We start from the raw sequence: 57,671 nt of genomic DNA, 5'->3' as shown, positions 1-57,671 counted from the left end.
TTGCCTCTTTGAACCAATCTCGAATATTAGTTGAAAGCTGGTGATGATGTTCAAGTTAAAAGGTGGCGATGAAATTAATAACTTCGTGATTCAATATCGTTATAATTTCGTCCTTAGTAAACGAAGTATTTTTCTTGTCAACTGTCGTATCTTAAATAGCTAGGCATCTATCGGGCTGTTCTAAAATATACCAGTTACAGGAACTGCCGTAGTCGTATCTTAAATAGCTAGGCATCTATCGGGCTGTTCTAAAATATACCAGTTACAGGAACTGCCGTATCGCAAATAGGCCATCAAAATTAACACAATGGTGAGCGGTTGCGTTGTCGTCGCACGCTTGTTTCGGTTGCTAGATTCATTCCCAAAAGGTACACGAAAGCCGGGATTTACTATCGATACCGATCTTGCGATGGTGGTATTTTCTTTAAAGCTATGCTTTTGATTATGGCTTATCATTTCGCCGCTGCTCAATTTCTTTGTGCCAATCAGTATCGCGATCTGGATCAAGACTTGGGAATTGGCGAATTATGAGTCGCATCAGGTCGGAATGCGCCACCATAATATTTCCCATCACTCTTCGAAATTCCTTCCTCTCTTCAATGTCATCGAAAGACTCGATAATTTCGCGCAACTCATTTCCCGTCGCGCTCAAAGACGCCAAGCGTTCCATTATTTCATTAGCAGCTTCAGTCTTCATATAAACTCGGTGCTTAACAGTAAATCACTCGTAATAAAAAAACCCGCCGCAGCGGGTTTTTTCTTAACATTGCAAAATCTGATTAAGGATTTTGGATGTTAGAAGCTTGCTTGCCTTTTGGGCCTTGAGTTACTTCAAATGACACTTTTTGACCTTCTTTCAAAGTCTTGAAGCCGTTCATTTGGATCGCGGAGAAGTGGGCGAACAAATCCTCACCGCCATCATCAGGAGTGATAAAACCAAAGCCCTTGGAGTCATTGAACCATTTTACGGTACCTGTTGCCATAATACATCTTTCAAATATAAACTAATCACACGAGCCGAAAAAGCAAGAAAACTCTATAAAGCTACCTTTCTTAACCTGCCCACTTCATATTGATAATAAAAACTTAAGTTAGATATCAATAAATATCATTCTTGGCGGAAAAAAAAGTAAAGTCAAGAAAATTAGCTTGTCCTTGTAGTATTGTTGTTTTTTTACTTGAAAAGTGGTGCTCTTGATCTAGCGCTATTGATCTCCATTTAAGCATCATGAAGAAAGTTCTCTTGGAACGAGAGATAGCTCCAAGAATGCTACGAAAGCGTTAAATATTTTGAAGTGTGAGCAAGAATGTCACAAGCGCTTTACAATGAATAGAAGTCGTTTTATTTGTCTGATTTTTGACTTCGACCACGATCAACGTACTAGAATAGACGTATGGGAATAAAGCATGAAAATAGTACGGTACTCGAAAAACAGGCGCAGAAATTAAAGCCGCCTTCGATGTATCAGGTGGTGCTTCTGAATGACGACTACACACCAATGGAGTTTGTAGTCGCAATTATTCAGGAGTACTTTAGTAAAGATAAAGAAACCGCGATGCAGATCATGCTAAAAGTGCATGTTGAAGGACGTGGTGTATGTGGTGTTTATACGAAAGATGTCGCTTTGACTAAAGTTGAGTTAGTGTTAACACACGCTAAGCATGCGGGGCATCCGCTGCAATGTGTGATGGAGGAAGTATGATTGCGCAAGAATTAGAAGTTAGTTTGCATATGGCCTTTGTTGAGGCTAGGCAGGCTCGTTACGAGTTTATTACAGTCGAGCATTTGCTTCTCGCGTTATTAGATAATCCATCCGCAGCAGAGGTGATGCGCGCTTGTGCGGTGAATATTGAAGACTTGCGTAAAACTTTGGCAAACTTTATCGCGGACAATACACCCACAGTACAAGGTACTGGCGAGGTCGATACACAACCGACTTTGGGTTTTCAGCGCGTGATTCAGCGTGCGATTATGCACGTTCAATCTGCGTCGAATGGCAAGAAAGAGGTAACGGGCGCGAACGTCTTGGTAGCCATCTTCGGTGAAAAAGATTCACACGCTGTTTATTATCTGCATCAACAAGGCGTGACTCGTCTTGATGTGGTGAATTTCATTTCGCATGGTGTGCGTAAAGACAACCACAACGAACCGCAAAAATCGCCTGAAGGTGCTGAAGATGCACAAGCAGATGCGCAGGCAAAAGAAAATCCGTTAGAGCAGTTCACGCAGAATTTAAACAAGGCCGCAGCGGAAGGAAAAATTGATCCCTTGATTGGACGGGATAACGAGGTTGAACGTGTCATTCAGATCTTATGTCGTCGTCGCAAAAACAATCCTTTGCTAGTAGGTGAGGCAGGCGTAGGAAAAACTGCGATTGCTGAAGGACTAGCTTGGCGAATCACACAGAATGATGTTCCTGATATTTTGAGTCAGGCGGTGGTGTACTCACTTGATATGGGCGCGTTATTGGCTGGTACAAAGTACCGTGGCGACTTTGAGCTACGCCTGAAAGGTGTTTTGAAGCAGTTAAAAGATGCACCAGATGCTATTCTGTTTATCGACGAAATCCATACCATCATCGGCGCAGGTTCTGCTTCGGGTGGTACGATGGATGCGTCTAATTTGTTAAAGCCAGCTTTATCAAATGGCCAGTTGAAATGCATCGGTGCGACAACTTATACCGAATATCGTGGCGTATTTGAAAAAGATCATGCGCTTGCACGTCGCTTCCAAAAGGTGGATGTCAACGAGCCAACCGTGGAACAAACGGTGCAGATCTTGCGTGGACTCAAATCCAAGTTTGAAGAACATCATAATGTGAAATATTCTGCCGCAGCCTTGACGACAGCGGCGGAGTTATCTGCACGTTTCTTAAATGACCGACATTTGCCAGATAAAGCGATTGATGTGATTGATGAGGCTGGTGCGGCGCAAAGAATTTTGCCCAAGTCGAAACAAAAGAAAACCATTGGTAAAGCGGATATTGAGGACATTATCTCTAAGATCGCCCGTATTCCACCTCAAACCGTGAATCAAGATGACCGTAGCAAATTGCAGACAATCGATCGCGATTTGAAAAATGTCGTATTCGGCCAAGATCCTGCAATTGACGCTTTAGCTGCTGCAATAAAAATGTCGCGTGCTGGTTTAGGTAAGACAGATAAACCAATCGGCTCTTTCTTGTTCTCTGGTCCAACGGGTGTTGGTAAAACCGAGGTGGCAAAACAACTTGCATTTACTTTGGGTATTGAACTGATCCGTTTTGACATGTCGGAATACATGGAGCGTCATGCGGTTAGTCGATTGATTGGGGCGCCACCGGGTTATGTCGGTTTTGATCAAGGTGGTTTATTGACGGAAGCGATCACTAAGAAACCGCATGCCGTGTTGTTGTTGGACGAAATAGAAAAAGCACATCCAGACGTGTTTAACATCTTATTGCAGGTGATGGATCACGGTACCTTGACGGATAATAATGGACGTAAAGCAGATTTCCGCAATGTGATTATTATTATGACGACCAATGCCGGCGCAGAAAGTCTGCAAAAAGCATCGATTGGCTTTAATAATAGTAAGCAAGCAGGTGATGAGATGGCGGATATTAAGCGTATGTTTACGCCTGAGTTCCGTAATCGTCTCGATTCAATCATTAGTTTCCGTTCATTGGATGAAGAAATTATTTTGCGTGTCGTTGATAAGTTCTTAATGCAGTTGGAAGAGCAATTGCACGAGAAGAAAGTTGAAGCAATATTTAGTGAAAGTTTGCGCAAATTCTTGGCGAAAAAAGGATTTGATCCTTTGATGGGAGCTCGTCCAATGGCGCGCTTGATTCAAGACATGATCCGTAAAGCTTTGGCGGATGAACTTTTGTTTGGACGCTTAGTAAGTGGTGGTCGAGTCAATGTGGATTTGGATGACAAAGACCAAATCAAGCTCGAATTTCTCGAAGGAGATGTGCCGCCACCTGTCGCATCGCAAGAAGTGGTTGAGGTTGACTAAATTTTGCGCAATAAGAAATTATGAGATGAAAAACCCAGACTGCGGTCTGGGTTTTTTTTCGTATCCTAATTGATTGTTATACACATTTGCATTTTGACTTATGTTGGAAATGAAAAATTTCTTACATGTGATTTCAATAAAAGTGGTCTGTACTCGCTTCCTCAAGTATACTGAGCCACATTTTTTCGCCGCCCTAAGACCTTGCGTTGCGGGAGTTGATAGAAAATCAGTGCAGGCTTTCAATACTATAAGGACGTATAAAACATGACAAAACGCCTCAACCTTACTAGCTACATTATTTTTGGCTTAATACTTGGTATCGTCGTTGGTTATTTCGTTAACGCACACATGGCAAAGCCGACTGATTTCGCCGATGCAATGTCCTTAATCACGACCATGTTTTTGCGTTTGATTAAGATGATTATTGCGCCGTTGGTGTTTGCGACTCTGGTGGTTGGTATCGCGAAAATGGGTGATGTAAATGAGGTCGGGCGTGTCGGTGGTAAAGCCTTAGCCTGGTTCATCATTGCATCTTTGATTTCTTTGACCTTAGGTTTAGTGATGGTCAATATCTTCCGCCCAGGTGATGCGATGCATGCTATGTTGCCAGCTAGTGATGCAGTTTCTGGTATTGCCACTAGCAATTTGAGTATGAAGGAATTTATTACACACTTAATTCCTTCATCAATCGTTGACGGTATGGCGAAGAATGAAATTTTGCAAATTGTGGTGTTTTCTATCTTCTTTGGTACTGCTGCCGCAGCCGTTGGTGAACGTAGTAAAGTGGTAATTGAGGCAATTGATGGTGTTGCACACATCATGTTGAAATTGACTGGTTATGTGATGAATTTCGCACCTATCGCGGTATTTGCTGCGGTTTCTGGTGTGGTGGCTAAGAGTGGGCTTGCGGTATTGGGCACCTATGGTGTCTTTATGGCGGAGTTCTATTTCTCCATTTTGGTCTTGTGGTTGGTATTAATTTTCATCGGCTATTTATTCTTAAAAGGTCGTGTCGTTGGTTTGTTGCGTGAATTGCGCATGCCTACAATTTTGGCATTCTCAACTGCTTCGTCAGAAGCAGCATTTCCTAAGACACTGGAAGGATTAGAGCGTTTTGGTGTGAAAAATCGTATTGCATCTTTTGTTTTACCGCTTGGTTACTCTTTCAACTTAGATGGCTCAATGATGTATTGCACCTTTGCGACCGTGTTTATTGCACAGGCGTATGGCATCGAATTATCATTGGGTACTCAAATCACGATGATGTTAATTTTGATGTTGACTTCAAAAGGTATGGCTGGGGTACCACGCGCTTCATTAGTCGTTATTGCAGCAACCTTAGCGCAGTTTAATATTCCAGAAGCAGGCTTGTTATTGTTGTTGGGTGTCGATCATTTCTTGGATATGGCACGTTCTGCTACCAATGTGATTGGTAACGGATTGGCAACGGCAGTCGTCGCCAAATGGGAGGGCGAATTGGGGCAGCATGTAGAAGGGGATTTAGCAAATCAAAAGTTACCTGAATAAGGAATTTTTTTAGAACTTGTCTGTCCAACAAACGCTGAACTCTGCATAAGATTCAGCGTTTTTTTATTGACCATCTTACCCGATGAGGGAAACAACAATGAGAATGAAAAAGAATGGTGTCGCGCTTTTATTAGCAGCTAGTGTAGTTAGTCTAGGATTTATGCCTGTAACTAATGCACAAGTGACTAAGCCACTTAGTATGGAGCAGATTATGGCGCATCCAGATTGGATGGGAATTGCGCCTGAGCGTCCTTACTTTAGTCAAGACGGCAAGTATGTGTATTTTCAGCGCAAGGCTTCTGGTTCTGAAATTCGTGATTTATATCGCATCAGTGTGAATGGCGGAACGGCGCAAAAATTAGATGCTGCCGACGTGGTTGTTGCTGAGTCCGAACAGAAATTTCTAAGCCCTGATCGCCAATCAACAGCATGGCTGCGTAATGGGAATTTGTTTCTTTTGAAGGATGGCAAGCGCCAACAATTAACGCGTACTGGTGAAACAAGTGGTTTGCTGGGCTTTGTTGGAAACGATCAACTTGCATTTCGCAATGATGGAAAAATTATCCTCGTGAATCTGCGAAATGGTGAGCAAGCGATGTTGGTGAACATCAAGAACGATGATGATCCCAGCGGTAAAAAAGAACCATACGATTACTTGAGTGCGCAACAAACCCGCTTGTTCGATATTATTAAAAAACGTGATAGCGATAAAAAGGCTGCCGAAGCGCGTCAGCGTGAATTGGCCATTCAAAGTGCTAGTGCACCGACGCCAGTTTACTTAGGAAAAGGGCGCGAGTTCCGTAGTTTTAGTTTGTCACCAGATGGGCAATATGTCTTAGTAAGCACTGCTGCGCCACGAAAAGATGGACGCGCCGATAAGATGCCACATTATGTAAGCAGTGATGGTTACGTCAAGATTGAAGATGTTCGTAGCAAAGTAGGTACTGGTGCTGATAGTGATGAACAAATCTATGTGATTGATGTGCAAGCAAAAAAAGCGCATAAGCTGAACTTGGATCAATTAGCAGGGATAAACGAAGATCCATTACTTGCTTTAAAAACGGAAGCTGCAAAACGTCTTTCCAAGCCTGCACCGAAAGTAGGCGTGCCAAGAGCTGTCTATATCAATTTCCGTGGTATTCGTTGGAGTCCGATCGGGCAACAAGTTGCGTTCAGCCTTTTCAGTGCCGACAATAAAGATCGTTGGATTCTACGTATGAATCTGTCTGGCGAAAATAAGAGTCAATGGCAGTTAGCACATCGTTTAACTGATCAAGCTTGGGTAAATGACGGTAGTTTTAATGAGTTTGGTTGGAGTCCTGATGGAAAAGCCCTGTGGTACTTGTCGGAAGAATCTGGCTATAGTCATTTGTATCTACAGCGTGATGGTAAAACACTTGCTCTGACAAACGGTCGATTTGAAGTTAATAGTGTTCAGCCCACTCATGATGGCAAGTGGCTTTATTATCGCGCCAATCGCAAACATCCGGGAATTCATGAAGTTTATCGCGTCTCCTCTGACGGTAAGCGTGACGAGGCTCTAACCGATATGAATGGTGGGATGGAGTTTGAACTCGCGCCAACCGAAGACAAGTTGTTGTTGACGCATTCGACTACGATACGCCAACCGGATTTGTTTGTGCAGGCTGCCAATCCTGGTGCGAAAGCAATTCGATTGACGGATTCAACTTCAAAGGAATTTGCACAAATTAATTGGATTAAGCCAGAGATCGTTGCTGTTCCATCTAAACATGGTGCTGCGCCGATTTACTCTCGAGTTTATCGTGATAATAGAACGCAGACTGGTGAGCGCAAGCCCGTTGTTATGTTCGTACATGGCGCTGGTTATTTACAAGCGGCTCACCACGGGTGGTCCAGTTATTTCCGTGAAATGATGTTCCACAATTTGTTGGTGCAGCAAGGGTATGTTGTTATCGATATGGATTATCGCGCATCGGCAGGATATGGTCGCGATTGGCGCACTGCGATTTATCAACGCATGGGTACACCAGAATTAGAAGACTACGAAGACGGCATTGATTGGTTGGTAGATAATGCCAATGCTGACCGTAATCGTGTCGGTATTTATGGGGGGTCCTACGGGGGCTTCATGACATTTATGGCGCTATTTAAATCAGATAAATTTGCAGCTGGTGCAGCACTGCGGCCAGTCGCTGATTGGGCGCATTACAATCACGGTTATACCTCGAATATTTTGAACACCCCGGACGTTGATCCTGATGCTTACGCACGTAGTTCACCGATAGAATTTGCGGCTGGATTAAAGCGACCACTGTTAATTTGTTCTGGTATCTTGGACGACAATGTATTTTTCCAAGACAGCGTTCGCATGGTGCAAAAGTTGATAGAACTGAAAAATCCAAACTTCGAATTAGCTGTTTATCCAATCGAGCCGCACGGTTTCCGTGAGCCAGAAAGTTGGTTGGATGAATATCGCCGTATCTTCAAATTGATGGAAAGAGAAGTGAAGGGGCATCAGTAAGGTTTAAGATGAATTAAAAAAAAGCCACCGTGAAAAAAATCACGGTGGCTTTTTTATGTCAGTGTTTACGACTTGTATTTTGCAACTGATCTAATTATTTCAGTGCCACTTTTTGGCTTAACTTGCCGCCTTTGATACTGTCATAATTAACGACGATATCACCTCCGCTACTTTCCACTAAAAAGTATAGCGTTGTATTGCCAAACCCTTGCACGCCATTGACCATCAAGCGTTCAGGACGGTGTTCTTGCAGATCAATTTGGTTGGTGTAAGGATTGCGTACGATGCCGCTCGCTAGCACTTTGCCGCCATTGACGGTGGCGAGATCAACGCGATGCAATTTGTTTGCGATGACGATATTGCTGACACTTGGAATTGCGCGCTCATTGATTAACGGTAATTCTACCCGCCACAAATTACGGCCTTCTTTTTTGACAGTCGGTTCTAAGAATCGCAGCTTAGGTACGTGCATCGCATTGAGTAAAACGAAAGCTGCGTTGCGATGGGTTTCTTCTTCTAACATCCAGCCTTCTGGCATACGCCCGGTGTTTTGACGCCAACCTCCGACCTCAACTTTGCCATATTGTGGATGTTCAGCATCTTTGAATGGAATGAATTGACGACCAAAAGTGAGCATGTCATTCCATTTCATTTGATCATAGCCTTTTGGCTCATTCGATGGTGGACGTACAGGATCACCGACTTTTGGTGCCGGGTCAAAACGCACGATATTGGCATCGTCCATCACGCGACCGAATAATTCAGGAACAAATCCAAACGCTCCAACAATCCCATAGAAGTGATCTGTTGTACTGCCATAAGCGGTGTATAAATCACGCCAAGTAATCATGTAGCGATAGCCTGGCATCATTTTTTCACCTTCACGGCCTAGAAAATCGAAGGTGCGATTATCAGCAGCATTGACAGGAGTTTGCGTTGGAGAACCCGGCCCACGTAAAATCATGCGACCAGAATTATGGAAGCTGATGACGCTGGATACTTCTAGGTGATCGAGAGCCCAATTCGCAATGCTACGTGTTTCTGGAATTTGTAAAGGGTAATCGGTTGCGCCATTTTGAATATAGCGTGGTGCCCAGTCATAGCCCCAAGTACGATTTGGATCAGCGTAACCTACGCTATCTTCACCCATCATGCCGTCGCCATCTTGGTCTATGCCTTCTTGTCCCAGTAGTAGGTAATCACCTAGTTCACCTGGTTCTAGCGGGAGTAATACGCGAGGATCTTTAGGATCTAATTTACGGTTGCCCAAGCCCATTTGCACTTTCTTGCGCATTGTCGTGATCACGCCGTCTTTATTAATATCGGCAGGACCATCTTCATCTACTTTACCGTCACGATCATCGTCGAATGGCCATGGTGACGAGCGTGGATAACTGGCAGTCGACGGCTCGTCAAACCATTTTGCACGACTGTCTGGACTTACGGAAGGTACAAAGTAAAGCGTGGACCGATCGACAGTTTCAGTAATTTTTTCTAACTTGCCGTAGTTCTTCAAAATATAGTCGATTGTGTAAAGCACGGTGTCAGCTGCTTGCGCTTCATTTGCATGAATCGCGCCATCGACGTAAGTAGCTGGTTTGTCGCCAGCTTTACCGGTTTTTTCATTGTTGATGGTTAACATCCACATATCGGTGCCAGCGGCAGTTTTGCCGATACTTTTTAGTGTGACTAAGTTTGGATATGCGGCCGCATAGCCTTTCATGTATTCGACAATTTCTTTGTTGTGATGAACACGATTGAAATGCGGTTGCGGCGGCTTTACCGTATCCGCAAAGCTAGAGTGGCACATGAATAAGGCGAGGCTGATGGCTGACAATTGAAATTGCATTTTGTTCGATAGTTTGGTTTTCATCTCAGTTTGCCTTTCCCAAAGTAATTGTCGTCAATGCTTGTCCTGCTTGACTCGTCCACAAGCCAATGTCTACGGTACTGCCTTTACTACCCTTGACCAACCATTCACCTTTGATCGTGGTTGCTGGTTCCAAACGTTCGACGGTGGCTGCGCGGTTCAGCGTTAAGGCGGTGACACCTTGACCTGGACGCATTTCTAATCGAACTGGAAGTTTATTGCGCATGCGAGTGGCTAATTTGCTGTGTGTCGGTAGTTCGCCTTGAACGCCGCCGACCGCACTAATTTTCCATACATCGTTTCCTTGTGCGACGACTTTGGTTTCGAGAATTTCTAGTTGGGCTAACTTACCGCCCCATTCAAGAATTTGGTTAGTGTGTACTTTCAGTGCAGGCTCTAAAACTTTGACCGATGGTGCATATTCTGCGTACGGTGCAATTCCACCAACTTCTACTTCTGTACCATCTGGTAATTTGACCGCTTTCCATGCAATGATGGATTCAGGTGCATTGCTAGCGAGATAGTTGAGCAGATCTTTTTCACTATCTGGTTTGCCTGTTGCAGCTGGATTAGGGTTAGGGCGAGTAGCTGGGTTTGCTCCACTGTTTGTGTTTTCTGGTGTCGCTGCCTTTGTGCTCGGTGCTCCCCACACATCGAGTTCAATTGTTTGAACGCCATAATGGAAATACAGCCAATTGGCGAGGCTTCCTTTGCCAGTCTGCTTCGCACTACGCTTATTATCTAAGCCTGCTTGTTCTAAGGATTTTTTATATCCTTCACTGAGACTTGCTAACGTCTTTAAATCGTCTGCTTCGATTTTATTCGCTTCTGCTGCTGGTGTTGCTCCTGGTGGTGTAATTCGTTCAAAACCAGTTGGGGCTGATAGCAATTGGTTTGCTGGACCAAATACCACCGCCATCGCGATATTTTTGTGTGCTAATACAGCGTCCATGATGGATTTGGTTTCTGATAAAACGCCTGGCCATGAACCCGCGCTGGTATCTGCCACTGGAAAGCCCGCGGGGAAGTTGCGGTCTGGATGAATTCCGCCTATGCCATCCTCGTTGTAGATGCCATCTTTGTCGTCATCTTTGCCTTCAATATAAACGCGATGGGTACCGCGTTCGCCTTTGCTGATGTCTGCCTTTATCATGCGTCGAGGATCTTTAGGGTCAATCATCATGTCGCCACTTAGATCTTTGATGCGCATTTGCGTGATGATGCCATTACCGTCTAAATCATCTGCACCATCTTCAGCAATTAAGCCATCGAGATCACGGTCGAGCTTGCCATCGACGCCGGCGCGTAATTGGCGTGGTGTGGCGAATAGTGCATTGTGCGCATCTGGATTCAAAACAGGCGCTACGTAAATAGTGCGATTAGCCAACAAGTCTTCTACTTTTTTTTCTTTTGACGTGGCCAAAGTCTCGATTAAATGCATAGCTGCTTCAGAGCCAGCATGGTGAAAGCCAGCGATATTTGCACCAACAAATAGTGCTGGGCGTTTGTTGGGATTGACCTTGCCGGCTCCCGCAATTTGTACAAAATACAGTGCATCACCGCCTGAGCTCTTGCCTATTACTTGTACTTTGATGCGATCGGGATGTTTTTGAGCAAACGCTTGAATTTGTTTTTCTATGGTTTCGAAATTGCGGTAATCTGGATTTGCCGCGGCGGCTGTTAAGGTCGCCAATCCAAAGCTAAGTCCTATACCAAGTTGTAATGCTGTTTTTTTAAAAGGTCTTACCATGTCATCCTCCGTTGGAAATGTGCGCTTTTGACTATCTTGATTTATGTTTAGTTCAAAGACTGACACTTAAGTTGTTTTAAATTTTGAATTTTTTTGTTGTACGGTTTCTTGCTTGTGGAACTTAACTAAGTCATTTATGCTCTAAATATATTAATTGAAGCTGATACATGTCTATTGCAGCACAAGCGTTATGTACTCTGAGTGCTGATGTCGTTTGTTTGCTTAGTTTGTTATTAGCTTGTAATTTTTCATTGATGATTTCCGTTTGACGCCGATTTGATTCCTACTTAATTCCTAATTATGAAACTTTCTACTTTATCTTTTGCGCTGACTTTAGCGTTTAGTGGTCTCGCACAAGCGCAATCTCAAGCGCAGGCGACGTTGCCAGCATCTTCTGAACCGACCGCATTTACCATGAGTTCGGGAACGGAACGTACTCCAGAACAATTGGCGATGCTATTTGAGAACGCTGATTTGAGTTTGAAGCTTGATCCACAAACACGCAGTGTCAGTGGTAATGCGGTGTTGAGCTTCAAAGCTAATGCAGAACTAAAACGTCTGGTGTTAGAGCTCGACAAAAATCTGAGGATCGAGTCGGTGAGTGTGAATGGTAAAGCCTTAGCAAACGAAGCGATTAGTAATCCAGAAGGACGTTTGTTCTTAAGTCTGACCCAACCTTTGCAGAAAGGTGAGATTGCCGAGGTAAGTATTCGTTATCAAGGTGTGCCACGTATCGCCAAGCGTGCTCCTTGGGATGGCGGCTTTGTTTGGAGTCAAACTGCGAGCGGCGCACCTTGGATTGCTTCAGCGGTACAAGGCGAGGGCTGCGATTTGTTTTGGCCCTGCATTGACCACCCGATGGGGAAACCTAAATTAATGCGTCTGCACATTATCGTTCCTTCGCCATTGGTGGTTGCTGGTAACGGTATTGCGCAGGGCATGGACGAAAAAGACGGTTGGCGCACCTACCATTGGCAAATTAAGCATCCAAGTACTTATGGAATCGCGATGAACGTGGGACCGTATGAATTGCTTGAAGATAGTTACCAAAGTCGCTTTGGTAATCGAATTGCTTTAAAGATGTGGCATTTGCCTGGTAATCAAGAAAAAGCCAAACATCTGATGAGCGAATTTGCACCAATGCTAGATTTCTTTGAAAGCAAATTTGGTCCATATCCTTTTGGTGATGAAAAGATGGGCGTTGTCGAAACACCGCATCTTGGGATGGAACACCAGACGATCAATGCGTATGGCAATGAGTATAAAAAGTCGCCGCACGGATACGATTGGTTATTGCATCATGAGTTTGCACACGAATGGTTTGGCAATCAAATGACTAACCAGAATTGGGATGACTTTTGGTTGCATGAAGGTTTTGCCTCGTACATGCAACCTTTGTATTTGCAGTACTTACGCGGTGAGCGTGATTATCAGGTCGGTATGCATGAGCAGCGCTTACGCATTGTAAATAAATTTCCGATGGTAACTGGTCGTTCCATGAGTGAAAAAGAGGTTGCGAATGGTCCGGGCAATGACGTGTACTTTAAAGGTTCGCATATCTTGCACACCTTACGCGGACAAATTGGTGATGACGCATTTTTCAAAGCAGTACGTTTATTGATTTATGGTCGCAATGACCCTAAACCTGGTAATTTTTCACCGCGTTACAGCACGACCAAAGAGTTTATTCAGATCGTGAACCAGATCACCAAGAAAGAATGGAATTGGTTTTTCAAAGGCTATTTGATGCATGCCGCATTGCCAGAACTTTTGTCCAAGCGCGATGGAAATGTGTTGAAGCTGGAGTGGAAATTGCCCGATGGTAGTGAGTTTCCTTTACCGGTCGAAGTAAGCATCAACAATAAGATCGTGCGTGTTGCGATGGAGAAGGGAAAGGGGCAAATACAACTACCCGCACATGCTACTTTCACGATTGATCCCGCCGCAAAGCTGTTGAGACATGAACCGCAAATCGAAGCTTGGATTGCCGATGTACAAGCGAAGGCGCGACTGGCGAGAGCTGTCAAGTAGTTAAGTAGGCAAATAGGTAAATGAGTATTTTGACTATTCTTGGTTGCAAAAGACAGTAAATGGGTGAATAAGAAAATTATTCACCCATTTTTTGTATCTCTTACTGATGGCGTGACTGCTATCGCCCGAAGTCGACCTCTGGTCGGAGATTGAACGGTATTGGCGTTTGTTTAAGATATACTTACGCCTTTGATTTTTTACAATACTCGATATATTTGATCGATCATTTTAAAGCTAAAGGACGCCGATAATGAAATACCCACACTTCTCGATGATTGCCGCTTCACTTGTAGTTGGTTTGACTGTGACAGAGTATGCACAGGCGCAAAGCATACAAAAAGGAGCGATTGAGAAATGTAGCAAAAATTTAGGGACCTTAGCGGTGGTGGAACCGCAGAGTCATATGTTGGCCTCACTCTCCACTTACAAGCTCGGTTCACCATCGACGATGTTGCGTATGATCGTTGAAGAGTCGGGATGCTTCACCGTAGTCGAGCGTGGCGTAGCGATGCAAAATATTCGTCAAGAACGCGAGTTAGCTTCTGCGGGTCAGTTGCAGCAAGGTTCGAATGTCGGCGGTGGACAATTGCAAGCAGCGGATTTTGTGATGACGCCATCGGTACAGTTTGCAAGTGATACAGGTGGTGTTGGCGGTGCGGTAGGTGGTTTGCTCGGACGGTTTGGTGGCGCGCTCGGCGCTTTAGGCGGCTTGGCGGGTGGCGTGAAATTTAAAGAAGCTGAAACCACACTGTTATTGGCGGATGTACGTTCAGGTATTCAAGTGGCGAGTGCCGAAGGCCAAGCAAGTAAGATGGATTTTAGTTTAGGTGGTTGGGGATGGGGCGGCTTTGGTTGGGCGAGTGCGGGTGGTTATAGCAAAACGCCAGAAGGAAAGTTAATTGCGGCCAGTTTGCTCGATAATTACAACAAGATCGTTCAAACCGTTAGAAATAAAGACCAATTGATTCAAGCTACTTCTCAAGCCTCGAAAAATAATGCAGCGAATTCAATTCAAGCAACGCCGCCTTCACAAGTGGCAGCGCAGCAATATGCGCAACCAGCTGCTCCTGCTCCAACCGTGCAATCCTCGCCTAGCGCATCTACTCCGGGTTTGGTTGGCATGTATAGTGTCAAATTTGCCGGCGATGATGAAGGTAGCGTCAACGTAATGATCAACAAGAATGGCAGCGTAACAGGGATGGGCAAATCAACCAAGTACAACTTTAACTTTAATGTTTCTGGTACGGTCAGCGCTGAAGGTGAGATGCATTTGGCGGGAAGCGGCAAAGCAGGGAACGCCAAGTTTATGGGTAACGTCGATTTGAAAACCGGTGCAGTGGTCGGTATGTGGCAGTTTGATGGTGATCATGCTGGTCAAGGCACGTTCAATGGTCATAAATTGTAATAACGCTACAAATTTTACGTAGAGTTTGTTGGTCTTCGTAGCTGTGTCGTTAGCACTAGCTAGCACTATTAAGTTCTGATAATTGAAAAACAGCCGAACAGATAACAAGTTCGGCTGTTTTTTTTGTTTAATTTGCGGCTTGTGGTGATGCAGGCGCAAATCTTTGAGTCAGGATGATTTTGTAGCTTAAATTCAACGTTTTCTTATTGGTAAGTTAGCTGAATTCATACTCGATCTAGTTACTGATGCAAAAGTGATTGACACTAGCTTTTTCAACTTGGATACTCAATTTGTTTCCATCGAGAATCTCTCGGTGGCCTGACCTAAATTGGGAAACATCCGGTGTGAAGAAAGTCCATTTAAAATTATTTCTACCATTGGCAATTGGTGTATTAGTTTTACTGCCAGCACTTCTGATCACTTGGTTTGGCTATCGTGCTGCGCAACAAGTGACATTGGATGCGGCCAAAGCCGTGATGATACAAGCGAGCTTGCGCGCTAGCGATGCGGCCGATGCTGATTTGGCAGAGCCCACGCGTCTTTTCAATTACTTCTCTCAGTTTGGTGGCGCAAAAAAAGCGCAACCTGATCCAGAAAATTTCACCAGCCTTGATCGCTTTGAAGAAGTAGCTTGGAGCGCGATGCACAGTACACGCTTAGTGAAATTTATTGCTTTTGCGCCGATCGCAGGGGGGTATCGTGCGATTAATGTCTATGATGAAGATGCTGCGCCTGAAATTTTGGTGCAACATAAGGACACTGATTTACGCCAACATTTCCTTAGTTATTATCCTCTTGATAGACGCAACTTAAAGCACGTAGAACAGCAAGTGTATGTTCCGAACTCAAGACCTTGGTTTACCTCCGCGATAGCAGCTGCAGATAACACAGGTCAAGGCTTAGATCGACGTGCCTGGACGGATGTCTATCAATCTTTTTCTGGCAAGCAATTACAAGTTGCACACTCCACTGTCGTGCGCAATAAGAAAAAAGAAATTATCGGCGTACTCGCATTGGATGTGTCATTCAAATTATTAGGCACTTCGTTGCGTAATCTGGAAGTGAGTCCCAATGCACTAGCTTTTATCGTTGATAAGCGTGGCGAGGTTGTGGCAACTTCGGTTGACAATCACTTATTGGAAGTGAACGGTGCAGCGAATGCTGATGTGAGTTCAGCTGTAATACGTGCAGCATTAAAAAAATTACCTGCACGCACAACAATTTTGGCACGCAATAGCGCGGATAAGAGCACTGCAAAGGTCGCGCACCCTTGTTTGCAAACTGGAGTCTGTGAAAGCTTTCAATTTGATTTAAACGACCAGCAGTATCTTGCGCATGCTTTGGTCTTGAATCAAGGCGGAAGTGTTACTTCAAATGCGCTGGTGAAGCACCAACAAGAGGATGTGAATTTTCCAGATTGGCGATTGGTGATTGCTGCACCAGCTGATGATTTCAATTATGTGATTAAGCAGCGAGCGCAAAGAACATTGATGATTGCGTTGGGGTTGGCAGTGCTTGCTTCCATTTTGGGCATTTTTTTTGCGAGCCGTTTAAACAAAACGATTTCGGCAGTTGCTGGCGCAGCCCTGAAGCTCGGACGTACTGGACAGCTCGATAGCGAGCAGATACAGACAAACTTCGTTGAATTCCAACAAATTAGTGATGAATTAAGGCATGCTGCGGACGCGCTGCAACAGTCACGTGATGCCTTGCTGCTACAAAACGCCGAGTTGGAGCAACGTGTGCGTGATAGAACGATCGATCTTGAACATCAGACAGAGCAAGCCTTACAAGCAGCAAGCGCGAAAGCAGCATTCTTAGCTACCATGAGTCACGAAATAAGAACACCAATGAACGGCGTGATCGGCATGGCTGATTTGTTAGCAAGCACTTCGTTGACTACTGAGCAACAAGATTACGTCAACACCATGCGAAATTCAGGAAATGCCTTGTTGACGATTATTAACGATATTTTAGATTTTTCAAAAATCGAATCGGGGAAAATGACTTTAGAGTGCGAGCCATTTTCTTTGCAGCAGATGATAGAAGACTGTCTTGCTTTGCTCGCCAATATTGCGAATCAAAAGCAGCTCGAGTTGTTGTATGAGTTTGACGCGGATGTGCCTAAGTTTATCTTGGGCGATATCACGCGCGTGCGACAGATTGTTCTCAATTTATTGAGTAATGCAGTGAAATTCACTGATAGCGGCGAAGTCACTGTGCAAGTGAGTAAGGCAGTCGCTGATCCAGCAAAGACAGACTTGTGGGAGATTCATGTAAAGGACACCGGCATTGGTATCCCGGCCGATCGAATCGATCATTTGTTTACGGCTTTTACCCAAATCGATGCTGCAACCACGCGTAAGTACGGGGGGACGGGACTTGGTTTGGCAATTAGTCGTCGTTTAGCCGAATTAATGGGCGGCGGAATCCGCTTACAAAGCGAAGAAGGAAAAGGTAGTATTTTCACAGCGCGGTTACAAGCAGAAGCGTTCTTTGATGAAGCGACGGTGAATCCAAATACCAGTGATATGGCTGCGCGTGAGCAATTGAAATCAGTAATTGGTAAAAGAGTGCTTTTGATAGACCAAAGTGCGACTAGCAGCCGCATCATGCGTCAACGATTGCTTGATTATCAAATGGATGTGACAGTCGTTTCTGACGCAACGCAGATAACTTCCCATTTAAAAGCGGCAGCGCTGGACTTGGACTTGATTGTGATTGATGTAGAACATAGTCCGATGACACTTCCAGAATTACATCAACTAATGCAAAGTTCTGATAAGTTGGCGCAGGTTCCTGTGTTAGCTTTGACGATGCAAGCTGATTTGCATGTCAACCACAAACTTAATCTTGGTGCAGCTGATCCAGCTTGTTTATTAAAACCTGTGCGTGAATCGCATTTGACCGAAGCCTTGTTGCAATTACTGTTTGTGTCAAAACAAATGGGTAAATTAAAGCGTGAGCAAGAACAAGAGAGGCGTCAGGGGATTCCTAGTTTGGGTAATCGCTTCCCGCTGCGTATGTTGGTGGTCGATGATAACCCGACCAATCGCAAAGTGGCTGGCATGATGTTGGAGCGCTTAGGTTATCAGACAGCTAGTGCCGTCGATGGGCGTGACGCAGTCGATCAAATATTGGCGGCTGATGCGAAAAAGCAAGCATTTGATGTGGTGTGGATGGATTTACACATGCCGATTTTAGATGGTCTAGAAAGTACTAAGATCGTGCGCAGTGCGCAAATCCACCAACCGCAAATCATTGCCGTTACAGCCGCAGCAATGCATGGCGACAAAGAGATTTGCTTGCAAGCAGGAATGAATGATTATGTAAGCAAACCGCTGGAAAGCGCGGAATTGCAATCAGCATTAGAACGGTATTTGCGGGCGAAGGGGTTTGAAGTTCGGCGTAATAGCGAAACAGAGGCAGATACATTGTTGCCAGATGCGTCAGATTCCTCAGCAGAATCACCAAGGTATTTTGATCCGAATCGTTTTATGGCTTTTTGCGAGGGCAATCCTGCCTATCGCAGTACTTTTATCGGCTTGATTCAAAACATGCTGAAAAGAGGGCCAGAACAATTTGACTCTGGATGGAAGGCTTGGAGTGAGCGTAGGGTTGAAGATGCTGCGCGTGTGTTCCATACCATGCGCGGATCGATGGGGACTTTGGGCGCAGGCGCTTTTGTAGAAGCTTCGCGACAAATTGAATCCGCCATTTTGGCCGAGCAAGAAGCAGAAGTTGAACGCTTATTTATAGAAGTGCAAGCTATATTGGAAACGACGCTGCAGGAAGCGCAAGCGTGGTTAAATCAACAAGCAGAATCTTAACTATCGCGCCCAAAACAAGCGTGGCATCAGGCTTTTCGTTATAATCCACCCCTTTCTTTTATTCGCATGTTTGCCTACATGTGGGTGTTGCCATGACCTTACGTATTAATGAAATTGAATTACTCTCGCCAGCAAAGACCGTCGAAATCGGTCGAGAGGCAATATTACATGGTGCAGATGCGGTCTACATTGGCGGCCCGTCCTTTGGTGCGCGCCACAACGCAAGTAATGAAATTAGCGATATCGCTAAATTGGTTGAATTTGCACATCGCTATCATGCGAGAATTTTCGTCACACTCAACACGATTTTGCACGACAGCGAGTTAGAACCAGCGCAAAAATTGATCGGGCAATTCTATGATGCTGGCGTCGATGCCTTGATCGTACAAGACATGGGCGTGATGGAACTAGATATTCCACCGATTCAAATTCACGCGAGTACACAATGCGATATTCGCACGCCAGCCAAGGCGCATTTTCTCGGTGCTTCTGGTTTTTCACAATTGGTGTTGGCACGTGAATTAACGATAGCGCAGATTAAAGCGATCAAGGCACAAACCAACACGCCACTTGAATATTTTGTGCATGGCGCTTTGTGTGTTGCTTACTCAGGTCAATGCTATATCTCACATGCAAAAGATGGTCGTAGTGCGAATCGTGGCGATTGTTCGCAGGCTTGTCGCTTGCCTTACACCTTAACCGATAGCGAAGGTCGTGTAGTAGCGTACGATAAGCATTTGTTATCGATGAAAGATAACGACCAGAGTGCGAATCTAGAAGCATTATTGGATGCCGGTATTCAATCCTTAAAGATTGAAGGGCGTTACAAAGATATGGGCTATGTGAAAAATATTACAGCCCATTATCGCCTGCTATTAGACGAAATCCTAGAACGTCGCCCCGAGTTTTATCGGGCTTCTAGCGGACGCACGCAGATCGCATTTACGCCAAATGTTGATAAGACCTTTCATCGTGGTCATACCGATTATTTTGCGAATGGTCGCCTAGATAATATTGGCGCGTTTGACTCTCCGAAGTTTGTCGGATTACACATAGGTTATGTCACGCGTTTGGGACCAGATTGGTTTGAATTAGAAACCAATGAAGATTTAGCCAATGGCGATGGATTAAACTACATGCATAAACGCGAGGTTGTAGGCGTTCATGCAAATACCGTAGAAAAGAAGCAAACCAACGAGAATGGCACTATTTGGCGCGTCTATCCAAATGAGAAAATGGCCGAATTTGCGAGCCTAAAAGTTGGCATGTCGGTACAACGAAACCGCGATCAACAATGGGAAATGGCATTGACCAAAAAGTCATCAGATCGCAAAGTCGGTTTATGGATGACCTTGAGTGACCATGAGCATGGCTTAGTGTTGAGTTTGTCTGATGCTGACGGTGTCACCAGCAGTACTTCGGTCGCCATCAAATTAGAAGCTGCGCAGCAAGCGGAAAAGGTGGATGCAAGCTTGCGTGAAAACCTCGCAAAGTTGGGTGCTTCAATGTTTTACCTAGAACAATTGAATGTGAATTTAAGTCAGCCGTGGTTTGTTCCAACTTCAGTAATCAATGCATTGCGACGCGACGCTGTCAGTGCGCATGAACAAATGCGCGTTCATGCATGGCAACGGCCATTACGCGCGGAGGCTGAGGAGCCGCCAGTTGCATATCCAGAGACAACACTAACTTACTTGGCAAACGTCTATAACCAGAAAGCCAGCCAATTCTATAAAAAGCATGGCGTGCAATTGATTGCGGCTGCTTATGAAGCGCACCAAGAAGCGGGTGAAGTGCCGGTTATGATTACCAAGCATTGTTTGCGTTTCTCGTTTAACTTATGCCCTAAGCAGGCGAAGGGTGTGACGGGTGTGCAGGGACAAGTGAAAGCAGAACCGATGACTTTGATTAATGGCGATGAAAAAATCACTTTGCGCTTTGATTGCAAACCGTGCGAAATGCATGTGATGGGAACGATGAAACCACACATCTTAAAATCGCCACCACCATCGACGGTGCTGAGTCCTGTGGTTTTTCATAAATCTAGGCCGACAAAATAAGTCTAGGTGACTATTAATGAGTCCCAATACTAAGTCCCAATAAAAAATGGTGTGAAGAAAATATATTCTTCGCACCATTTTTGTTTTCAAGACGATTTTTTTGATCGAACTAGTTCAGTTCTAGATCCGCTCTAGTTCAGATCAAATGACAATTTACGAAGCTGCTTTCACGACCATGCCGGCTGGTGTGTCTTCAACCTCAAAGCCTTCTGCCTTAATCGCGTCACGCAAGCGATCTGATTCTGCCCACACTTTATTTTGACGCGCTACTTTGCGTAGTTCAACTAATTCTAAGATATGTGCTGGAATAGCCGTTTTCTTTGGTTCCCAAGCTGCTAAATTCAGACCTAACATTTGATCAAAATAATCCAAACTGGCTTTTTTATTTGCGTCACTGATATTGGACTTCAGCATTTCCCACATCACTGCAATCGCTTTAGGCAGATTCAAGTCTTGGTTCACTTCTGCTTTGAATCGTGCGGCGTAATCTTGATCGACCGTGCCACCTGTAGGCAGGCCGAAATAGGTTTCGCGCAAACGGTTTAATCCAGTTTGTGAAGCTTTTAAGGAATCCCAGCTAAAGTTAAGTTGACTGCGATAATGTGCGGATAAGCACAACCAGCGATAAGCGAGAGGATCGATGTTTTCGTCGATCAAGGTTTGCAGACGCAGAAAATCACCACTCGATTTTGACATCTTGCCAGCATCGATTTGCAAGAAATAACCATGCATCCAAAAGTTAGCTAGACGAGTGCCATGACATGCTTGGTTCTGGGCGATTTCATTACTATGATGAATCGCGATATGATCTTCGCCACCGCAATGAATATCAAACCAAGGCTCCAAGTACTTCGCGGACATGGCCGAACATTCGATATGCCAGCCAGGGAAACCACGTCCCCAAGGACTATCCCATTCCATTTGGCGGGTGCTGCCTTCTGGGCTAAATTTCCACAGTGCGAAGTCAGTTGGACTTTTCTTTTCGCCGAGTTCAACGCGCTTACCTGCTTCTAAACCTTCACGATTGAGACGCGCTAGATAGCCATAATCGTCTTGTTTGGAAGTGTCGAAATAAATGCCATCAGAGGTTCGATAGGTATAGCCTTTTTCTTCGATTACACTGATAAAGTCGATTTGCTCGACGATGTGATCAGTGGCTTTACACCAAACTTTTGGTTCGAGAATATTTAAACGCTGAATATCTTCTTTGAACGCAACAGTGTACTTTTCTGCGATTTCCCAAGCAGTTTGCCCAGTGCGTCGTGCGCCTTTTTCCATTTTGTCTTCACCATCATCTCCATCCGATACGAGGTGACCTACATCGGTGATGTTGACGACATGGCGAACGTTGTAGCCATTTAATTCAAGTGCGCGGCGCAGCACGTCCTCAAATAAATAAGTACGTAAATTGCCGATGTGGGCATAGTCGTAGACCGTCGGACCGCAACAATACAGACCAACCCAATCTTGATGAATCGGAGAGAAAGGGCGTAGGGAGCGTTCCCAATTGTCGTAAAGTTGGATTTCCATTTGGTCAGTCATTGGTTGGGTGATGGTTAAATTCAAGCAGTGATCAATGATCGGTGCACTCAATACTTAGATCAAGATGTGAAGCGCGATTTTTATTCTCTGCTAGCCCGATATTATCGCTTAAAACCAGTGCTTCTCGTAGTAAAGCGCCAATAATTGGGATGATTTTTTGCGTGGACTTAGCTTGTTTATAAAATGATTGCAGATTGCTTGCAAAAGCAAGCGTAAAATGCGCATTTGTGAAATCAAATTTAAAGTCAGTTTAAGGGGGCATTAACTAGACTTAATAGACTTAATTTGCGTCAATTTGCTGGATGTTGCCAAGAGAAGCGCTGTACTATAAGCGTGACGATTTGCTGAATCGCGAACCTTCACGTTTACCGCTTGCAAATCATGTTGAAACTAGGGTGATGAAACAATCGACATCGATCACTTCTGTATAACTAGTTAATAGCGAAACGACCTCACTTTTTCAATAATCTAGGTTTTATCTGTGATTTTTTTTTTTGCTATTTTTTTAAAGCTAACTGAGTTCGCCTTCTAAGAAATTCCATACCCCAGAATCTGCCATAGCAGCCACGTTTAAGCGCATATGGGTCGATGGTAATTGATGTGGCGAGAATAGACTTCCAGGTGCTAGTAGAAAGCCTTTCTCTAATGCACGCTCGGTCATCGCGATTGTGTCTTTTCCGGTATCGACCCATAAGAACATGCCAGCAGGCGTACGATATTGCACGCGCATACCGATTTTTTCAACTCGATTGGTTACTTCGTCACGTGCATTATCAAGTTTGCTGCGAATACGATCGACGTGCTTTCGGTAATGTCCCTCGGATAAAATTTTATGGACAACACGTTCACTAATTTCATTGGTGGTTAAACTCGACAGCATTTTACGATCAGCTAAACGTATGGCTGTTTCACGCGATGTAGCGATAAAGCCGACGCGTAAATTGGCAGCCAGCGTTTTTGAAAATCCACCTAAATAAATAACGCGATTCAGTTGGTCTAGCGCGGATAAACGTGTGGCAGCTTGCACTGCTGAGCCCGGATGCATATCGCAATAGATATCGTCTTCGACGATCATAAAATCATGTAGTTCGGCCGTCTTTAAGACCTGAAAAGCTTTTGCCGCAGATAGCGAGGTTGAAGTTGGATTGTGTAAGACGGAATGAATGATATACAGCTTGGGTTTGTGCAGCGCTGCTAACTCTGCCAATTTGGCGACGTCGGGCCCATCATGCAAGCGCGGAATGCCGATCACTTTGGTGCCCAGCGTGGCAAAGGTCGCAAACATTAAAAACCATGCTGGATCATCGACAAATATCGTATCGCCAGGCTGGGTGAATTCGCGCGCGACTAAATCTAGCGCTTGGGTGACACCATTGGTCGTGACAATTTGTTCCGGTGCGGCGGCAATTTCAAGCTCTGCCAGTTTCAATTGTAATTGCTGGCGGAACGGTAAAAATCCTTGTTGTGTGCCGTAATGCAAAAGCAAACTTTGATTTAAACGACTCACCGCGCGCAGACCATTTGCGACCAATTCTCCATCTAACCATTCATGCGGCAATAAACCAGACCCAGGCATTTTTTGTGGCGGCAATTGCCGCAGCATATTCCGAACTAACCAGACAACATCGGGTTGTTGTGAGCTGGGGATTTCTTGGGTGTGATGGTGACTGGTATTGATTAAAGAAGCGCGTTCACGTACGAAAAAACCAGAACCTCGACGTGATTCTAAATAGCCATTGGCGACCAGGCGGTCATAAGCCTCGACAACAGTAAAGCGCGAGACTTTTTGTTCATCTGCAAATTGTCGAATTGAAGGCATGCGAGAACCGGTTCGAAGTAACTTATCATCAATTCGACATGCAACCGAGCGCACAATTTGCTCTACCAATGATCCGCCTGAATCACGAGAGACGACACTGCCGATAGTGAGTTGAGAGCTAGATCGCATGAGTGAGCCTTTGGTTCTGTATTGGTAAAAGTGCCGTGACAGTGTGAATTCTATTTAGTTAATTGTATTGGTACTGTATCGGTTTTTGCGGTTAGCATAGCATGAAATATAAATAATGAAATGCCAAATTCAGTGACCGGATAGTGAATCGCAGAATCTTGTCGACACACCATTTACGGCGACTCGCTGGGCATAGAGATGATTCAAAAATCATGAAGTTTCGATACTTAAATTGTTGGAATTGCTTGGTTTTGATCAAGATTCACTCAAAAGCGTGCTGAAACCTCTGTGCATTTGAGTTGTTTTTCGTTTCCCCAGTGGTCTTGTTAGTACTTGCCCCTTACAATGTCGGCTGTCTTTGTTTGAGAACTATTCGCACAAGAGAATTTGGTTGCGGAATCACTTTGTTGAGGAATCTTTATGTCAGTTTATGAAAAACTAAAAGCGTTAAATATTGAATTGCCAGCAGTTGCAGCACCAGCTGCCGCCTATGTCATGCATGCGCAAACTGGAAATACAGTATTTTTGTCTGGCCATATCGCGAAAAAAGACGGCAAAGTGTGGGTTGGGCAATTAGGGAAAAATATGGAAACCGCAGAAGGCAAAGAGGCAGCACGTGCGATTGCGATTGATTTGTTGGCGACCCTGCAAGACGCTTGCGGCGGTGATTTGACCCGTGTTAAACGCATTGTGAAGTTAATGAGTTTGGTAAATTCAACTGCTGATTTTACTGAACAACATTTAGTGACGAACGGTGCATCTGAGTTGATCGGTGAAGTATTTGGTGAACAAGGTAAGCACGCTCGCTCAGCATTTGGCGTGGCGCAAATTCCATTGGGCGCTTGTGTTGAAATCGAAATGATCGCTGAGATCGCTTGAATCTATTAGTTTGTCTGAGAAATTTGTTTGTGCTGTATTGCAAATCGATCGTGTTGAATTTTTTTCTGAAGTGAATTAAGTATGAGCCTGCAAAATTTAAAACCAATTGAGTGGAAATTTTCTGAACGTGCGGAGCAGTTACAAAGCTCGGCAATTCGTGAAATTTTAAAAGTAACGATGCGTCCAGAAGTGATTTCTTTTGCAGGTGGCTTACCTTCGCCAGAGACTTTTCCAGTTGATCGCATGCGTGCAGCATTTGACAAAGTGTTAGCGGAAAATGGTAAAACTGCTTTGCAATACGGTACAACTGATGGTTATGCGCCATTGCGCGAATTCATCGCAAAATCCTTGTCTACGCAAGATTGTACGATCACCGCTGATCAAATCATGATGGTGTCCGGCTCGCAGCAAGGCTTGGATTTGTTGGCAAAAGTGCTGGTTGATGAAGGTAGTAAGATTTTAGTAGAAACGCCAAGCTACCTTGGTGCATTGCAGGCGTTCTCTGTGTATCGCCCTGAATTTGTATCGGTCGAAATGGATAACGACGGCGTGGTGCCAGCATCCGTTGCGGCGAAAGGCGAGGGCGCGAAATTATTTTACGCTCTGCCTAACTTCCAAAATCCAACCGGCCGCACATTGTCGGTCGAGCGTCGTAAAGAATTGGTAGAAACTTGCGCTCGCATGGGTATTCCATTGATCGAAGATAATCCTTACGGTGATTTATGTTACAGCGGTGAACCTTTGCCTAAGCTGTTAAATATGAATCCCAATGGTGTGATTTATCTTGGTTCATTCTCGAAGATTTTGACACCGGGTATCCGACTCGGTTATATGGTTGCTCCAGTACCTTTGATTCGTAAGTTAGAGCAAGCTAAACAAGCAACGGATTTGCATACCTCAACCTTGACGCAAATGGCAGTGTACGAAGTGATTAAGGATGGATTCTTGGATCAACATATCCCAAGTATTCGTCGTTTTTACTCTGCACAATGTGACGTGATGTTGGCAGCAATGACTAAGCATTTCCCAGAAGGCGTGACATGGACACGACCACTGGGTGGCATGTTTATTTGGGCAACTTTGCCTAAGCATATTCATAGCAAGGATTTGTTAGCCGATGCAATCGCAAATAATGTGGCATTCGTGCCGGGCGGACCTTTCTATGCAAATGAGGCGGAGACAAATACCTTCCGCTTAAGCTTTGTTACGGTATCGCCAGAGAAAATCAATGAAGGCATAGAAAAAATCGGTAACTTGATTAAAGCGCGCATGTGAGCACATAAGAGTGTACATAAGTGAACATACGAGTGCATATTTGAAGTCACTTTTCTGATTTCAATTACCGTACTTAAATCGCACTAAAATCGTACTAAAAAAGGCTTGTCAAAAGAATGACAAGCCTTTTTTGTTATGCTGATTTCGTCACGCTTATTCAGCATGGGAACAAGACCAAGTTGGCATAATTTGTTAAAGTCTTTTGTATTATCGTTTTTTAATTTGAATCGACTCAAAGGAAATCTATTATGCGTTCAATTGGTGGCTCAAATGCAGCAACAGAATTGGCTGGCATTGTCAAAGACCTGTCACATGTTCGTCCAATTACCAATCAAGAGCGTCAACAAAGACGCGACAAAGCAAGCGCTTTGATGCAACAGCAAGGGATCGCGGCTTTAGTCTTAAGCGCGAGTACTAGCTTGTATTATTTCACTGGTTTGTCTTGGTACCAAAGTGAACGTCTAGTAGGCGCGGTGATGACTAACTCCGGTAAATTGATCTTTGTAAGTCCCGCCTTTGAAGATTCAAAATTACGTGAGACGCTCGGTGATCAAGCGGATATTCGTTTATGGGAAGAAGATGAAAATCCTTACACCTTAGTTGCGCAAATTCTTAAGGATGAAAACTTACAGGGCAAAGTGGCTTTGGATGAAGCCGCGCCGTTTTTTATTGCGGATGGCTTGGGTCAAGCTTTGTCTTCTTATGTCATCGTCAATGCTATGGTGATCACAGCAGAATGCCGTATGCATAAATCGGCGAATGAAATTGCACTGATGCAGGCAGCAAAAAACATCACCCTTGAGGTGCAAAGACGCACGGCAAAAATTTTGCGCGAAGGCATTTCATCCGCTGAAGTAGCAGATTTTATCAATCAAGCACATCGCGCATTTGGTGGTAGCAGTTCGACTTTTTGCATCGTCAGCTTTGGCTTGCCGACTTCGATTCCACATGGCCCTGACGGTGTTCAGTATTTGAAGGAAGGTGACATGGTGCTGATTGATACTGGCTGCATGGTAGAGCGCTATCATTCAGACATTACGCGTAGTTACGTATTTGGTGAGCCGACCGCGCGTCAACGCAGCATGTGGGATTTAGAGAAGGCGGCACAAGCCGCAGCATTTGAGGCGGCTCAAATTGGTGTCCCATGTGAAGTAGTTGATGCGGCTGCACGTCGAGTTTTGGAAGCTGCGGGCCTAGGCCCAGGTTACAAAACCCCAGGTTTGCCACATCGCACCGGACATGGAATTGGACTTGATATTCATGAGTGGACGTATTTGGTGAAGGGAAATAAAACCCCACTTGCGGCAGGTATGTGCTTTAGCAATGAACCAATGATTTGTCTTGATGGTGAATTTGGCATTCGTTTAGAGGATCATTTTTATATGACAGAGCAAGGGCCAAAATGGTTTACTGGCCAAAGTCATGCCGTCGATGCCCCGTTTGGTGTTTCGGGTAGTGCTTGATTGCTATCTTCTCAGCGCAAAAAAGCCTGCATGTGCAGGCTTTTTTGCTTCTAGTCATCCTTAGCAGGTAAAATGCAGGCTTGCATTTTTTGAGCATTTTTCTATGAGTAAATTGTCCTTTGACCGTGTTTTGCAATCGCAAGGCTTCGGTACTCGGAAGTATTGTCGTGAGCTGATTGAGGACGGTGAAGTTTCTATTGCCGGTGTGGTGCACGATAACTACAAAGAGCTAATCGAAACGCAGGGCTTGGTTTTTACCATTTTTGAAGAAGAATGGACTTATCGTGAACACGTGTATTTATGTTTGAATAAGCCAGCAAACTTCGAATGTTCGCGTAAGCCTTCGCATCATCCTGGTGTGTTAACTCTATTGCCGGAACAGCTCGCGTGGCGCGATGTGCAACCAGTCGGGCGCTTGGATCATGACACGACAGGCATGTTATTGATGTCGGATGATGGACCATTTATTCATGCGCAATCATCCCCCAAAAGACATGTTCCCAAGTTGTATGTTGCGACTACTGCCGATCCAGTGACCGACGAACTCATTCAAAAATTATTATCGGGCGTGCAATTACATGATGAACCCGCACCGTTAGCAGCGCAAAGCTGTGTTCAGATTGCTGAATTTCAGTTGCAAATTGTGTTGGAACAAGGAAAATACCATCAAGTTAAACGTATGTTGGCGGCAGCTGGAAATCACTGCGCTGCTTTAACACGTACGGCAATTGGACAGTTAACTTTGGCTAGCTTGGGCTTGGAAGAGGGGGAATGGTGCTATTTGGAGCCAGAACATTTGGCTTTGTTAGTACCTGATTTAGAAAATTCCTAGTTGGGAAAACTCCTGATTTTCTTATTTCACATGTTGCGGTATTGCTAGCATTGCGGTTGGTAGAATTTCTTGGCTCTATTATGTTGATTCGATAAGGAAAAGCTATGCTCGTAATTGCGGTGATGAATCCTAAAGGCGGCGTTGGTAAGAGTACCTTTTCAACCAATTTAGCGGGTTACTTTGCCTCACAAGGCCATCAAGTTATGCTTGGTGATGCCGATGCTCAACATTCCTCGCGTGCATGGTTGTCGTTGCGTCCTGCGCATTTGCCGTTGATTACAGGTTGGGAAATCTCTGACGGTAATATCGTCAAGCCACCAAAAGGAACTAGTCACGTCGTGATTGATACTCCTGCGGGCATAAAGGGAAACAAGCTAGATGCCATTTTAAAAATCGCCCACAAAGTGGTTGTGCCGCTTCAAGCATCCATGTTTGATATCTTGGCGACCGAGGATTTTTTGAAAAAACTGGCGAAGCGTGATGAGAAGTGCGAAGTTGGCGTATTGGGAATGCGCGTGAATGCGCGTACTAAAGCAGCGGATCAGTTGGCACACTATGTCACACAACTCGGTCTACCGGTATTAGGCTATTTGCGCGACACGCAGAACTATATTCAATTAGCTGCGCATGGCGCGACACTTTGGGATGTGGCGCCGTCTAAAGTGGAAAAAGATTTGGCACAATGGGACGAACTGTTGTCTTGGATCTCAAAGAAATAAATTGCGGTATTTTTTGATCACCGTGTGTTTGGTGAGATTGAATTCTGCAAAGTAGTTGACCAAATTAATGCTGCAAAAACAATGCAGCAGAAAAATAAAACAAAATCATAAAAACACTCACCTTGAAACCGCAAGTAACAAACGACGATAAACCGATGTAAGAACCATTTTGTTGGATGATTTTCTGTTTTTTCTTCTGCTCTAACATTGTTTAAATGTCGCTCGGCTTGCAAAGCGATCACCTTATGCATTTCACCATCTTTAAGACGCCAATTATCAACACCCTCATGCGTTGGATTTCCATGCTGATCTTACGCTTGTTGGGTTGGCGCGTAGATCATACTGCTGCAGATATTCAGAAAGGTGTTTTGATTGCGGCACCACACACAAGTAATTGGGATTTTCCGATTGCACTGATGATTTGTTTTGTATTGCGACTGGATGTCTATTGGATGGGGAAGTCCAGTTTGTTTCCACCTGTCTTGGGCGCAATCATGCGTTGGTTGGGCGGGATTCCTGTGGATCGCTCTCGCGCTGGGAATTTGGTTGAAGCGACCATCGAGGCATTCAATCAAAATGAAAAACTGCTAGTGATCGTGCCACCTGAAGGTACGCGCGGTAAAGTGACGCGTTGGAAAACTGGGTTTTACTACATTGCGCAAGGTGCGGGTGTCCCGCTTGGTTTAGGCTACGTGGATTTTAAAGAAAAGATTGGCGGCGTCGGTAAATTGTTCTATCCTTGCGGCAACATTGATGAAGATATGGTCTTGATCAAACAGTTTTATGCAGGATTTACGGGTAAAAATCCACAGCAATTTGACGCTGAGCAAATTCAGGTAAACGTTTCTAAGCCTGCGGATAAAGAGCCTGATTAATAAGGACTTCACTCGATGCCAATCAATAAGATGATTCCTCCAAAGAAAAAAGTTGCTTCCGATCGATTTGCCATGATTGCGGCATCGGTGGTATTGCTATTTTTTGCAGGGGTGGCGTTATTTATCTATCTTGGGCGCGTTGCTGACAGAAATATTTCAAATTCGACTTATGCTGAGCTACAGCAAAATATTGTCAATGATCAAGGTATGGTTGCCAGATTATCTGTCAGTGTCCAAGTCAGTAGAGACGATGATGAGTGGCTTGCAGATAATAAAGCAGCATTGAACGAGCAATTTAGAAAAGAACTAACCTCTTTGGACTTAGAGACTTTGCGGACTAAGGAAGGGCTACAGGAATTGCAAGATGAATTAACCCGTAAATTGAACCTCGTTTTTAAGACAGATAAAATACAGGCTGTGATGGTGACAGAGCTACTTTTACAAGATCAGCGTAACGATTAATTCCATTCACGCAGATTCAAAGTGGTCGCTACAAATCTGTTTGCTCTAATTTCTTAAATTTAATTCTCGCTTCTTCAATTAAGGTATCGAGCGAAGCTTGATCTAAATTTAAGCTATTCCACGAAACTACCGATACCGATATCGTTTGTGTTGCGGGCTCATCTGAATGGTTGAGCATATGTGTAATGCCATCAGCAACATGAATGATCGACGCTAAAAAACCAATACCAGGTTGGTCAGGATGATGATGTCCAGCGATGGCATTCTTCATTACTTCAGAAAAATTCCATTCAACTGCTAAAGCCTCTCCAACAGCTGAGTGGTCGATACCTAAGATTTTTCGTTCAGCTTCGAATTGCGTTGCGAGGCCTGATTTGCGATAGGCAATGACTTCTTCAAACTGTTGCGGAAATAATGTGACTAGTGCAAGCAGTCCGATGTCGTGCAGTAAGCCTGCTGTGAATGCAACATCCTCATTAAAATTCATGCGCCGCGCAATCAATTTGGAGATAAAAGCAACGCCATTTGAATGTTTCCAAAAGGCTTTGTGATCAAAGCCTCGGCAATTATTCTCCGGAAAGCAACCAGATAAGGCGGCTGATAGGACCATTTGTTTGACGGTTTCCATTCCTAGTAAGGAAATCGCTTGCTGTATAGTCGTGACTTTGATTAAGGTTGAATAAAACGGTGAATTGGCGTAACGCAAAGTCTTGGCTGTGAGGGCGAGATCTTGCGTAACTTTTTTTGCGAGGATGGAGATATCTGCGTCTTCTTGCTCGAGATTATTCAGCAACTCCATCACAACTGCCGGCAAAGTCGGCAGATCTTTGAGGTTATCAGTAACCTGCTGCAAACTAAGTTGAGTCATAAGCGGCTATTCCTTTTTATTGATGTGAATAGCTTGCCAGAAATTACAGTTTTAGTGCATGTTTTTTTTGATAATCACCGAGAGTTTGTTGTAATCGTATTCATGACGTCGGGTTCGTGACATCGAGTTCGTGACTGCGTATCTGTTAGAGTATGCTCAGTTCATTTCATCCAATTTTGTTACGAGGCGTTTTTCAGAAATGCTCGCTTTGGCACGCTCAAGCATATCAATGGCAGCCGGTCCGCGTAGTAAGGTGACCGCGACTGCCAAGGCATCAATGTAAGTCAAATGTGCTAAACGCGAAGTCATCGGTGTATAGATATCAGGATCTTCTTCTACGTCCACGCTGATATGCACATCTGCTAATTCGGCGAGGGGGCCACCGCTCGCACATAAGACCAAGACTTTAGCGCCTGTGTCTTTTGCTAATTGCACACTACGGATCAAATCGCGTGTGCGCCCCGTGCGAGAGAAGGCGACGACGAGGCAATCACTATTGAGTAAGCTCGCCGATTGCGCTTGTAAATGGGCATCACAAAATACCGTGGTCGGAATGCCGAAGCGGAAGAATTTGAGTTGTGCGTCAATGGCTAATGCGCCAGAATAACCAAGGCCATAACATTCAATCCGACGAGCACGTGCCAACAAATTGACCGCCGCTTCGAAGGTCGCGCTATTCGCGTTATTCCGCGCTTCCATTAAGGCAGCGATGGTGCGATCAAAGACTTTGGGTAAAACGTCTTTCACTTGATCCGCTTGATTTACGTCGAGATGCAAATAGGGAATGCCAGTCGCTAAACTTTTTGCAAAGGCGAGCTTGAAGGATTTAAAACCATCAAATCCTAGTGATTGAGCAAAGCGTGCTACGGTTGGTTCACTCACATTACATACTTGCGCCAACACGCGTATCGACATCTCTAGTGCATCGTGCGGCTTCTGCAGTAGAAAATCAGCAACTTGTCGCTCGGCGCGACTCAATGCTGTGCTGGCGACACGTATGCGCGCTAGTAATCCTTTTTCGGGTGGATTATTGGTCGTGGTATTTTTATTTGAAAGAACGTTGACCATGGTGTGGTTACCTTTTGTCTCTTATGATTTGTTTTGCTGATCAAGTCAAAATGAATATACGTTTAAAGAAAGTGCGAGCTTATGGGACGCGCTTTCATTGCTGTTTCGTAGTGAATTCAAAATAGCACTCATTGCTTACGGACACCAAAAAACCTCAATCTGACATTGTGCCTGTTTTAATAAATTACCGATAGGCAGATCACTGCTCAATGCGTTTTCAAAGACCTCGCGTTTTTCATTGCCGGTAATCACCAACCAGATTTTTTCGGTTTGTAATAGGCGCGGCAAAGACAAAGAAATACGTGTTTGATGGGTTTGCGGATGGACCGCAGCGAGGCAGTCTAAACCATCGGCTTGTACTGGTGCACCCGGAAATAATGAAGCGATATGGCCGTCGGCGCCCATGCCTAACAAAACTGCGCTAAAGCATTCTGGGAGTTGTTTTTGTAAGCGCTCGTTAATCGCTTCCATCGCTACTTCCGGCGTGTTCGCGGCATTTTTTAAGGAGACTAGATGCCATTGTTTACCGACACTTTGTGATAAACATTTCTTGAACAAACCTTCATTACTTTGTGGATCATTGTCATGCACCCAGCGTTCATCAGTAGCGGTCAATAGTACATTCGCCGTTGCGCGTTGTGCCAGTGCTTGATCGAGTTCTCTATAGATTGGTGCTGGCGTGGAGCCACCCGCTAAGGCGAACGCTGCAGGGCGCTTGCTCAGGCTGGCATCGTCAATTAAATGCATCCATTCACTCACCAATGTGTGAGTGAGTTCAGTAAAATTCTCAAAGCTGCGAAATTGCGCTTGATTGTCGGGTTGGTGCTTGGCCATGAGAACGCTATTCCTATTGCTATTGTAAGCTGCTTGCGCGCTTGTACTTGAGTTGATTACGCCTTCCATTATTACTTAGCCTTCCACATACTCTTCGCCCCACGCTGCCCCGTGTTGCGCTAATAAGTAACTTGCTGCCGCTGGGCCCCAGCTGCCAGCGATATAGGATTTCAAGCCTTCGGCATCATTGTCCCAAGCTGACATGATGGGATCGATCCATTCCCACGCCGCACCCAATTCATCGTCACGTACGAACAAAGTCAAATCGCCGTGCAAGGCGTCGAGTAACAAGCGTTCATAAGATTCGACACGGCGCAAGTTCGATGCTTCCGCAAAATCCAAATTCAAAGCGACGTCGGATAAGCGTATGCCTTCACCTGGTTCTTTCGCCTTCATAAACAATTGCACGCTTTCTTCTGGTTGCAGGGTAATAACTAGACGATTCGAGCGTAATGGACCTTGACCTTTACCGAAAATGGAATACGGAATTGGTTTGAAATTAATCGTAATTTCCGCGCAACGACTTGCCATACGTTTGCCAGTGCGTAAGTAGAACGGCACACCCGCCCAACGCCAGTTATCAATTTCAGCGCGAATCGCGACAAAGGTTTCAGCGCGGCTAGAAGCAGGTACACCCGGCTCATGTTGATAGCCGATAACGGGCTTGCCATCGACTGCGCCAGCGCGGTATTGACCACGTACGGTCTTCTTCGCTACATCGTCGGCTGTGAATTTGCGTAGAGCGCGTAAGACCTTGACTTTTTCATCGCGGATCGCATCAGGATTAGCGTTGACTGGCGGTTCCATCGCCACGATAGACACCAATTGCAATAAGTGGTTTTGCACCATATCGCGTAAGGCACCAGTCTTGTCGTAGAAGTCACCGCGAGTTTCCACCCCGACTTGTTCGGAAATCGAAATTTGTACATCTTGTATCCATTTGCGATTCCACAAAGGTTCGAGGAAGGAATTGGCAAAACGTAGTGCAAATAAGTTTTGTACCATTTCTTTGCCGAGGTAATGATCGATACGATAGATTTGGTTTTCGTTTAGATACGTGCGCAGTGCGGTATTGATTTCTTTGGCAGATTTGGCGTCACGACCCAAAGGTTTTTCAACCACCACTCGGGCGTTGCCTTCGACTAGACCGTGTTTCGATAATTGCTCAACCACGGGAATAAAAATATCCGGGCCGATCGCCAAATAAAATAATTTTGCTTTGGTAGTGTCAGCGTTCACGCGCGCTTTCAATGCGTCGAAGTCAGTTGGCACTTTTGCATCAATTTTTGCGTAGCCAGTCAGTGCTAAAAAGGCCGCCAATTGCTCGGCCGTGCCATTTGCCTTTGCTGCATAGGTTTCGATGCTAGCGGCAACGCGGGTACGGAAGTCATCGTCGCTTAAGGCTTCACGTGCCGCGCCAATAAAACTAAATTCGGGGTCGAGACGTCCATTGACGAACGCGCTGTACAGTGCAGGAATGATCTTGCGTTTTGCCAGATCGCCAGTACCGCCAAACAATACAAATGTAGTCATGTGGACTCCGAATAATTTTAATGGGTGAAAAGATTCTTCAAGCCGTTCAACACAGGGGTAAGGGCATGTCTTCATAAGACACAGTGAAAAACAAGAGATATTCTTTTTTTTATCTCCTGCTTTTCTCCATAGCTCTGTGCCTCTGTGTCGAGAGGTTTAAATTTTAGATTCGTTTGATGCTTAGTTAACGTCATAAATTATGCCATAGCTTAAACCATATTTCTTCAAAAATGTAGTTTCATTACGATTTTTTTGATGGTTTTTATGTTTTAAATGAAAAAATATCGCTTTTCTGAAAGTTTGTTACAGTATTTTTCTGTTTTTGTGCTATCTTTCACTTATTCGAATTAGATACCCCCACAAAACTATGACGACATCTGGACAACAAACTCAACAAGTTGCAATCAACGCGGTGGTTGATGCAGTCACACGGCGCATTACTGAGCGTAGTAAAGCTTTGCGTGCTGAATACTTAGCTCGCCTAGAGCAGTTGCGCAATCGTGGCCCACGCCGCGCCAGCTTGTCATGCGCTAATCAAGCGCATGCGAATGCGGCAGCGGATAGCAAAACCAAAATCTGGCTGAACCAGGCGCAAAAACCGAATATCGGTATCGTGACTGCCTACAACGATATGTTGTCCGCCCATCAGCCTTATGCCACTTACCCTGATCAGATTAAGGAAGCCGCACTGCGCTTCAACGCAACGGCGCAGGTGGCAGGCGGCGTGCCAGCGATGTGTGATGGTGTCACGCAAGGCCGACCAGGTATGGAATTGTCTTTGTTCTCGCGTGATGTGATAGCGCAAGCGACCGCAATTGCTTTGTCGCACGATGCCTTCGATGCGACTTTGTGTTTGGGTATTTGCGACAAGATTGTGCCGGGTTTGCTCATTGGCGCTTTGGCTTTCGGTCATTTGCCAACAGTATTTATTCCCGCCGGTCCTATGGGCTCAGGTTTGTCGAATAAAGAAAAAGCAGCAGTACGCGAGCGCTATGCCCAAGGTAAAGCGACTAAAGAAGAATTGTTGGCGGCAGAGAGTGCGGCCTATCATAGCGCGGGCACCTGCACTTTCTATGGTACTGCGAATAGTAATCAAATGTTGTTGGAAGCGATGGGCTTGCATTTGCCAGGCGCGGCGTTCGTACACCCATCCGATCCATTACGCCATGCCTTGACTGATGCAGCAGTTGAGCAAGTATTGAAGTTGACGGAAGCGGGCGGCAACTATCGTCCTATCGGTCACGTGGTGAATGAAAAAACGATAGTGAACGCGGTGATTGCTTTGTTAGCGACGGGCGGTTCAACCAATCACACAATTCACTGGATTGCGGTAGCACGTGCGGCAGGCATCCTCATTGATTGGCAAGATTTTGATGAATTGTCTTCAGTGATTCCATTATTGACACGGGTTTATCCGAACGGCACTGCGGACGTCAATGCCTTCGAAGATGCAGGTGGTCCAACTTTCGTGATCCGTGAGTTGTTATCGCAAGGCTTGATGCATGCGGATGTGATGACGATTTTTGGCGACCAAGGTTTGGCCTCGCATACAACACGTCCAGAATTAAAAGATGGAAAAGTAGCATTTGTTGCGCATCCAGAAAAATCCAGTGACCCAGCGGTTGTTCGTAATGTAGATGAGCCATTTGCTGCAACAGGTGGCCTTCGTTTATTGCAAGGTAATTTAGGTCGAGCCATCGTGAAAGCTTCCGCTGTACCGGAAGAAGCTTGGATAGTGCGCGCACCAGCCAAGGTTTTTGAATCACAAGACGCACTAGTGAATGCTTATAAAGCAGGGCAATTGAACCAAGATTTCGTCGCGGTGGTGATCTTCCAAGGTCCACAAGCGAACGGAATGCCGGAGCTGCATCACTTCACACCCGTGCTCGGCAGTTTGATGTCGGCAGGTTACAAAGTCGCTTTGGTCACCGATGGTCGTATGTCTGGCGCGTCGGGCAAAGTTCCGGCCGCTTTGCATGTGAGCCCTGAAGTCGCACAAGGTGGACCACTCGGTAAAGTACGTGACGGTGACATGATTGAACTGAACGTGCATACCGGTGAATTGCGTGCTTTGGTCGGTGACGCAGTGTGGGCAAGTCGTACAAATCCAAGTATCGGTATCGATAGCAGCTACGGCTATGGACGTGATTTGTTTGTCGCGCAACGTCGCGTCGTCACATCGCCAGAGCAGGGCGCTTCGACTTTGTTTATTTAATTCAGGCTAATTTAATTTTCATATTGAGACGACTATGATAACGACAGCAACGATTATTTCTCAACTGGCACAAGTACGCGTGCTGCCTATCTTGGTAACCGATGACGTGGATCAAGCGATTCGTTGCGTGACGACCTTGGCAGAAAATGGCTTGCCTGCGGTTGAAATTACTTTGCGCACGCCAAACGCCATGACAGTCTTGCGTGAAGTGGTAAAGGCATGTCCAACAGTGACCGTTGGTGCGGGAACGATTTTGACGCCAGCGCAACTCGATGCGGTACGCAATACAGGTGCGGCGTTTGGTATTAGTCCAGGGATTACGCCAGTATTAGCAAAAGCAGCTGCCGAGTCTGGTTTGCCTTATTTCCCGGGTGTGGGTGGTGCAAGTGATTTGATGCTGGCCTTGGAAAATGGATTCAATGTCGTCAAATTATTCCCATCCGATATCGTCGGTAGCGTGAAGATGGCCAAAGCACTTGGTGGACCATTTCCCGATGTGAAATTTTGTTTGACTGGCGGCGTTACGGTGGAATCGACGTCGACTTTATTGCAGCAATCGAATGTTTTGTGTGTTGGTGGTTCTTGGATGTGTCCAGCGAATTTGATCAGTACAAATGATTGGGGGGCAATTGGACAATTGGCAGCGCAGGCAGCGGCGGCAGGTAAGTAAATTTTAGTAGTTCGGTTTTTAATTCATTTTTCTCAGATTGTTTGATCATGGCTATCTCAGTTTCTCGTACTCCATTGTGGTGTTTGTTACAGCAACGCGCGAATAATATGCCGAGCTTGAAAGAGTTGTTTCGCGCTGATCCGCAGCGGTTTAAGCACTTTTCTGCTTCTGCTTGCGGCATGTTGTTGGACTATTCCAAACAACGCATGGACACGACGGCGAAACTCAATTTGTTAGCCTTAGCGCGCCAACAAGAAGTGGAATCACGTCGTGATGCAATGCTGCGCGGTGAAGCAATTAATAATACGGAAAATCGCGCCGTCTTACACACCGTATTGCGCTTGCCTAAGGGCGAGAAATTTATGCTCAATGGCGAAAATATTGCGGCAGATGTGCACAGTGTCTTAGCGCAAATGCGCAGTTTCAGCGACGCGGTACGTGAAGGTCGCTGGTTGGGTTACACCGGCAAGCCAATTCGCACGATTATCAATATCGGTATTGGTGGTTCGGATCTCGGTCCACAAATGGCTTGCATCGCTTTGGCACCATGGTCGCAAAAAAATCTGTCGCTACATTTTGTCTCGAATGTCGATGGTCGCCACGTAGCTGATTCTTTAGAAAACGCCGATCCAGAAACAACACTGATCGTGGTCGCTTCTAAAACTTTTACGACGATGGAGACCTTGACCAATGCCCGTACAGCACGTGAGTGGATGTTGAATCATGGTTGTCCTGAAGATCAAATTCGTCAACACTTCGTCGCTTTAAGTACCAATGTGAAAGCGGCGGCGGCCTTCGGTATTGCAGAAGAAAATGTGTTCCCATTTTGGAATTGGGCGGGTGGTCGTTACTCGATGTGGAGCGCGATTGGTTTGTCGATTGCCTTATACGTTGGCGCAGATCGTTTTGAAGAGATGTTGGCTGGCGCACACGAGATGGATTTGCATTTTGCGCAAGCGCCGTTAGAGCAGAATTTGCCCGTCTTGATGGCATTGATTGGCGTTTGGAATATCAACTTCCTTGGCTTACAAGCTTTGTCCATCGCGCCGTATCACCAACGTATGACACGCTTGCCAGCCTACTTGCAACAATTAGAAATGGAAAGTAATGGTAAATCGGTCACGCGTGAAGGTCAGCGCGTCGATTACACGACCTCACCAATTTTGTTTGGTGAAGCGGGAACCAATGGTCAGCATGCTTACTTCCAATTGCTGCATCAAGGCGCGACGATTATTCCTACCGATTTTATCGTCGTCGCCGATGATGATGCGGGCTTGCCAGGTCATAACCAAGCTTTGTTAGCGAATTGCTTCGCGCAATCAAAAGCGATGGCATGGGGTAAAAACATCGATGAAGTGCGTGCAGAATTAGGTGATCTACCTGAAAAAATGTTGGCGCCACGTGTGTTTGAAGGCAATCGTCCGACCTCGACTTTGTTGCTCGATTCATTGACGCCGCGCTCACTTGGCGCATTGATCGCGCTATATGAACATAAAGTATTTGTGCAATCGGTGATCTGGGATATCAATGCGTTTGATCAATGGGGTGTCGAATTGGGTAAATCCTTGGCGCAACAATTGATCAGCCTCGATCCTGCAGCGGTCAAAGAAGAATACGATAGTTCAACCAAGGGTTTGCTAAAAGCTTTGACCAAGCGCCATCGTTAACGTGAGTAATTCCCTCTCCCGCAAGCGGGAGAGGGCTAGGGTGAGGGCGGTTCAGCAGATGATACACGCTATATCGACGCTATAATTTGTCAATAATCAGCTTGGACGACTTTAATAATCAGCCATTTTCTGAATCACCCTCATCCCCAACCCTTCTCCCGCTCGCGGGAGAAGGGAGTCGACGCGGAAACGCTCAAGAAAACTACTAACTGAAGTTGGAATTACCAGTTGCTCCAGCCCTAAAAATTCGAGGAATTTCTTTTGGACCTATGACTATTTTCCTCAACAAGAATTGTAGGCATTTGATTTATATTGACTGAAGCTGATATACCAGCCAAAGCACGATGAGCTTTGTTAAGATGTTTTAACTTTTTATTTGCACCAACTCGCATAAACTAATTACTTTTCATATTCCCTAAAACCATTTAAAGCTGATCATGAACGATATCGCTGACGATAAAGACCAGAGCCTCCGTGAAGACATCCGCCGCCTTGGGCGCATTTTGGGTGACACGGTGCGAAATCAACACGGTGAAGAAGTTTTTTCGCTGATTGAAACGGTACGTCAAAACTCCATTCGTTTTCGTCGCGATGCCGATGTCGCGGCGCGTGCAGAATTGGAAAACACCTTAGATACGCTGACCAATGATCAGACCACGCATTTGATTCGTGCCTTCAGTTATTTTTCCCACTTAGTGAATTTAGCGGAAGATCAGCATCATATTCGTCGTACTCGCGCCCACTTGATCGCCGGCTCGGCGCCGCGTCGTGGAAGTTTGGCACATACGATAGAGACTTTATTTTCGGGCGAGAATGCGGCAGAAAATCTGTCCAATTTTTTTCAAACCGCCGAAGTCAGTCCCGTATTGACCGCGCATCCTACAGAAGTTCAGCGTAAGAGTATTTTGAATTGCCAAATGGTGATCACGCGTTTATTGGATGAACGTGATCGTATGCAATTGACGCCAGAAGAATCACGCGCTAACGAAGATGCTTTACAACGTGCAGTATTGACTTTGTGGCAGACGCGTATGTTGCGTATGTCGAAACTGTCCGTGCTCGATGAAGTTGAAAATGGCCTGAGTTTTTACGACTATACTTTCTTGCGCGAATTGCCGCATTTGTATGCAGGCTTGGAAGATTTACTCGCCAGTAAAGATAAGCGGTTCGAGAAGACGGAATTGCCAAGTTTTATGCGATTGGGTAGTTGGATTGGTGGTGATCGCGACGGTAATCCATTTGTGACAGCCAGTGTGTTGGAAAAAACGCTAACCATGCAATCGACGCGTGCTTTCAAATTCTATTTGGAAGAGTTACACACGCTGGGTTCGCAATTGTCGATGGCGACCTTGCTGGTGAAAGTATCTCCAGAATTGGTGGCATTGTCTGAACGATCTCCCGATCACTCACCACATCGTGCGGATGAACCGTATCGTTTGGCAGTCAGCGGCGTTTATGCTCGCTTGGCAAGTACCTTTAAAAACTTGCTGGGACTTGATCCTGTAATCGCACCTTGTGGTATCGCCGATGCGTATGCTAGCGCAGAAGAATTAGTCGCTGATCTCGATGTGATTCATCAATCTTTATCTGACAATGGCTCGATCGGTATCACCCGTGGTCGTTTGCGTCATCTGCGTCGTGCAGTTCGTGTGTTTGGTTTCTACCTCGCACCGATAGACTTGCGTCAAAATTCGGATGTACATGAGCGCGTGGTGGCAGAGTTGCTTAAAGCAGCGAATCCAACTATGGATTATTTGTCATTGAATGAAGATCAACGGATTGAAGTCTTGGTGGCTGAAATTAGTTCTTCACGCCCATTGGCGTCACCGTATCTAACGTATTCCGAAGAAACTCAATCTGAGCTGGCGATTTATCGTGCGGCTTGTACAGCGCAACAGCGTTACGGCAAGGGGGCGGTGCCGAATTGCATTATCTCAAAGACCGACGGTGTTTCCGATATGTTGGAACTCGCCTTACTATTGAAAGAATCTGGTTTATTGCATCCTGCCGAAGCGCGTCTTGATGTGAATATTATTCCGCTGTTTGAAACGATAGGTGATTTGCAAAACAGCGCGCCTGCGATGGATAGATTGTTTGCGATCCCGGCTTATGCACGTTTGTTGGCGAGTCGAAACAATGCGCAAGAAGTCATGCTCGGCTATTCAGATAGTAATAAAGACGGCGGCTTCTTGACCTCCGGTTGGGAATTGTACAAAGCTGAAATTGATTTGGTCGAAGTCTTCGCCAAGCATCAAGTGCGTTTGCGCTTATTCCACGGTCGTGGTGGTTCCGTTGGTCGTGGTGGCGGTCCTAGCTATCAAGCGATTCTGGCGCAACCTGCGGGAGCGGTCCAAGGCCAAATTCGTTTGACTGAGCAAGGTGAAGTCATCACCGCAAAATACGCGAATCCTGAAGTGGGGCGTCGCAATTTAGAAGTCTTGGCAGCAGCAACGATGGAAGCGAGTTTGCTCTCGCATACGGAATTAGTACCACGTCCAGAATTTCTCAAGACCATGGAAGCCTTGTCCGAAAACGCCTTTAAAGCGTATCGAAATATGGTGTACGAGACCGAAGGTTTTGAACAGTATTTCTGGGAATCGACCGTCATTTCAGAAATTGCTGGTTTGAATATTGGCAGTCGCCCCGCATCGCGTAAGAAGTCGACCGCGATTGAAGATTTGCGCGCGATTCCTTGGGTGTTTAGTTGGTCACAATGCCGTTTGATGCTACCAGGCTGGTTTGGATTTGGTAGTGCGGTGAAGCAGTATTTGGAGGCGAATCCAAGCAATGGTTTGGAGACTCTGCAAGCGATGTTTAAAGAATGGTCGTTCTTCTCGACTGTGTTGTCGAATATGGAAATGGTGTTGGCGAAGAGTGATATTGGAATTGCGAGTCGTTATGCGCAATTGGTGAAAGATGAGGAATTACGCAATCGCATTTTCCCACGTTTAGAAGCGGAACATGTATTGACAATTGCTGTTTTGAAGCAGATTTCAGGCCGTGAAGATCTCTTGTCGGATAACCCATTGCTCAAGCGTTCTATCGTCAATCGTTTCCCGTATTTATCGCCTTTAAATCATGTACAAGTTGAACTCTTAAAACGCTATCGTAATGGCGACGAAGATGAACGCGTGCGGCGTGGGATTCATTTGTCAATTAATGGTATTGCGGCTGGTTTACGTAATAGTGGCTAAGTTGGTGTATGCATGATTTATTTTTAATCTTGATTTGAAATAAGCACGCAATTAATTTAGGGGAAAGTATTTCGGTATACTTTCCCCTTTTTTGTCGATGGGTTTCATCATGCATGCAGCTATTTTGGGTGTGGTAGGGTGGTCGGGGAGTGGCAAGACAAGCCTGCTTGAATATTTGGTGAAACAGTTGTCGCAGTCAGACAAACTGATTAATGTCGTAAAGCATAGTCATCACGATGTGAGTCTAGAGCCCATGCATAAAGATAGTGCAAGATTGCGTACCGCCGGTGCCGGGCAAGTTCTGTTGGCATCGCCTTATCGATATGCCATTGTAAAAGAATTACGATCAACACCAGAACCTAGTTTGGGCGAATTATTGCTACAACTTGAACCCGCTGATCTCACCTTGGTTGAGGGTTATAAGTGGGCCAATTTGAAAAAAGTCGAGGTGTATCGACCTTCTTTAGGTAAGCCTGCGATATATGCGAATGATGATCATGTTATTGCCGTTGCCTCTGATATAGCTAGGCCAGTCGACTGCCCTGAACAATTGATGTGGTTAGATTTAAATTCTCCTCAATCGATATTAGATTGGATATTGCAAGAGTTATCAGCGGGGAATCTGGCGTGTGACTGGAAAAATTTGCAATAAGATGGTGATGTGTTTTACTGCTGCTATCAATTTCGTCTTTATTGAACTAATTTACGCAAATATTTTTTTAGAAGCCTAAAGTATTTGGTGTTTTTGTCCGTTATTAGGTTTGTAGATAAGGAGAATTGTCATGGACGTGTCCGGAATTGCAAGATCTGCAACCACAATCGCTGATGTCGGCGTACGACAAGAAGTTAGCATTGCTGTGTTGAAAAAAGCGCTTGATGTCAGCGAGGAGAGTGCGACTGCTTTGATCGAGGCTATCCCTAATTCAAACGCAAACGTACCAAATCTGCCACCAAATTTAGGTCGTAATATTAATACGACAGCTTAATCTGAATTTGAAGCTGAATAAGCATAGTCGCTGGGAGTAAGAAGTTTCTTAGCGAATTAGTCGGTCAGTTTTCAATGCCAAATAGGTTTTAAACAGCGCTTTCTAGCGCTGTTTTTATTTGTATTTTTGATGCGAAGAAGGTGTTATCGGCTTGTTTTACTTCAAGCGCGCTTTTACTGATTGCGAGATAATGATGCTCAACTTGGATTCACTGCAAAAGTGAAGCATGAAGAATTTGATTTAATCGCTATGATGAATCGATTTAAAGAATAAGAAGTAAAGAATAAGGAATAAGTATGTCGAAGCAAAATTGGGCTTGGTCTGATCGCTTGAGTTTGAAACATGATGTTATGGATGAAACACATCAAGAGTTTGTTGCGCTGTGTGGCGCGCTGTCTTTGAGTGAGTCTGAAATACCGTATCTTGATCGATTAGATGCCTTGATCGCACATTCGATTGAACATTTTGAACAAGAGAATAAATGGATGCGCGATTTTGCATTTCCACCGGCAGGCTGTCATCAAGGTGAGCATGACGCTGTGTTGCAGGTCATGCAAGAGGTGCGTCGTCGCTATGCTGGTGGTGAACATGATTTAGGACAAAGCCTGGCAGAAGAGTTGCCTTTGTGGTTCGAACATCATGTAGATACCATGGATAATATGCTTGCGCAATTTATGATCGCGAATCAAATAGCGATTGTTGATAAAGAAAAGGCAAACGCTGAGCTTGCCTGATTTCTTGAGTATCTTATTGTACGTTCAAATTTGAGTTGTTGATTTTTGACTTCTACAACTCATTCCGTAGTGACAAGAATTTTGATATCGCCTAGACATACTTCTTGTCCCGGGCGGATTTTTGCTGTCTTTCTTAACTCTTGTTTTCCATCGACTGTAACGTCTCCGCTGGCAACGATGACTTTGCCAGCACCACCACTGTCACACAAACCTACCAATTTGAGTAATTGATTTAACTCGACATATTCACCATTCACGGCGAAGGAAATTTCTTGCATGATGTTCCAATCTGAATTCAGCCAATAAAAATTGGCAGGATACACTATTTTCAGGTCGGACTTTTACTCTTTACTCACCATTTGAAACGAGGCAGAATCAAAATGCGCGGAAATTTATATACCTGTGTGTAAGGATGCAAAGTTTTAATCGACTACTGTTGGCAGTTGAGTTGCTTGTCTTAAATAATATGAGATGAGTTGAATTTAGTTTTAACTTTTATGAATTGATTGGAGAAGATAATGAGTAATAAAGCGATGATCGCAGTTGCATTAGCGGGTTTGATGGGTTCGGCAGCTGTGATGGCACAAGATGCGAAGAAGATGGATGCACCAGCCAAAACTGAAAAATGTTATGGAATTGCGAAAGCTGGCCAAAATGATTGCGCAACCAAGAGCGGTAGTCATTCTTGTGCAGGCCAAGCTAAAAAAGACATGGATCCAAATGAATGGAAGAAAGTACCAGCAGGCACATGTGAAAAGATGGGCGGAAAATTAGAAGCACCAAAGTCTTAATTGATTCAGAAATTTTGACGGCAAGCCTATGACTAAGCTATCTGGTAAAGGTATAGGCTTGCGCACGCCACATTATCGAGAGTTTTTAAGTTCTGCAGTGAATATCGATTGGTTGGAAGTTCACTCGGAAAATTATTTCGGTGAGGGTGGCTTTGATTTATTTGTGTTGGATCAGTTAGCACAACGTTACCCGATCAGTTTGCACGGAGTCGGATTGGGCTTGGGTTCGGTGTATGGAACCCAAGAACATCACTTAAAAAAACTAAAAAGTTTAGTAAATCGAGTGCAGCCAGCGTTAGTGTCAGAACACTTGTGCTGGGGAAGTATCGCTGGCAGACATTTGAATGATTTGCTACCACTATTGCTGTCAGAACAAGCATTGAACTTAGTAAGCGAACGAGTTGACTATATGCAGAACTTTTTGCAGCGTCAAATACTGGTAGAAAACGTCTCTACTTATTTGCGATATGTCGACGATGCGATGTCTGAGTCTGAATTTTTGATTGCTTTGAGCCAGCGCACCGGATGTGGGATTTTGTTGGACGTGAACAATCTTTATGTCAATCAATGTAATCATCAAGAGGATGCGCGACAAGCAATTGCTGCGTTCGCGAAACTGCCGAAAAATATTATTGGTGAAGTTCATTTGGCAGGGCATACAAAATTATCGCATAGCGTGATTGATGATCATGGTAGCTGCGTCGCCAAGCCAGTTTGGGATTTGTATCGAGAGCTATGTTCAAGTATTAGTCCAAATATCCCAACATTGATAGAGTGGGATACGCAAATACCAAGCTTGTCCGTTCTGTTGAATGAGGCGAATAAAATAGATACTTTCCGCCAGCCTGTTTGCGTGTCACATGAGTAAATTTTTAGAGGTTACACAGAAGCGTTTTGCAGCCATGTTATTGGCTGAACAGCTTGATGTCCCATCGACTTTATTTGCTGGTGATGTTGAGTTATTGACTGAGCGTGTTCGTATTTATCGTGGAAATTTACAAGCGATTTGGAGTAATTCCCTGCGCAATGCGTATCCAGTGATAGATCAATTGGTGGGGGGGCATTTTTTTGATCAGTTGGCGATTCTGTATGGCCAGCGATTCCCATCTTTAGCTGGTGATTTAAATCGGTTTGGTCAACATTTTCCAGAATTTTTAGAGCAAGAACCTAGCGTTAAAGCATTCCCTTATTTCTCTTCGGTTGCGCAACTAGAATGGCTAGTGCATCAAGCTTATTATTGCGCCGATGCTGAGATTATCAGCTTGGCTGAATTTTTGAATACCTGTGGGCAAAGTGCAAGCGAATTTAGTTTGCGTTTTCATCCTGCCGCTAGCTTATTCTGTGACAATGACGCTGCCGTTCAGATTTACCTAGCGCATATGGACGCGTCGATCGATGAGCCGGAAATGCAATTTCAAATCACAATGGAGCAAGCAAGTTTTGCTTTAGTCAGTCGCGCAGAATGGAAAGTCGATGTGCTTGCATTGACCCATGCGGAATATGTTGCGCTATCTAGATTAAATCAAGGCTGCAAGCTTGAAGCAGCATTAGATACTGCATTGGCGATAGATGCGGAATTTGATATCGCAACAGCTCTATCGAAGTGGTTTAGCGCTGGCGCGTTCAGTAGTTTTTATCAAGTTTAAATAGAAGCAAAATGTAAGCGACATGTAAGAACACGTAGTTCCAATTCGACTAATGCAATCTCATTTGATTGTTTTGGACTTCTATGAATCACTTTCTTAATTTGCATCGATTATTGATGCGCTGCGATGCCTTGCTGCATCGATATACAAGCGATGTAATTAGTTTTGTACTGCGTGGATTTATTGCCTGGCAGTTTTTGAAATCGGCGTTGAATAAATTGCGTGATTGGCCATCGACGATCTCACTTTTTCAAGATGAATACCATGTGCCATTTTTGTCACCGGAATTAGCTGCGTATTTAGGAACCGGTGCTGAATTACTTTTTTCGATTTTGCTGATCCTTGGTTTGTTCTCAAGTTTGTCCGCTCTTGCACTTTTATTCGTTAATTTAATGGCGGTTGTTTCTTATCCAATTCTATGGGAACTAGAGTGTCCTGCCGGGCTCAATGATCATTTTTATTGGGCTGTGTTATTAATGCTGGTGATCGTATTTGGCGCGGGTAAATGGAGTCTTGATCATTGGTTAAGGCAGGTGAACCAAGGTCGAGATTTTTGATGGATCTTGGGTGTCATCGAGCGAATGAATCGACATAAAAAAACGGGAAGTAAACTTCCCGTTTTTTTGTCGATGCAAATAACTTTAGCTCGTGATTATTTCCATTTGCGCTTTGCTAATTCTTCTGAAATATAGCTTGCGAATAGAGATTGTCCAAGCGGAGTTGGATGCACATTGTCTGCAAAATAGTATTTGCTTGTATCGCCAGCGATCAAGTTGTTAACACTGCATACCAAGGAAGAGCCCAAAGGATTTTTTGCTGGTGTCAAATCGCACGCAGGTGTTGTTACATTGCTGATTCCGTATGCACTCGGATTTGCAGCGTGATCACGGAAGCGTGTGAACAAATCAATAAACAAAACATTGTCATTGCCAGCCAAGCCAGCTAACAAACGTGCATTGAATGTGACAGTCATACCATTCAGCAAAGTTTGCGTATCTGCAGATTGTTTCAATGCATCTGGTGTCTTGCTCAAATCTGGCATGTTGACCACGACGACATACTTCGCGCCTTTTGCCAGAATCATATTGTTGACATAACTAGCCAGCTCAGTACCCGCTGTACCCATCGCGTCGACATAAGTCTGCGCATTGGCTTTTGCGTATGCGGCACCAGCGCTTGCGCCTACCGTTGGTGTCAAGGTTGCGACTGCTGCGGCGATACAGTTACTTGCTTGCGCGTCTGTTGGTTTACATACGCCACTTGCGATATCTTTTTGAATCTGGCCAGGCACTGCGGCTGTTACTGCCGCTGTTGCTGCTGCTGTCGCTGCTGCGGACAAAGTGCTAGCTTGAATAAAGCCATCGTTAGGGCCACCGCTGACGAAGACGATTTCTGTTCCTGAAAACTTACCGCCATTCGCATCTAAATGATTTTGGATTTGTTTAACAACAGGTACGGTCATTTGCCCCAAAATGGCATTGTTGCCGCCCAATAACTTGTTACCAGGTCCAACTGGATTTGTGACGCGAGCACCACCTTGTGCGTAGCCTGTGCAACCAGCATTATTTTTTACTGGCACATTAAAGCCTTGTGATGCGAGACCTTCTAAGCCTGTTTGTGCTGCACATGGCGCTGATAGGCCAAGATCTGCGGCAACGATTTCTGTCCAGTTTTTCGCAGTAGCGCTATTGATCGTGTATTTACCACCGCCTAATGCTGCTACTGTGCCAACCTTGTAAGAGCCAACATCACTTAAGCTGTCGCCAAATGTGACTTGCGAAGTAAATTTGATTTTTGGTGCAGGATCAGTTGCGCCGCTACCGCCGCTGCCACCGCATCCAGCGAGAACTGCCGCAGCTATAAGAGTGAGTGAATATTTTAAATGACGCATTTTGTCTCCTGACTAATTATTGGATTGTTGCTAAACGAACGCTTGTGCTTTTTGAGAGCTTCACTATATGCCATTGAATTCAAAATGGGGTGTGCAAGGTGCAATTAAACGACACTGAAAATTAGAATATGTACTCGAAAAAATAGAACCAAAATTGCTGGGAAATTGAATTTGTGGCGATGCTGATCTCGATATGAAATTAACGATTTTTCATAGAGAAAAACGGTGAATTTTGCGATGTGTAGGGTGAAACTAAAGGCTAGTAATTTATGTATGTAAAATTTACGACATGCTTTATAAACTTCACTTCGATCCTATACAAGGGCAAAGATCAATGTCATATTTTAACAAATGAAATTAGTACGTACGTTCGTTTTGGATTGATTTAAGTATCTACATGGAGACAACAAAAATGAAAATGAAACTTTTGGCAATGGCATTAGGTACATGCTTTGCAATGCCAACTTTGGCGCAAACCAATGTAACTTTGTACGGCATTCTGGATGCTGGTATTCAAGTAAGTAAGCTTGGCAAAGATACTCAAACTAAAATGGTGAGTGGTATCGCTGATGGCTCTCGTATCGGTTTTAAAGGTACTGAAGACATGGGCGGCGGATACAAAGCCATTTTTAATTTGGAAGCGCGGGTTGAAGTAGATACTGGTAGTAACAAAACTGGTAACTTAAGTGATTACCAAGGATATGCCTTGACTAAAGGCATGAATTTTCCTGATTTTGGTAGCGCTGCATTGAAAGGTGCCGCTGCACAAACTTTGGCTGGCGTACGTTCAGCTTTGCAACCGAAATACAACGTGAATGCGACTTCGCCATTGATTTTGGCTCGAGGCGGCGGACCTGATGGCGGCTTGTTTGATCGTATGGCGATGGTTGGTTTGATTACACCTGTTGGTGCTGTGTTAGCAGGTCGTATGTACACACCAGCTTACGAAGTTTTCAATTCTGCTGACGCGTTTGAAAGCGGCATGGCAGGTAGCTGGGGCGGCATCACTGGTGGTACTGGCGGTTTGTTGACGGCTGGTATGGCGATTCGCTCAAATAAATCTGTGCAATATCGCATTGAATTGCCAAATGGTTTTGGTGGTTCTTTGATGTATGGCTTTAAAAATTCTGGCTACATTGGCTTAGATAAAGATTTCATCGCTGGTAATGTTCGCTACAAAGCAAATGGATTTGATGTTGGTGTTGGTTACAACAGAGGTACAAACACCGATGGTTCAACTGGTTTGGTAACGACTACAGTTGGTGGTTCTTATGCATTTGATGATTTCAAATTGTTTGCTGGCTATCAAACAATGCGCAATGAGAACTCGATTCTCCTGCCAGTATTTTTTGATGCATGGGATTTAGAAATCACGCCAGGCTTACGCGCTGGTGGCGTACCTGCACCAGTAATCGCTGCATGGACAACGATTTTTAGAACCAATATCACAAAAAACTTCAAGCTCGATGCGAACAGCTACAGCTTAGGCGCGCACTACAAATTAGGTAATGGTCGAGTGATGGCTTCATATAGCGTACAAGATGATAGAACTTTGTCGAACAGCGATGTGACGCAATACGCATTAGGCTATAACTACAATATGTCTAAACGTACTGACCTCTATGCGGTTGTTGGTTACACCAAGAACCAAAATGATGGACAATACGCTCCAGGCGCTGCAAGTGCCTCTGGCGGCTTTACCGAATTCCCTGGTGAATCTGGTCGTGTATTGCAATTTGGTATTCGTCACCGTTTCTAATTTCAGATTGACGAAAAATAGCTAGGTATAGTTGAATCAAAAATCAACATGCCTAGCAAAAAAGAAGCGCATTTTTAAATGCGCTTTTTTTATAGTGCAACTTGATTTCGGCCGCGTTCTTTTGCACGGTATAGCGCCGCATCTGCACTTGAAATGACCGCTAAACCATCTTGACCCTCTGTTAGCGTTGCAAGCCCAAGTGATGCGGTGATATGCGGTAGTGCTTGGTCTGAATCTTTGAATACTTGTGCATGCCGAATTCGATCGCATAGACGTTCAGCCACGATTAAAGCCGATTCTTTGCTGGTATTGGGCAAGATAATGATCATTTCTTCGCCACCGTATCTTGCTGCGAAGTCGCTCGGACGCAAACCTGCGCTGACAACTTTTGCCGCAACTTGCAAGGCCTCATCTCCCATCACATGTCCGTGTTGATCATTAAATTTTTTAAAGTGATCAAGATCGACCATTACAATGCTCAGCTCTGTTTGAGTTGCATGCGCATTTTCAATTAGGCCAGGTAGTTGGGTATTGAGCCATGATCGATTATGTAATCCCGTTAAGCCATCAACCATCGATAATTGTCGATAAAACTCACCAACTTTTTGACGATTACGTAACTGCGCGTTCGTGGTGCGAATCCGAAATGAAAGTAACTGCAAAAGATTGCGCGCCACGCCGTTTGAATCATCAATTAAGCGCCACATGATAACTGAATCGATTAGCAGTAGTTGCGCATCTGTCACGGCGGCAATTGTCGCAGTGCTGGCTTCTTCATCTAACACAGAAATTTCACCAACGCATTCACCAGCGAAATATTGAATAGTAGAATTTTCTAATTGGCGTTTCGATGTATTGGAAGTCAGTGCGAGTATGCCGGAAAGTACAACATATAAACATGCGCCTGAGCTTTGACTGTCTAGAACGATCTCGCCAGATTTTGCAGTAACTACCGGGCAGTAATCGAGTTGCTGCTTTATCTTTAAGAGCTCATCTTTACTGATATTCTTAAAAAGCTGGATATCCCCTACCTTGAAGTTGGTGTGCCTAAAGTCCTTAAAGTGTTCCAAAGTAGCCTCAGTTGTAACGCGGTGGGAAATATTGAAAAAATATCGTCTATTTTATTCGCAAATTGACAAACTTAGTGACGAATATTCGAATTAACAATGTAGATCATTCTGGTGTAGGCACGAACTGGATCTTACTTATTGCAAGATTTGATTCATCGCTTCGAAACGTAGTTCGGTCTCGTGAAATATGGCGTGATAGCTTGCCTCATCTAAGCCTAAATTGTCCCATGCATACTGAGATACGGCAGGCACGGAGTCGTCTTCAGATTCACTTAAATCAAGTGCGTGCACGATTGCGTTTGCCACATGAATAATTGAAGCAATCGGATGCAGCTCTTCATCGTTCGGTGTGTGGTGTCCACGAATCGCATCTTGAATGACGTCAGAGAAATTCCATTGCAAAGCCAAGATAAGTCCAACGCCGACGTGGTCTACACCGAGAATGGCGCGCTCTGCTTCAATCAATTCGCAGTCATTTTCCAGGGCGCAGTGAATTACTTGTTCGTAGTGTTTGGGAAATTTTGTTACTAAAACTAAGCGTCCTATATCGTGCAGTAGACCAGCGGTGAATGCAAAATCGTGCTTCAAGTGTAGTTTTCTAGAAATGATTTCAGCACAGATCGCAGTAGCAATGTTGTGGCGCCAAAAGCTCTTGTTGTCGAAGCCTCGACAACGCGCAATCGGTAAATTTTTATTGAAAATAGTTGTACGGATTAAGTCTTTCAGATTCTTTGTGCCTAACATCGATGCCGCTTGCTGAATCGTAACAACTTTAGAATTGTTGCCATAGTAGGACGTATTCGCTAATTGAATCGCCTTTGCGGCTAGCGATTGATCCATGGCGACTTTTTCGACTATCGATTCAAGGCTGATGTCCTCGTTATTCAAATCATTCAACATTTCGCGTGCTAGCTCTGGCAAGCTGGGAAGATCATTGATTTTATTGATGACTTCTTCAATAGAAATTTGATCGTCATTGGGATCGTTGATTAAGCTAGCCATTATGCGTCTCCTCGACGATAAGATTCGACGTAGTTTCTTAGCGTTTCAGTAGCTCCTTCGCGAGGCGAATGTCGGAATAAATGATTGACTCTATCGAGTTGCTGTTCGATGGAATCTTCATCTTCTTTCTGCGGTTCGACTGAATCTGGATCGGTGACATAGTGCAAAGGCAGTTGGTGAATGTCGTGATTCGCAATTGCTTTCAACATCGATGTTGTCAGTTCGGTTCCTGCGGGAAGTAACACATGGCCAAGCTTATCGAGCAAATCATCAGCGAGGATCTCGCCCGGACTGATTTGATGAAGGTCTACATAACGATGTTTCTTGTTCATGATGAAAAATCTCCTATGGGAATAGTGTAATGATTTTCAATGAGAAATATGAAACATTGTTGTAATTTAGTGATTTATATTAACACTATTGCTCAATCGCATAATGCTTGCATTGCAGGAGCTGGTGAAATTATTCTAGCACCGAATGTTAGGGTGGGGAGTGGTAGAAAGGAAGCAAGAATGGAGTGTGATCTGATATGCAGCGGACTGCATATCAGAAATACAGCAAATACACCTGTTACCAAGGGCGATAATGTCTGTCGTGGTGTCTATGATGGTGACGATCGCGCTCAATATAGATAGGACGAGGATAGCGTCGTTCTATATAACGGTGTTCGTAATAAGGAATCGCGCTACTTAGTTGTATAGGAATGCCACCAACTTGCAAATTGATATGGAAGGGGAGACGCACCCCAGAGTGCCAACGCGCACCCTCTAACCAAAACCAAGTTCTTGAGTGTGGGGAGTAATATGCGCTGTAACTTGGATAATAGACATGCGCATATTTAGGGTGATGGCGTTGGTAGTGAGGTGTTTGACGTTCGAAATGCTCGGAGCGATGGCCTCTATCGTATTTGTTGCTCCCGTCGTCGCGGTCATATCCATTAGATGCCTGAGCAGATAGGCTGATTCCAGCCACACATAGACAAATGATGCTAATTAGCCGATTTCTGATGACTTGGATTTTCATGATCGTTTCCTTTATTTGAATCCGAGAACTGTCGGTTAGCTAATAACGCGATGCTTTATGCATTTGCAGACAATAAGGGCACTTAAAATTGCAACAAGATGTTTCAATGATTTGAGATTTAGTGTTTTTTCCTTGTTATTGCTTGCTGATCGTCGGTGATCAAATTTTGCGAAACGGTCATAAGTCTTGTTATGATGTTTACTTTCTCTATTTGCTGCCAACTTTCAAAACCGATATGTTTGAATTTCTATCTAAATTTATTGCACGTAAGCCTACTCCATCATCAACCGAGCCGATCGCGTTACCAACTTCACTAAGCAAGGCAGCTATTGAAGATAAACAAAAAGCAAAAGAACAAGAGCGCCAAGCCTATCTGCAAAAAATTCAAACAAGTATTGGCAACGAGGACAATCTATTAGCACTATTGGCAGAATGCGATTTTGCCGATGGGCGCTTTCTCGCGGCGCAACATTTAAGTTCATCAGCTAGTTTGGAGCGTGCTTTACAAATTACGCGCAATATCGATAAACGTACGGCCAAGCTGATGCAAGCCCGTCTTGAGCAGATACATCAGCAAGAACAGATTGAGCAGTCAGCACTGAAGTGCTTGGAAAAAGCCGACGCTTTGCTGGAGCAGAGCGTAATTTTGGCGAATCAATTGATTGATTTAGATAAACAATTTGCTGCGATTGCTGCCCAAAGTGGCTCGGAATCTAGTTTGATTACTGATGAAATCTCAAAAAACTTTAAGGCTAAGCGTGATGCCATTCAACAGCGCTTGAATGCGCAATTGGATCTTCAAAGACAGTTACTTCAGGTCAGTCAAGAAATCGATCAGACGCAAGATTTATCCAACGATGAAATTCCAACGCGAATTGCGAGATGGAAGCTGATTCTTCAGTCCGCCGCAGAGAGCGATTTATTTGCTTCGCTACCGAAGCACTTGTTATCTGATACAGATGCGAAACTAAACCAGCTCGAACAAGCAGTAAACAGAATGCGATTAGCGAAGGTTTCGAATGAAACTTCGCACTTCGCTACACCACATCAATCTAGTGATGAAGCGACCACTGTAGCGGCAATCGCGCATACGTCAGATGATCTCAAATCAGAAGTAAAGGCAGACTCTCAGTCAGATCTCCAAGTGACAAACAGCGTTGAGCTCCATCAAATAAACAAAGCGCCTGAGGTCACGACCCAGATACCTGCGATGAGCCTAGCGCAACTAGAACAAAATTTAGAAAAACTAGAGGCAGCCTTAGAACAAGGGTCTTTGCACATTGCTCGTCAATATGAGCGTGAGTTACGTCATATTGATATAAAACAGAACAAGCAAAAACAAGGACAGCCGCGTTTAAATACGGAATTGAAAGAACGCTTGAGCACCGCTCGTAGCCAGTTTGCGCACTTAGTTTCATGGGCGAAGTGGAGCGGTAATGTGTCGCGCGATGAATTGGTGAATACAGCAGAGCAATTGGCATCATTAAGTTTGTCGCCACAAGAAATTGTTGAAACTGTCTCTGCTTTGCGCGAGCAATGGCGTCAAATGGACCTTAGTGGCGGGGCGCCGAGAGAATTGTGGTTACGTTTTGATGCTGCATGTAGCAATGTCTATGCACCAGCGGCACAGCATTTTCAGGCGCAAGCGGTATTACGTCGAGCAAATTTAGCGAACGCAGAAGCACTTTTGTCGCAATGTAGAATCGATGTACAGCAACATTTGAATGACCTACAAAATTGGAAATCCTTGCATGCAAAAATTCTGCAAATGCGCCAGTCCTGGAGAAAGATAGGTCCTGTTGATCGAAAAGAAAAAAACCGTCTTGATAAAGAGTTTGAAGAACTATTGCTTGCTTTAACGACGCCGCTTGATCAAAGGCAGCAAGAAGAAATCCAATCTCGCGAAGATATGATTGCTGAGGTCGAGTCATTAGATTTTGCGCAAAAGTCCTCAATGGATCAATTGCGCAGCATACAACAACGTTGGCAGACACAAGCAATTTCAGTACCCTTGTCACGCAAAGATGAGCAAGCATTGTGGGAGAGGTTTCGTGCTGCATGCGATGCCATTTTTGAGAAAAAACGTTCACTGGCAGAAACCGCTGATCAACAGCGTCAATTTAATCTGCAAGCCAAGCGTGCAATTTGTGCCGAATTAACGAATGCGAATTGCCAAGATCCATTGCAGGCGCGTCAGTTAATTGATTCTGCGATGACCAAATGGCGAGCGATAGGACATGTGCCTCGCGCGCTGGAACAGCAGCTAGAGCAAGAGTTGCAGCAACAAATTCAGAAGTTGAATACGTTTATCGCGGATTGGCAAGCGCGGGAGCGCCAACGTAAATCTGAGCAATTTTTCGTCGCGCTAGATTTGTGTCAGCTGTTAGAGCAACTTGTTTTGCAAAATGATGATGTAAGCGCGCAGCGTGATGTGCTTGTTACACAATGGAAGGCACTCACTTTGAATATGAACAAGTTTGTTAAAGCTTTGCAGACGCGATTCAAATTTGCGCAAACAGTAACATCAGAGAACGCAAAAGATTTTGAGAAGGTTATACAAGCGAATGCCAGTTTGTGGGATGAGTATTGTTTGCACCTAGAGATTTTACTTGGAATTGATAGCCCCACAGAGCTTGCACGTGAACGATTGAAAAAGCAGGTAGAGGTATTGCAGCAAGCGATGAAGAATGGCGATCATCAACAACAATTGCAACAATTGCTGCTGTCGCTGTTGAGCTTGCCAACCATACAAACTGAACAGCGTAATGCACGATTAAAACAGCTATTTGAAAAGATTGATCATAATCTGATCGCTTAATTAAAAAAATATAAGAGAGAAAACTATGCAGCTTTATGGATATTTTCGTAGTTCAGCTTCCTACCGTGTAAGGATTGCATTGAACTTAAAGGGTTTAGATTACGAACAAATTCCAGTTCATTTGGTGAAGAATGGGGGCGAACAATTTTCTGAATCGTTCCGCGCAATTAACCCCGAGTCTTTGGTGCCCGCACTGGTAGATGAACATGAGGGTACTCAGTTGGCATTAAGTCAGTCGCTCGCCATTATTGAGTACCTAGAGGAGAAGTATCCAGCGATCGCTTTAATGCCATCTGATCTTGCTGATCGTGCCTACGTTCGCGCATTATCATTATCGATCGCTTGCGATATTCATCCAGTCAATAATTTACGGATACTGAAGTACTTGAGCGCTAATTTTGGAATTAATGATGAGCAAAAAAATGCCTGGTATCGTCATTGGTGTGAAGTTGGATTGAAAGCAATTGAGGCGCGTTTGGCGGTTAGTCCACAACGTGGTGATTTTTGTTTTGGCGATCAACCTGGTATGGCAGATTGTTTTCTGATACCGCAAATTTATAACGCGCAACGATTCCAAGCTGATTTGAGTGGGATGCCTATTATTATGGAAATTAATCAGCGCTGTCTTGCGCTAGAAGCGTTTCAAAAAGCGGCTCCAGCGAATCAAGCTGATGCAGAATGAAAAAAAGCCAGGTCAATAAACTGAACCCCAAAAGTTGGACACCAACTTTTGGGGTTTTTTAATGGCTAAACATACAGAAGAGTTTAAATACCGTGTAGTGCAAGAGTATTTAAGTGGCGCATTGGGGTATCTTGCATTAAGTAAAAAATACGACCTGCAATACTCAACAGTAAGACGTTGGGTCGGTTGGTACCAAGCACATGGTATGGAAGGACTGACAAAGAAGTTCACTCATTACAATGCCGAGTT

At 44.7% G+C, this 57,671-nt stretch carries 46 protein-coding genes; 30 read left to right on the top strand and 16 right to left on the bottom strand.

The features are described 5' to 3' along the window. Positions 1–442 precede the first annotated feature (442 nt). Positions 443–697, bottom strand: a complete 255-nt coding sequence (locus tag KDM92_RS17470) for a hypothetical protein (protein ID WP_212685663.1) — start codon at positions 695–697, stop codon at positions 443–445. Positions 698–779: 82 nt separating this feature from the next. Beyond that, positions 780–983, bottom strand: coding sequence for a cold-shock protein (locus KDM92_RS17465; protein WP_110257373.1), 204 nt, complete (start codon positions 981–983; stop codon positions 780–782). A gap of 411 nt (positions 984–1,394) precedes the next feature. On the opposite strand from KDM92_RS17465, the gene clpS reads away from it, so the two are divergent. The 4 genes from clpS (at position 1,395) to KDM92_RS17445 (ending at position 8,030) form a co-directional block, all read left to right on the top strand. After that, entirely contained in the window at positions 1,395–1,703 is a 309-nt protein-coding gene (gene clpS / locus KDM92_RS17460; RefSeq protein ID WP_189344711.1) for an ATP-dependent Clp protease adapter ClpS, read from the top strand. Then, complete coding sequence (gene clpA, locus KDM92_RS17455; RefSeq protein WP_212685662.1) at positions 1,700–4,000, top strand: ATP-dependent Clp protease ATP-binding subunit ClpA; 2,301 nt, start codon at positions 1,700–1,702, stop codon at positions 3,998–4,000. Before clpS ends, clpA begins: the two co-directional genes overlap by 4 nt. Positions 4,001–4,264: 264 nt before the next feature. Beyond that, positions 4,265–5,527: a dicarboxylate/amino acid:cation symporter gene (locus tag KDM92_RS17450; RefSeq protein ID WP_212685661.1), complete on the top strand. Its 1,263-nt coding sequence runs from the start codon at positions 4,265–4,267 to the stop codon at positions 5,525–5,527. Positions 5,528–5,624: 97 nt separating this feature from the next. After that, a complete protein-coding gene (locus KDM92_RS17445) occupies positions 5,625–8,030 on the top strand; it encodes a S9 family peptidase (RefSeq protein WP_212685660.1) in 2,406 nt (801 codons plus the stop codon). 94 nt (positions 8,031–8,124) lie between these two features. On the opposite strand, the gene KDM92_RS17440 is transcribed toward KDM92_RS17445, so the two are convergent. Continuing rightward, on the bottom strand, positions 8,125–9,903 hold the full coding sequence (locus KDM92_RS17440; protein WP_212685659.1) for a M14 family metallopeptidase: 1,779 nt from the start codon (positions 9,901–9,903) through the stop codon (positions 8,125–8,127). A 1-nt stretch (position 9,904) separates the two neighbouring features. Beyond that, positions 9,905–11,650, bottom strand: coding sequence for a M14 family metallopeptidase (locus KDM92_RS17435; RefSeq protein ID WP_212685658.1), 1,746 nt, complete (start codon positions 11,648–11,650; stop codon positions 9,905–9,907). A 300-nt stretch (positions 11,651–11,950) separates the two neighbouring features. On the opposite strand from KDM92_RS17435, the gene KDM92_RS17430 reads away from it, so the two are divergent. The 4 genes from KDM92_RS17430 (at position 11,951) to KDM92_RS17415 (ending at position 20,976) form a co-directional block, all read left to right on the top strand. Then, positions 11,951–13,681: a M1 family metallopeptidase gene (locus KDM92_RS17430; protein ID WP_212685657.1), complete on the top strand. Its 1,731-nt coding sequence runs from the start codon at positions 11,951–11,953 to the stop codon at positions 13,679–13,681. Positions 13,682–13,931: 250 nt separating this feature from the next. Then, complete coding sequence (locus KDM92_RS17425) at positions 13,932–15,086, top strand: CsgG/HfaB family protein (protein WP_212685656.1); 1,155 nt, start codon at positions 13,932–13,934, stop codon at positions 15,084–15,086. A 344-nt stretch (positions 15,087–15,430) separates the two neighbouring features. Continuing rightward, positions 15,431–18,916, top strand: a complete 3,486-nt coding sequence (locus tag KDM92_RS18675; RefSeq protein ID WP_212685655.1) for a response regulator — start codon at positions 15,431–15,433, stop codon at positions 18,914–18,916. Positions 18,917–19,008: 92 nt separating this feature from the next. Then, complete coding sequence (locus tag KDM92_RS17415) at positions 19,009–20,976, top strand: peptidase U32 family protein (RefSeq protein ID WP_212685654.1); 1,968 nt, start codon at positions 19,009–19,011, stop codon at positions 20,974–20,976. 153 nt (positions 20,977–21,129) lie between these two features. Here KDM92_RS17415 and cysS read toward each other — a convergent pair whose 3' ends face one another. Together cysS and KDM92_RS17405 are read right to left on the bottom strand one after the other, a co-directional pair. Then, on the bottom strand, positions 21,130–22,506 hold the full coding sequence (gene cysS, locus KDM92_RS17410; protein WP_212685665.1) for a cysteine--tRNA ligase: 1,377 nt from the start codon (positions 22,504–22,506) through the stop codon (positions 21,130–21,132). 523 nt (positions 22,507–23,029) lie between these two features. Further along, positions 23,030–24,466: an aminotransferase-like domain-containing protein gene (locus KDM92_RS17405; protein WP_212685653.1), complete on the bottom strand. Its 1,437-nt coding sequence runs from the start codon at positions 24,464–24,466 to the stop codon at positions 23,030–23,032. 420 nt (positions 24,467–24,886) lie between these two features. Here KDM92_RS17405 and KDM92_RS17400 point away from each other — a divergent pair, with 420 nt between their 5' ends. The 7 genes from KDM92_RS17400 (at position 24,887) to KDM92_RS17370 (ending at position 30,971) form a co-directional block, all read left to right on the top strand. Further along, on the top strand, positions 24,887–25,345 hold the full coding sequence (locus KDM92_RS17400; RefSeq protein WP_186890155.1) for a RidA family protein: 459 nt from the start codon (positions 24,887–24,889) through the stop codon (positions 25,343–25,345). An 81-nt stretch (positions 25,346–25,426) separates the two neighbouring features. Then, on the top strand, positions 25,427–26,620 hold the full coding sequence (locus KDM92_RS17395; protein WP_212685652.1) for an aminotransferase-like domain-containing protein: 1,194 nt from the start codon (positions 25,427–25,429) through the stop codon (positions 26,618–26,620). A 248-nt stretch (positions 26,621–26,868) separates the two neighbouring features. Beyond that, positions 26,869–28,083 (top strand): M24 family metallopeptidase, encoded by a 1,215-nt coding sequence (locus tag KDM92_RS17390; protein WP_212685651.1) that lies wholly within the window; start codon positions 26,869–26,871, stop codon positions 28,081–28,083. Between the two features lie 103 nt (positions 28,084–28,186). Then, positions 28,187–28,915 (top strand): pseudouridine synthase, encoded by a 729-nt coding sequence (locus KDM92_RS17385; RefSeq protein WP_212685650.1) that lies wholly within the window; start codon positions 28,187–28,189, stop codon positions 28,913–28,915. 104 nt (positions 28,916–29,019) lie between these two features. Beyond that, on the top strand, positions 29,020–29,634 hold the full coding sequence (locus tag KDM92_RS17380; RefSeq protein ID WP_212685649.1) for a ParA family protein: 615 nt from the start codon (positions 29,020–29,022) through the stop codon (positions 29,632–29,634). A 245-nt stretch (positions 29,635–29,879) separates the two neighbouring features. Next, the gene (locus KDM92_RS17375; RefSeq protein WP_212685648.1) at positions 29,880–30,509 is read left to right on the top strand and encodes a lysophospholipid acyltransferase family protein; all 630 of its coding nucleotides are present in this window, start codon (positions 29,880–29,882) and stop codon (positions 30,507–30,509) included. 15 nt (positions 30,510–30,524) lie between these two features. Next, complete coding sequence (locus KDM92_RS17370) at positions 30,525–30,971, top strand: flagellar basal body-associated FliL family protein (protein WP_212685647.1); 447 nt, start codon at positions 30,525–30,527, stop codon at positions 30,969–30,971. Between the two features lie 28 nt (positions 30,972–30,999). On the opposite strand, the gene KDM92_RS17365 is transcribed toward KDM92_RS17370, so the two are convergent. From KDM92_RS17365 to zwf, 4 genes are all read right to left on the bottom strand, one after another. Beyond that, on the bottom strand, positions 31,000–31,839 hold the full coding sequence (locus KDM92_RS17365) for an HDOD domain-containing protein (protein WP_212685646.1): 840 nt from the start codon (positions 31,837–31,839) through the stop codon (positions 31,000–31,002). A 156-nt stretch (positions 31,840–31,995) separates the two neighbouring features. Continuing rightward, on the bottom strand, positions 31,996–32,907 hold the full coding sequence (locus KDM92_RS17360; RefSeq protein ID WP_212685645.1) for an SIS domain-containing protein: 912 nt from the start codon (positions 32,905–32,907) through the stop codon (positions 31,996–31,998). Positions 32,908–33,042: 135 nt separating this feature from the next. Then, positions 33,043–33,741: a 6-phosphogluconolactonase gene (gene pgl / locus KDM92_RS17355; RefSeq protein WP_212685644.1), complete on the bottom strand. Its 699-nt coding sequence runs from the start codon at positions 33,739–33,741 to the stop codon at positions 33,043–33,045. Positions 33,742–33,816: 75 nt separating this feature from the next. After that, positions 33,817–35,274 (bottom strand): glucose-6-phosphate dehydrogenase, encoded by a 1,458-nt coding sequence (gene zwf / locus KDM92_RS17350; RefSeq protein ID WP_212674280.1) that lies wholly within the window; start codon positions 35,272–35,274, stop codon positions 33,817–33,819. Between the two features lie 367 nt (positions 35,275–35,641). Here zwf and edd point away from each other — a divergent pair, with 367 nt between their 5' ends. The 7 genes from edd to KDM92_RS17315 all read left to right on the top strand — a co-directional run bounded on the left by edd (position 35,642) and on the right by KDM92_RS17315 (position 44,740). Further along, the gene (gene edd, locus KDM92_RS17345) at positions 35,642–37,489 is read left to right on the top strand and encodes a phosphogluconate dehydratase (RefSeq protein WP_212685643.1); all 1,848 of its coding nucleotides are present in this window, start codon (positions 35,642–35,644) and stop codon (positions 37,487–37,489) included. Positions 37,490–37,523: 34 nt separating this feature from the next. Further along, complete coding sequence (eda, locus tag KDM92_RS17340; protein WP_212685642.1) at positions 37,524–38,159, top strand: bifunctional 4-hydroxy-2-oxoglutarate aldolase/2-dehydro-3-deoxy-phosphogluconate aldolase; 636 nt, start codon at positions 37,524–37,526, stop codon at positions 38,157–38,159. 53 nt (positions 38,160–38,212) lie between these two features. After that, on the top strand, positions 38,213–39,826 hold the full coding sequence (gene pgi, locus KDM92_RS17335; RefSeq protein ID WP_438947489.1) for a glucose-6-phosphate isomerase: 1,614 nt from the start codon (positions 38,213–38,215) through the stop codon (positions 39,824–39,826). A 437-nt stretch (positions 39,827–40,263) separates the two neighbouring features. Then, entirely contained in the window at positions 40,264–43,020 is a 2,757-nt protein-coding gene (ppc, locus tag KDM92_RS17330) for a phosphoenolpyruvate carboxylase (RefSeq protein WP_212685640.1), read from the top strand. A 109-nt stretch (positions 43,021–43,129) separates the two neighbouring features. Then, on the top strand, positions 43,130–43,672 hold the full coding sequence (gene mobB, locus KDM92_RS17325) for a molybdopterin-guanine dinucleotide biosynthesis protein B (protein WP_212685639.1): 543 nt from the start codon (positions 43,130–43,132) through the stop codon (positions 43,670–43,672). A gap of 130 nt (positions 43,673–43,802) precedes the next feature. After that, positions 43,803–44,006, top strand: a complete 204-nt coding sequence (locus KDM92_RS17320) for a YjfB family protein (protein WP_189344685.1) — start codon at positions 43,803–43,805, stop codon at positions 44,004–44,006. A gap of 296 nt (positions 44,007–44,302) precedes the next feature. Next, positions 44,303–44,740 carry a hemerythrin domain-containing protein gene (locus tag KDM92_RS17315; protein WP_212685638.1) on the top strand — a complete coding sequence of 146 codons (438 nt, stop codon included), beginning with the start codon at positions 44,303–44,305 and terminating at the stop codon, positions 44,738–44,740. Between the two features lie 59 nt (positions 44,741–44,799). Here KDM92_RS17315 and KDM92_RS17310 read toward each other — a convergent pair whose 3' ends face one another. Next, complete coding sequence (locus KDM92_RS17310) at positions 44,800–45,018, bottom strand: RNA-binding S4 domain-containing protein (protein WP_212685637.1); 219 nt, start codon at positions 45,016–45,018, stop codon at positions 44,800–44,802. A gap of 240 nt (positions 45,019–45,258) precedes the next feature. Here KDM92_RS17310 and KDM92_RS17305 point away from each other — a divergent pair, with 240 nt between their 5' ends. The 4 genes from KDM92_RS17305 to KDM92_RS17290 all read left to right on the top strand — a co-directional run bounded on the left by KDM92_RS17305 (position 45,259) and on the right by KDM92_RS17290 (position 47,734). Next, positions 45,259–45,531: a BufA1 family periplasmic bufferin-type metallophore gene (locus KDM92_RS17305; RefSeq protein WP_189344682.1), complete on the top strand. Its 273-nt coding sequence runs from the start codon at positions 45,259–45,261 to the stop codon at positions 45,529–45,531. A gap of 28 nt (positions 45,532–45,559) precedes the next feature. Beyond that, complete coding sequence (gene bufB / locus KDM92_RS17300; protein ID WP_212685636.1) at positions 45,560–46,399, top strand: MNIO family bufferin maturase; 840 nt, start codon at positions 45,560–45,562, stop codon at positions 46,397–46,399. Beyond that, positions 46,392–47,177 (top strand): HvfC/BufC N-terminal domain-containing protein, encoded by a 786-nt coding sequence (locus KDM92_RS17295; RefSeq protein ID WP_212685635.1) that lies wholly within the window; start codon positions 46,392–46,394, stop codon positions 47,175–47,177. Before bufB ends, KDM92_RS17295 begins: the two co-directional genes overlap by 8 nt. A gap of 83 nt (positions 47,178–47,260) precedes the next feature. Continuing rightward, positions 47,261–47,734 carry a DoxX family protein gene (locus KDM92_RS17290; protein WP_212685634.1) on the top strand — a complete coding sequence of 158 codons (474 nt, stop codon included), beginning with the start codon at positions 47,261–47,263 and terminating at the stop codon, positions 47,732–47,734. Between the two features lie 95 nt (positions 47,735–47,829). On the opposite strand, the gene KDM92_RS17285 is transcribed toward KDM92_RS17290, so the two are convergent. Then, complete coding sequence (locus KDM92_RS17285; RefSeq protein WP_212685633.1) at positions 47,830–49,068, bottom strand: SGNH/GDSL hydrolase family protein; 1,239 nt, start codon at positions 49,066–49,068, stop codon at positions 47,830–47,832. Positions 49,069–49,480: 412 nt separating this feature from the next. Between KDM92_RS17285 and KDM92_RS17280 the strand changes: the two genes are divergently transcribed. After that, positions 49,481–50,827 carry a porin gene (locus tag KDM92_RS17280; protein ID WP_189344678.1) on the top strand — a complete coding sequence of 449 codons (1,347 nt, stop codon included), beginning with the start codon at positions 49,481–49,483 and terminating at the stop codon, positions 50,825–50,827. 89 nt (positions 50,828–50,916) lie between these two features. On the opposite strand, the gene KDM92_RS17275 is transcribed toward KDM92_RS17280, so the two are convergent. The 4 genes from KDM92_RS17275 to KDM92_RS17260 all read right to left on the bottom strand — a co-directional run bounded on the left by KDM92_RS17275 (position 50,917) and on the right by KDM92_RS17260 (position 53,643). Next, positions 50,917–51,897 (bottom strand): GGDEF domain-containing protein, encoded by a 981-nt coding sequence (locus KDM92_RS17275; protein ID WP_212685632.1) that lies wholly within the window; start codon positions 51,895–51,897, stop codon positions 50,917–50,919. Positions 51,898–52,032: 135 nt separating this feature from the next. Next, positions 52,033–52,899: an HDOD domain-containing protein gene (locus KDM92_RS17270; protein ID WP_212685631.1), complete on the bottom strand. Its 867-nt coding sequence runs from the start codon at positions 52,897–52,899 to the stop codon at positions 52,033–52,035. Further along, positions 52,899–53,231 carry a hypothetical protein gene (locus tag KDM92_RS17265; protein WP_212685630.1) on the bottom strand — a complete coding sequence of 111 codons (333 nt, stop codon included), beginning with the start codon at positions 53,229–53,231 and terminating at the stop codon, positions 52,899–52,901. The genes KDM92_RS17270 and KDM92_RS17265 overlap by 1 nt, the downstream gene beginning before the upstream one ends. Before the next feature lie 238 nt (positions 53,232–53,469). Beyond that, positions 53,470–53,643 (bottom strand): hypothetical protein, encoded by a 174-nt coding sequence (locus KDM92_RS17260; RefSeq protein WP_212685629.1) that lies wholly within the window; start codon positions 53,641–53,643, stop codon positions 53,470–53,472. Positions 53,644–54,157: 514 nt separating this feature from the next. Here KDM92_RS17260 and KDM92_RS17255 point away from each other — a divergent pair. The 3 genes from KDM92_RS17255 to KDM92_RS17245 all read left to right on the top strand — a co-directional run. Next, positions 54,158–56,740, top strand: a complete 2,583-nt coding sequence (locus tag KDM92_RS17255; protein ID WP_212685628.1) for a DUF349 domain-containing protein — start codon at positions 54,158–54,160, stop codon at positions 56,738–56,740. 25 nt (positions 56,741–56,765) lie between these two features. Continuing rightward, a complete protein-coding gene (gene maiA, locus KDM92_RS17250; protein WP_212685627.1) occupies positions 56,766–57,422 on the top strand; it encodes a maleylacetoacetate isomerase in 657 nt (218 codons plus the stop codon). Positions 57,423–57,483: 61 nt separating this feature from the next. Further along, the coding region (locus tag KDM92_RS17245; RefSeq protein ID WP_212685626.1) for a helix-turn-helix domain-containing protein at positions 57,484–57,671 on the top strand (188 nt) is incomplete at its 3' end.

It is taken from the genome of Affinundibacterium baiyunense (genome assembly GCF_018139645.1).
In the GTDB taxonomy this organism is placed as follows: domain Bacteria; phylum Pseudomonadota; class Gammaproteobacteria; order Burkholderiales; family Burkholderiaceae_D; genus Undibacterium; species Undibacterium baiyunense.
Note: the sequence above shows the minus strand (reverse complement) of the source record. Positions and strands in the feature narration are given on the sequence as shown.

Excerpts from the sequence above, each read along its gene's own strand:
- KDM92_RS17380 (WP_212685649.1), top strand. The coding sequence starts at position 29,020 with ATGCTCGTAATTGCGGTGATGAATCCTAAAGGCGGCGTTGGTAAGAGT.
- KDM92_RS17450 (WP_212685661.1), top strand. The coding sequence starts at position 4,265 with ATGACAAAACGCCTCAACCTTACTAGCTACATTATTTTTGGCTTAATA.
- KDM92_RS17285 (WP_212685633.1), bottom strand. The coding sequence starts at position 49,068 with ATGCGTCATTTAAAATATTCACTCACTCTTATAGCTGCGGCAGTTCTC.
- ppc (WP_212685640.1), top strand. The coding sequence starts at position 40,264 with ATGAACGATATCGCTGACGATAAAGACCAGAGCCTCCGTGAAGACATC.
- KDM92_RS17360 (WP_212685645.1), bottom strand. The coding sequence starts at position 32,907 with ATGGTCAACGTTCTTTCAAATAAAAATACCACGACCAATAATCCACCC.
- KDM92_RS17440 (WP_212685659.1), bottom strand. The coding sequence starts at position 9,903 with ATGAAAACCAAACTATCGAACAAAATGCAATTTCAATTGTCAGCCATC.
- clpS (WP_189344711.1), top strand. The coding sequence starts at position 1,395 with ATGGGAATAAAGCATGAAAATAGTACGGTACTCGAAAAACAGGCGCAG.
- KDM92_RS17425 (WP_212685656.1), top strand. The coding sequence starts at position 13,932 with ATGAAATACCCACACTTCTCGATGATTGCCGCTTCACTTGTAGTTGGT.
- KDM92_RS17405 (WP_212685653.1), bottom strand. The coding sequence starts at position 24,466 with ATGCGATCTAGCTCTCAACTCACTATCGGCAGTGTCGTCTCTCGTGAT.
- KDM92_RS17265 (WP_212685630.1), bottom strand. The coding sequence starts at position 53,231 with ATGAACAAGAAACATCGTTATGTAGACCTTCATCAAATCAGTCCGGGC.
- KDM92_RS17390 (WP_212685651.1), top strand. The coding sequence starts at position 26,869 with ATGCGTTCAATTGGTGGCTCAAATGCAGCAACAGAATTGGCTGGCATT.
- maiA (WP_212685627.1), top strand. The coding sequence starts at position 56,766 with ATGCAGCTTTATGGATATTTTCGTAGTTCAGCTTCCTACCGTGTAAGG.
- clpA (WP_212685662.1), top strand. The coding sequence starts at position 1,700 with ATGATTGCGCAAGAATTAGAAGTTAGTTTGCATATGGCCTTTGTTGAG.
- KDM92_RS17395 (WP_212685652.1), top strand. The coding sequence starts at position 25,427 with ATGAGCCTGCAAAATTTAAAACCAATTGAGTGGAAATTTTCTGAACGT.
- KDM92_RS17305 (WP_189344682.1), top strand. The coding sequence starts at position 45,259 with ATGAGTAATAAAGCGATGATCGCAGTTGCATTAGCGGGTTTGATGGGT.
- KDM92_RS17470 (WP_212685663.1), bottom strand. The coding sequence starts at position 697 with ATGAAGACTGAAGCTGCTAATGAAATAATGGAACGCTTGGCGTCTTTG.
- KDM92_RS17445 (WP_212685660.1), top strand. The coding sequence starts at position 5,625 with ATGAGAATGAAAAAGAATGGTGTCGCGCTTTTATTAGCAGCTAGTGTA.
- KDM92_RS17400 (WP_186890155.1), top strand. The coding sequence starts at position 24,887 with ATGTCAGTTTATGAAAAACTAAAAGCGTTAAATATTGAATTGCCAGCA.
- pgl (WP_212685644.1), bottom strand. The coding sequence starts at position 33,741 with ATGGCCAAGCACCAACCCGACAATCAAGCGCAATTTCGCAGCTTTGAG.
- mobB (WP_212685639.1), top strand. The coding sequence starts at position 43,130 with ATGCATGCAGCTATTTTGGGTGTGGTAGGGTGGTCGGGGAGTGGCAAG.
- bufB (WP_212685636.1), top strand. The coding sequence starts at position 45,560 with ATGACTAAGCTATCTGGTAAAGGTATAGGCTTGCGCACGCCACATTAT.
- KDM92_RS17320 (WP_189344685.1), top strand. The coding sequence starts at position 43,803 with ATGGACGTGTCCGGAATTGCAAGATCTGCAACCACAATCGCTGATGTC.
- KDM92_RS17370 (WP_212685647.1), top strand. The coding sequence starts at position 30,525 with ATGCCAATCAATAAGATGATTCCTCCAAAGAAAAAAGTTGCTTCCGAT.
- eda (WP_212685642.1), top strand. The coding sequence starts at position 37,524 with ATGATAACGACAGCAACGATTATTTCTCAACTGGCACAAGTACGCGTG.
- KDM92_RS17435 (WP_212685658.1), bottom strand. The coding sequence starts at position 11,650 with ATGGTAAGACCTTTTAAAAAAACAGCATTACAACTTGGTATAGGACTT.
- KDM92_RS17310 (WP_212685637.1), bottom strand. The coding sequence starts at position 45,018 with ATGCAAGAAATTTCCTTCGCCGTGAATGGTGAATATGTCGAGTTAAAT.
- KDM92_RS17255 (WP_212685628.1), top strand. The coding sequence starts at position 54,158 with ATGTTTGAATTTCTATCTAAATTTATTGCACGTAAGCCTACTCCATCA.
- KDM92_RS17430 (WP_212685657.1), top strand. The coding sequence starts at position 11,951 with ATGAAACTTTCTACTTTATCTTTTGCGCTGACTTTAGCGTTTAGTGGT.
- KDM92_RS17465 (WP_110257373.1), bottom strand. The coding sequence starts at position 983 with ATGGCAACAGGTACCGTAAAATGGTTCAATGACTCCAAGGGCTTTGGT.
- KDM92_RS17315 (WP_212685638.1), top strand. The coding sequence starts at position 44,303 with ATGTCGAAGCAAAATTGGGCTTGGTCTGATCGCTTGAGTTTGAAACAT.
- KDM92_RS17270 (WP_212685631.1), bottom strand. The coding sequence starts at position 52,899 with ATGGCTAGCTTAATCAACGATCCCAATGACGATCAAATTTCTATTGAA.
- KDM92_RS17280 (WP_189344678.1), top strand. The coding sequence starts at position 49,481 with ATGAAAATGAAACTTTTGGCAATGGCATTAGGTACATGCTTTGCAATG.
- KDM92_RS17290 (WP_212685634.1), top strand. The coding sequence starts at position 47,261 with ATGAATCACTTTCTTAATTTGCATCGATTATTGATGCGCTGCGATGCC.
- KDM92_RS17375 (WP_212685648.1), top strand. The coding sequence starts at position 29,880 with ATGCATTTCACCATCTTTAAGACGCCAATTATCAACACCCTCATGCGT.
- KDM92_RS17385 (WP_212685650.1), top strand. The coding sequence starts at position 28,187 with ATGAGTAAATTGTCCTTTGACCGTGTTTTGCAATCGCAAGGCTTCGGT.
- KDM92_RS17365 (WP_212685646.1), bottom strand. The coding sequence starts at position 31,839 with ATGACTCAACTTAGTTTGCAGCAGGTTACTGATAACCTCAAAGATCTG.
- KDM92_RS17295 (WP_212685635.1), top strand. The coding sequence starts at position 46,392 with ATGAGTAAATTTTTAGAGGTTACACAGAAGCGTTTTGCAGCCATGTTA.
- KDM92_RS17415 (WP_212685654.1), top strand. The coding sequence starts at position 19,009 with ATGACCTTACGTATTAATGAAATTGAATTACTCTCGCCAGCAAAGACC.
- cysS (WP_212685665.1), bottom strand. The coding sequence starts at position 22,506 with ATGGAAATCCAACTTTACGACAATTGGGAACGCTCCCTACGCCCTTTC.
- edd (WP_212685643.1), top strand. The coding sequence starts at position 35,642 with ATGACGACATCTGGACAACAAACTCAACAAGTTGCAATCAACGCGGTG.
- zwf (WP_212674280.1), bottom strand. The coding sequence starts at position 35,274 with ATGACTACATTTGTATTGTTTGGCGGTACTGGCGATCTGGCAAAACGC.